Here is a 57,671-nt window from a genome sequence, read left to right as displayed (position 1 = left end):
ACAAAGCCAATCAACTGGCCTTGTAGATTAAAGCTTTGCGCAACCATCCCCGTGTCATCAATATCCATTGTCCAGCGGGATACATGTTCACCTCCTGTAATCCCGCCCACCTGAATCGGGAATCGAGGCGTTTTTACCTTAACCATCATGTTAGGCAATATCAGCTGAGAGCCTTCCCCGAGCAGCGTTTTGGCCAAGCTATTGGCACTCAATACGATTGGTTGTAGAAAAGCACGAACCTGGCCTTCAAATTCGGCACAATCACCAATTGAAAAGATATCTGGATCAGAGGTTTGCAGCTGTTCATTAACCACAATGCCACGATTAACCTTTAACCCAGCAGCTTTCGCCAGTGCGTTATTCGGAATCAGTCCGGCAGCACAAATAATGGCATCAATCTCTATCTGTTCTCCACTATTGAATGTAACGCGGAGCGCCTCGCCGTGGTGCTCAACTGAATTGACGGTCGTATTTGTATAAATCTTGGCATTGTCTTGTTCGAACTGTTGTTTCAGGTGAATCGCTACATATTCAGGCAACAAATTTTTCATTAGATAATCACTGCACTCAACCACACAAACCTGTTTATTGCTGGATGAAAGATCCATGGCGATTTCAATGCCAACGAGACCGCCACCAATCATCATCACACGTTTTGCCTGCTGTATATTTTCCCGGCAGTGAGCAAACTCTGACAGGCTGTTGAGTGTATAGATACGGTCAACAGCATCGCCATCGATCGGAGGAATAAACGCCCTGGCTCCGGTAGCAATGACCAGCTTGGAATAAGCATAGCCCTGGCCATTGGCGGTGATGGTTTTATCTTCACGATTAATGTCTTCAACAGTGTGATTCGCGTACAAGGTAATATTATGCTTTTCCGCAAAATCAGCCCCGGTGGATAAGAATAAATCTTCAGGGCGCTGCCGCTTAGAAAAAACATGGCTCAGATCAGGCTTGTTGTATTCATGCCCTTCATCAGCCGTAAATACCAAAATACTGCATTCTTGATCACTACGGCGAATTGTCTTGATCAGTTGGTAAGCGGCAAAGCCGCTACCAATAATAATAATGGGATTATTCATCATGCTCTCCTTACTGTTGAGGGATAAACACTTCTTTACCGAGGTTACAACCCGGACAAAGAAAATAGTCCGGCACATCCTCCCAATTTGTCCCGGGCGCAACTCCTTGATCAGGTTCGCCGATAGCCGGGTCATATACCCAGTTACACACGGTACACAGCATGCAAGTACAGTCAGGACCATGTTCTGTGTCGGTTTCAACTGATGCATCAACCACTGGAACAGTCGTCTGATATATTGCTTGTGAAACCGCTGGCTGGCTTGCTTTAGCTTGAGAAACCAAACCATCGTGTACAGCCCACTCTTTTGCAACCATCCGCCCATGCTCACGGCAGGCTTTCATCGCATCGACATCGGGACGCCATTTCACCTTCATGCTAACCGTCGTAGTAAAACCCGCATCGGTCAATCTGGCATGAATCCGATCCACCGCACCGCCATTCCAACCATAGCTGCCAAAAGCACCTGCTTTTTTATCTTTAAATCGTAAGCCCGTGAATTCCTCAAGCATGCCTGCGATTTTGGGCATCATTACGTTGTTCATGGTTGATGAGCCTACCAACATGCCTTTTGAGCGAAATACATGGGTGAGAATGTCATTTTTATCCTGCCGAGAAACATTAAAGACTTTTACGGCAACATTCGGATCAACATCGTGAATACCCTGCGCAATGGCGTCTGCCATCATTCGCGTGTTATTTGACATGGTGTCGTAAAAAATAGTGATACGATCTTCTTTGTAGTTATTTGCCCATTCCAGATACTGATGCACGATCTGAGTTGGATCTGTCCTCCAGACAACGCCATGAGCTGTCGCAATCATCTCGACAGGCAGCCCGAAGCTAAGAACTTCTTGAATTTTGGCTGTAACCAAATTGCTAAATGGCGTCAAAATATTTGCGTAGTAACGCAGGCACTGATCATAGAGTTCATTTTGGTCGACTTCATCATTGAATAAATGCTCATCACAGTAATGCTGACCAAAGGCATCGTTACTAAAGAGTACGGCGTCTTTTGTCACATACGTCATCATGCTATCCGGCCAGTGGAGCATTGGCGCTTCAATAAAGACGAGTTGTTTCCCATTGCCAATATCGAGGCTGTCACCTGTTTTGATGACCTGAAAATTCCATTCCGGGTGATGATGGTGGCCAACAATAGAATCAACTGCGGCTTCAGTACAATAGATCGGGGTATCAGGAATTTTATCCATCAACGCACATAATGCACCGGAGTGATCTTCTTCAGCATGGTTAATGACAATGTAGTCGATAGATGAAAGCTCTATTTCCATCTCTAAATTTTGCAGGAACTGTTTGCTAAAGCGATGATCAACCGTATCAATCAATACGGTTTTCTCCTCACGAATGAGGTAACTGTTGTAGCTTGTTCCTTTAGTCATTTTGTATTCGGTGCCGTGGAAATCTTGCACTTCCCAGTCACGCTGACCTACCCAATCAATATTGTTTTTAACCTTAATGGTCATCATTCCTTACCTTATATTATGTCCAACCAGAAAAAGTGTTACGCTAAGATTGATAGCATTAAGCATGCCGGAAATGTAACATATTGAAAATGCTGGATTAATTGACGTTAACACGCTGCATGATTGTTATTGTGACAAGTTAAAACAATTGTCTTAATAACAATAAATTGTCATTACGACCATAAGGAGCGATGGGGAAGGAGAGTTGGTTTCCACAAAAAGCGTAGCCTTACTTTCGCTACACCTGTGTGCAATATACGGGAGGACGGACGGGATTATTAATTCAAACGTTTGATTAAACGGTGCAGATTGGCCGGATCTATCTGTAGCTGCTTAGCGACTGCCGCCCAGTTTTGGTTATTGTCTTCGTAGGCTTGGTAAAGCAATTTCCGTTGAAATTCATTCATTATTTCTTTCATACTGATGCCTTGATGACTCTCAATTGAAACAACTACCGGCTCAGCTGACTTTTGGACTTTCTGTTCCTTGTCATTGTCTTCAAGCGCAAAGTGCTCTGGCATTAAGGTCGTTATGCCACCGCGACTTTTCGATTTGGCAAGTACCGCAGCTCGATGGATCGCATGTTCTAACTCTCGTACGTTACCCGGCCATGAATAGCTTTTGATTTTATTTAAGGCTTGTTTGCTGATGGTGATACTTGGAATGTTTAGCTTACTTTGGCAACGTTCAACGAAAAAGCCTGCAAGCAATATAATGTCATTCTCTCGCTCGCGAAGTGGGGGAACAAATATCGGAAAAACCCCCAGACGATGATATAAGTCAGCACGAAAACGACCCTGTTTGATTTCAGCGGATAAGTCACGATTAGTGGCTGCAACAATGCGGGTATTGACTTTAATAACCGAATCATCGCCTACGCGCTGAATATCACCATATTGTAAGGCTCGAAGTAATTTTGCTTGCAATGACAGAGACAACTCACCTATCTCATCTAAAAAGAGTGTGCCGCCATCTGCTAATTCAAACTTCCCTTTACGGTGGCTTATCGCCCCGGTAAAGGCTCCTTTGACGTGTCCAAACAGCTCACTTTCAGCAACAGATTCCGGCAACGCAGCGCAGTTCAGGTAAACCAGATTTTCATGGCGACGGTGAGAGTCACTATGGAGCGCATTGGCTACCAGCTCTTTTCCCACGCCGGTTTCGCCCATAATTAAAACCGTCAAATCAGTATTCGCCACCGCTTCGATTTGTTGTTTTAAGTCTTGCATGGGGGATGATTCGCCAATCATGGTCATATTGGCAATTTTTGTTTTGGGTGGCTCGTAGGTTTGCTCTGTCGAAGAGTAGATAGCCATTTTTTCTAACTTTTCCATCAGCAGTGCGGTATTAAGACTGGATGCCGCAAGCGCACTGATGATGCGTAAGTTAGCATTCGTAAAATCGACAAACTGTTGAGGGTCAAAAGCGTCAATTGTCACTGCGCCAATCAAGCGATCATCAAATATCAATGGCAAGCCGATACACGAATGCACATGCAATTTATCTTCATGGTTGGCTATCAAACCATCATAGGGATCGGGTAAATCACTGTCAGAAGGGAAACGAACAATGTCACCAGCTCGCGCGATGGCTTCCAATCTTGGGTGTTCACTAATTTTGAATTGTCGGCCGAGCACATCGTCATACAACCCATTAATGGCCAGTGGGACAAAATACTGATCTTTCAGACACAACAGTGCGGACGCATCACAGTTTAATACGTGACGAATGGTCGAAAGCAAATGGGCAAAGCGATCCTGGTGAGATACGCCGGTTGTCAGATCGAGTGCCAGTTGAATCCATTTACTGTAAGTGCAGTTCATAATAAACAGCCTGTTTCAAAGTCATAAGCATATTGTCATATTTACTATGCAAGTATATGTCATTATGACAATTCCCTGCAGCAAACTATCTTATGCTTTAGCTCGAAGAACGACTGACGGATGGTGTTTAAAAACCGTAGTTTTAGATGTATTAATTAAGACTCGAGTGGCCGTTGCCAGTTGTTACAATGTAGATGCCATCGTAGAACTCAAGTCCGACATGTATACTGCCATTGCCGCAGTCACACATGCTCCAAAATTGAATGATATGGCTTTGTTGGAAGCTTTACAGAGCAACACTTTTATGTCGGCGCGCTGGGTTCCAAGGAGAACCAGGCAAACCGACGTGAGCGTATGAGGATGTTTGATCTGACCGCGACATAAATTTAGCCGTCTTAGAGGTCCTGTAGAACTTCCGAGCGGAAGCAGAATATCAGCAGAAATAGCAGTATCGATATTGGCTGAAATCATACAAACCCAACAGCGAGAAGCCGCTAGGATGGTATAGTGACACCCTCTGCTATGTCTACAAGCTCATATGTGTAAACTTTTGAAATACTAAAATGCAAATCGGAAAATCCATTTATTTAGATTACCAGGCAACGACCCCGTTGGATCCTCGGGTCCGTGAGGCGATGGAAGCGTATAGCGGTGATTTATTTGCCAACCCTCACTCGTTACAACACGTTCTGGGTCAGCAATCTGCTGTTGCAGTTGAATCGGCAAGAACTGATATTGAAGCATTTATCGGTGCATCCGCTGAAGAAATCATTTTCACATCGGGCGCCACTGAGGCGAATAATCAGGCCATAGCGAGTGTGTTGTTTTCGAATAATAGCCGCCGCAATAAGATACTGATTAGCGCCATAGAGCATAAATGCATCAAAAATGCAGCCTATTATTTCGCCGCGAAACTGGGAGCTGTGGTGGAAGAGATTCCCGTCCTGCCTTCAGGTTTAATTGATATTCAGGCTTATGAGTCAATGCTCTCTGAACAGGTGTTACTGGTTTGTGTGATGGCCGTTAATAATGAAATAGGCAGCATCCAGGATATCCCGAGATTAGCTAAATTAGCCCATGATTACGGTGCATTATTTCATTGTGATGCGGCACAAGCGCCGGAGGCCATCGATATCAATGTAAAGCAATGGCAGGTTGATATGCTGAGCCTCTCTGCCCATAAAGTTTATGGGCCAAAAGGTATCGGCGCGTTATATATGAAGAATGCTTTGCAGGCTTCTTTGCCGCCATTTATCCACGGGGGCGGTCAGCAATTTGGCATGCGCTCTGGTACCGTACCCACGGCTTTATGTGTCGGTTTTGCGACTGCGCTTAATATCTCAAAACAACAAGCAGGAGAGACAAGACGCAAACTTGCCTCAATGAAACAACGATTCATTAATAATTTATCGCAATTGGATATTGATTTCAGACTCAATGGAAGCCAGGAGAGCTGTCATCCAGGCAATCTGAACGTCGAATTTGTCGGTCTGGATGCCATCGCCATGCTAGAGTCCATGCAACCTGAAGTGTGTGCCTCAACAGGCTCAGCATGTAACAGCGAAATGGTTCAGCCATCACATGTCTTAAAAGCAATTGGCTTGTCGGATAGCCAGGCGATATCCTCAATACGGTTCAGTCTGGGACGATATTCTGATGAAAACCAAATAGACCACGCGGTTCAAGTGATTAGGAAAACAATCAACTCCTTTCAACTGGAGAGCCTGTAAATAATTCTGTGTAACTGCCACTTTCAAACGAAGTCCGCCAGTCGGTCTTCGAACTCAATCATAAAGCGGTTCAATGCCGCCTTCCAGTTTCTGATGGGCATGGTCCATTTCTTCGAGGCATCAAGGGCAAGGTACACGACCTTGCGTGCTGAATCGTCATGGGGAAACCCACTTTCGTGATCACCTACAAGAGAAGCCCCAGTTCTCGGTGAATGTCGCTGAGTACAGGGGAATATTGCATCTGTGAACTAAGGCGCTTAGTACTACTGCCCCGACTAAATTTTTGACCACTTCTGTGTCATTGTCAGCAGTAAAATTAATGGATGTTGATCCAGATCAATATGTGCCATTTTTCTTGCTGTAACAGCCTGTTGGTGCCTTTAATTAAAGAGTAAAGTTTAATTATCTATCATCACAAAATCCATGAGAGGAGGGTACGGACCCGGCGCTTCGAACCTGCGGTTATGTCACTGCAAAATAGCGCTTGAATATCAGGAAAAAATAGAACCAAGCATTATCAAATGCTCGGCTTATGGCTACGGGTAAAGAAGCTTGAGGCAGTAACATTTTTAATATTTATGCGATATATAAAGATAAGGAGCAGTACCATGAAACTGAAAAGATTATCTATTGCGATGCTGTCATTGGCGATACCTGGTATGGCTGCTTCTGACGAATTAATCAAAATGCAGCAAAACCCGGATAACTGGGTGATGCCTGCAGGTAACTATGCTAATCAACGTTACTCAAAACTGACTCAAATCAACAAAGATAACGTCAAAGATCTGAACATGGCATGGTCTTTCTCGACCGGTGTACTGCGTGGTCACGAGGGTAACTCGCTGGTTATCGACGGCACCATATATGTCCACACGCCATTCCCTAACATTGTCTATGCACTGGATTTAAACAATCAGGGTGCGATCAAGTGGAAATACGAGCCCAAGCAAAACTACGACGAAACTGTGCCGGTTATGTGCTGTGACACCGTTTACCGTGGTCTGTCGTATGCTGATGGCAAAATCTTCCTCAACCAAGCCAATACGACACTTGTTGCCCTGGATATGGAGACAGGTGAGCCGCTCTGGTCTCACAAACGTGATGATCCCAAACGTGGGGCGACCAGCACAGCTGCTGCTCACGTATTTGACGACACCATCATCGTCGGTATTTCCGGTGGTGAATTCGGTGTGCGTGGTTACGTTCAGGCCTATGACTTGGAAGGTAGCGTGAAATACCGCGCTTACAGCACTGGTCCGGATGATGAAATGCTGATCGATCCGGAAAAAACCACTTCCATGCTCAAACCCGTAGGGAAGGACTCTTCTCTTGAATCATGGCAGGGAGAGCAATGGAAAATCGGTGGTGGTACCACCTGGGGTTGGTATTCTTACGATCCGGATCTGAAACTGTTCTATTACGGCAGCGGTAACCCATCCACCTGGAATCCGGTACAACGTCCGGGCGACAACAAGTGGTCAATGACCCTCTTTGCTCGTGATTTGGATAGCGGTATCGCGAAATGGGTTTATCAAATGACGCCCCATGATGAGTGGGACTATGACGGTGTGAACGAAGTGATCCTCGCTGAACAGGAGGTTACAGGTAAAATGCGCAAGACTGCTGTTCACTTCGACCGTAACGGTTTCGGTTACACCATGGACCGTGAAACCGGTGAATTGCTGGTCGCTGAAAAATATGACCCAGCTGTTAACTGGTCAAACGGCGTTAACCTGAAAACCGGTCGTCACAATCGCGTTGCCAAGTATTCGACCGAGCATCAGGGCGAAGATGTCAACACGACAGGCATTTGTCCGGCGGCGCTGGGGTCCAAGGACCAACAGCCTGCGGCTTACTCTCCACGTACCGGCCTGTTCTACGTACCGACCAACCACGTGTGCATGAACTACGAGCCATTCGAAGTTGAGTATGTCGCCGGTCAGCCCTATGTTGGCGCGACCTTGAACATGTTCCCGGCACCGGGCGGCACTCACCTGGGTAACTTCATCGCCTGGGACGCGCGTGAAGGTAAAATCGTCTGGTCTGTCCCTGAACGGTTCTCAGTCTGGTCAGGTGCCCTGGCCACTGCTTCTGACGTGGTGTTCTACGGTACGCTGGAAGGTTACCTCAAAGCGGTTGATGCCCAGAGTGGCCGCGAACTGTGGCGCTTCAAAACGCCGTCAGGGATCATCGGTAACGTCAACACCTACAAGCACGACGGTAAACAATTTGTTTCCATCCTGTCCGGTGTAGGTGGTTGGGCTGGTATCGGTATGGCAATTCCAAGCCTGGAAAACGACACAGATGGTCTGGGTGCGGTCGGTGCCTATCGTGCACTGTCTAGCTGGACTAACTTGGGCGGTGTTCTGAGTGTGTTTAGCCTGTAAGACCCAAGCCATATTATAGCCGCTGATAAAGGCCAGCCATCTTTCGGTGCCTGGCCTTTTTTATAAAAATGTGTGGCCAATTTCCGACCATTGTCTGGCAAAATGACGTTGAAGTGAACAGATATTGAGCTAGATCAAAATCATCCATTTTCCCTATTAAACAGTCTGTTAGGCCTCGAAATGACGGAATAAAATGACATTATCTGCCATAACAGTCCATGGTAGAAAGGCATCAGCCCCGATGTGTATCGAGGGTGTTTTCCAGGGAACGGTTACTAATATGAAAAGTTATTTATTGCGATGTTAATGGCAAGTGCGGTCATTTGGAATTTCCAAGGCTATGCCGCCCCCCGGAAAAGGCGCAGGCAAAGGCTAACAATGGAGCGAACAGGGTGAAATGCGCAAACAATTCGAAGAAATAAGTAAACAGGAGAAGAAACAACAACAAACGCACAAGCAGGAACAGCAAGGCGATCAGCAGGGAGACGGTCAGCGTGACCAAGTGATGATGAATCTGGCAGGATTCAACTTTGAACCAGTTGTAAATGATTGGAACCAAGAAGAATTTGCACACGTACTGTATCTGTTTATGGAAGACAAAATGGAGAGACAGGGATTGAAATTCGAAGATATATTTGTTCCGTCAGATTGTGTCATGACATGGATGACAGACAATGAAGGCAAACCACAAATCTGGTAAGGCCTGAATTAAATGCTTCGTGCATATTGTGATTTACCCGTTGTTATCTTGGTTAGGTCAGAAAGTTTAACTTTATCAGGTTATCTCAACCTGGTTGTGTTTCAAGAGGCCGGATTAGCAAAGCAAAAGTCATGCTATTGAGCAAGAATTTCCTAATATTAGGAAGTCCTTGATCCTTTTCACAAAAAGGAGTAATAACTTAAGTCGACCGTGTGGCTGTGATGAATTTATCGCAATGGCTAAACAATAAGGAGAGCCCATGAGAATACACGGAAAAGCCGCACTATCAGTTTTCTTATAGATCCACGGATTGCAGCTTGTTTAGATCAAACGTCTTGTCGTAATAAGCGGGCGTGAAGTCCGTTTCACTTCGATAGTCGAAATTACGTATGTTACGCACCGTGACAATATCACCCTGAATATCAGCATGAGCTAATTGAGCTACTTCCGGTAACCAATCCCGATCATTTGAAGGCTCGATGGTTGTCCACCAGCCAACCAGCAAAGCAAACAGTATTGCAAAGCCGAGCAGAGCAGGGCGTCGCCTATACCGTAATGTAATAGCGAATATCGTAGCAATCCCGGCTAGAGAGAAAGCGCCAATCAGCAGCCATCTGGCTGAAACACTGTCTACGTCCGAGTAGAAAATGGCAAAGCCAGCCCAGATGCAGATGATAACCACTGCCAGGCTAAGCAACAGGCCCTTTACTATGGCAAAGGCTTTTTGAATGAATGGGTTGGCCATATCATTTCTTCCTGAATGCAATTCCCAAATCTAATCATACTCAAGTTCTGACATTTTTGTGAGTTTATGGAAGCAGGGAAGCGCATCATGGAATCCATGCTGATCACATTCGCTTTATGATGTTCGAGTTGTTGGGATTGACCCAATATTTGACTGAAACTTTTGGTGGCTGCTGAGGGGATCTCGCCCCGACCCACACTTTGTAAGGGCGATGCTCTCCCAGTTGAGCTAAGCCCACCAAGAAAGCGAGGCATTCTACAATATCTTTTCAGAATCAGTGACTGTACTGCCAACATCAGGTAAGGGCCGCCCATAGGCACTGCGTCGATCAAATTTATCAACTCACTGGCATTCCTTGGCCCATGGAATGCTGCTGCAACGCCACCGGCCATTACGAGGGAGATTGCACGACTCAGATCATCAGAATTTCTTGATTAGCGTATTTCATTCACAATTCAAAATTTAAAATCTACTGACCATCCACCAGTGAAACTGCTCAGATTTTAAAATCTGAGCCAGTCCTGAATAACATTCGTTATTTGTCATAACGCATATTATCCGAACATTCATAGAGACTGATCCCAGAAGGAGATTTCCCGCATTTTTCCCTAAATTAAAGTTCGTATAATATATATTATGTTAAATTGAATATATAATAACAATGACTGAGAAAGATGTGTGTACTTACCCTCTCAAATTGAAGTGTCAGGTACTGGGTGTGTTAATTCAGCAAAATTAACGATGCGAGACTTTAACTACGATATGTTTCCATTCGTTTTGAGCGTTTAGTTTTACGCTTTCGAACGCAGCTAACTGCTCGGGTTGTTTATGCAGTTTCAGCATTATGTCGATACCGGTAATCAGATAATCTGCTGATGTCAGCATTAAGGTTGACAACTTATCTGAGTGATCAGCGCAGGTGTTGATGCCGATTATTGCACCCCACTTTTCATCTATCTCGAGATCCGCAGCTAACGAGTGCAGACTGCCATGCACACTTTCACTCAGTAACTGATAGGTTGTTCTGTATTCATTTAATAGTCCTGCCAGTTCTGCTTTCATGAAAACTTTGATATCGCCGCGGTCAATTTCATCTGCGCTATTGATAACCTGTCTGAGATGCGCGAGTTCAGTTTCAGTAAAGGTGGGTGATACTTGTTGTGCTTGGTAGAGTTTTTTCAGCACTTCCCTTCTTTGATCATCATTACCGACTATCATGGCTTCCAGAAGATCATCGTTGAGGTGATAAGCGACCAGGTTGAAAAGAAGCTCCAGATTACACCTGGTCATTATTTCTATCTGATGTGTCATGGCCCGTTCGGCCATAATCAGAATAGACTGGAAATTCGACAACATCCGCTGAAAATGTAGGGTCAGATAAACTTCCTTTTCATCATCTGTATGGATATGACAACGGTTAAGTATCGTTTGTGCAAGCCGATTTAATTCGATACAAACCCGATAATGACCACTTTGCTTGATTTCCATTGCAAGCTCTCCGCTACTGCAATGTTCCGATAGAAACCCGACTTGCTTGAAACTGGCATTCTCTGTCATATCCACTCCTCCATCGTTGGCCTGATAGTTATTGTTCATCTTTATCTTACTCTTTCAAACCATTGATACAAGCTGGTTGTGCACAGTTTTTAACTCTTGATAACACATCCTTGACACCTATATTTAATTATGAATAACTGGGCGTACAATAGTGAATATAACAGGAGAAATATGATGACTTGGAGAGAAGAGACAAAAGACAAAACCTATACCGATGAGGAAGTTGAAGCCAAGCTGAAAGAGCTTTTACCTCACTGGTATCTGGAAAAAGGTTGGATTCGTCGCAAGTACAAAACCAGCGGCTGGAAAAGTACGCTGATGGTGGTCAACACAGTAGGACACCTCGCTGAAGCTGGTTTCCATCACCCTGATCTTACGGTTTCCTATGCGTTTGTGATTGTGAAACTGATGAATCATGCCGCCAAAGGCATTACTGATAAAGACTTTGAATTAGCAGCTAAAATTGAAGAAGTGGTGATGTGGCAACCGGGTGCAAGTGAAGGTGCACTAACCGGAACACCGGACGATCCCAGGTTCAAATATATCAAGTACGATTAATCGGGAGGCATTACCATGAATGACGATAAATTCAATATGGACATTCGCAAGTTTCTCAAAAAAGTTGGTGTTAATGCACAACGCGAAATTGAACACGCGGTTTTGCATGCACTGGAAAATAAACAACTCAAGGGCGATGAATCGCTTGCTGTCAGTATGACGCTGGAGGTGCCGGCGCTATCTATTCATCATAAACTGGATGACTCGATCCATCTTGACTGAATATCCTCGGGAGATTTTGCCATGACTGAACATACTATGGATACGGAAACGGCAATAGACCTGCTCAATCAGATATTAGAAACCGAGCTGGCTGGCGTTGTGCGATACACGCACTATTCTTTAATGGTGTTTGGTTATGGACGTATCCCGATCGTTTCATGGATGCGCAGTCAGGCCACAGAATCCCTCCAACATGCCCAGGAAGCGGGTGAATTGATTACCCATCTCGGCTATCATCCGTCACTGGGCATTGGCTCTTTACTGGAGACGCATAAGCACGATATTGGCGATATTCTCCATGAGTCACTGGAGCATGAACTCGCGGCATTGGAAAAATATCATGCGTTACTGCGGCTCGTTGAGGGCAAAAATGTGATGATTGAAGAATATACCCGTCAGAAGATTGCTCAGGAAGAAATGCACGTCGGCGAAGTTCGGAAAATGTTAAGAAAACCAGGTGATTGATGGATATTGATGCATCGCTAAACGTCTTTGGAGAACCATTAGAATCTTGTAGCGAAGAACCGTTAACCGGTTTTTACCGTGATGGCTGTTGTAACACCAGTAATGCTGATTATGGGCAACATACCGTGTGTATCGAAGTCACTCAGGCTTTTCTGGAATATTCCCGTTTTCGTGGTAACGATCTGAGTACGCCGATTGAAGAGTTCGGTTTTCCCGGCCTGAAAGCCGGCGACCGATGGTGTCTCTGCGCGCAACGCTGGCTGGAAGCCTATGAACATGATATGGCACCCAGAGTGTTTCTGGCGGGTACCCATCAGCGTGCCACTGAGATTGTCCCTATTGAGTTACTGAAAGAATACGCAGTCGATTTGAATTAAACAGTAGCTTTCTCGGCAAAAAAATCTGCCACATCATCCAGTTGTTGCGTAATCGGCATCGGTGGCAAACTACGCATAAATACCTTGCCATAAGGTTTGGACAGAAACCTCGGATCACATAATACCAATACCCCGGAGTCCTGTTGATCACGAATCAAACGACCTATCCCCTGCTTTAACTGAATGACCGCAGCGGGAATTTGAATGGAGCGAAAGGGATTACCGCCCCGCTCCCGCAGGACATTGATACGTGCTTCCAGCACCGGATCGCCGGGAGAAGCAAACGGAATTTTATCAATCAACACGCAGGACAAGGCTTCGCCCCTGACATCTACCCCTTCCCAAAAACTGTTGGTGCCCAGCAACACCGCATTACCATGCTCGCGGAATTGATCCAGCAAATTGGATTTGGCACCACTGCCCTGCACCAGAATCGGATAGTCCGAATCCTGCAATGCATCCGCCACCTCATACATCGCTTTGTAACTGGTGAATAACAGGAAGGTACGCCCCTGACTATGTTCAATGACTGACCTGGCAACGTCGGCAATATGACTGTTATAAGCCGAGTTTGACGGTTCGACGGGAATCATCGGCATATACAATAAGCTTTGACTGGCGTAATCAAATGGACTCTGCCAGATCGCGGTTTCCGGATCATCAATACCGAGCTGCTGAATAAAGTTATTGAACTTGCCCGCCACAGTCAGCGTTGCGGAAGTGAAAATCCAGCTGCTGGGCTTGTCAGCCAGCCATTGTTGGAAATGCTGACTCACTTCATGCGGCGTGGCATGTAACACAAACCCTGATGCCCTGATATCAGCCCATAAAATCAGGTTGTCGTCGTGATTGTTAGCGGTGAATACCGTCAGACGTTCAATGAATTCCTGGCTACGCTGATAACATTGTTCCAGCCCTTTACCCCGTTGCGCCGCCTGCTCCAATGCTGCTTCCAGCGACTCAATCGCCGATATCAAATCTTGCAGTTTTTCAATAGCTGAGCTGTTATCACTGATAAACAGGTGCCAGGGAATCCGTTGCTCACGATCACCTGCAATTAATTTGAACTGATGCAAGCGTGCTTCGACTTTATCTGCCAGTGAACGGACCTCGTCCATGTCAGTTGCTTCCTGCTCCATCTCCCGGATGCTGTCACGACACAGCTCCTGAATTTGATGGCTGCTGATACGTTGTCCCAGAAACTGGCTGGCAATGGCGGGTAACTGGTGTGCTTCATCAATGATGAATGCATCTGCATCGGGCAATACCTCGCCCTGCCCTGACGCTTTTAATGCCAGATCAGACATTAACAGGTGGTGATTGATCACCACAATGTCGGCTTCCTGTGCTTTACGCCGGGCTTCCATAATAAAACAGTCACTGTATTCAGGGCACTGTTGCCCCAGGCAGTTATCAATGGTTGAGGTTACTTTGGGCCATAGAGAGGAATTTTCTTCCAGCAAATCGGTTTCACTCAGATCACCACTCTGGGTTGAGCCCATCCATTTCCGCAGTTTTTGCAAGGTGTGCTGCAAGCTGATGTTAGCAGGCTCGGTTTCGGCAAGCGCCAGACGGTGATGACAGAGATAATTGCTGCGCCCCTTGAGCAAAGCCGCTCTGAATGGCACGGACATAACCTTACGTAGTTTCGGCAAATCTTTACTAAATAGCTGATCTTGAAGGTTTTTTGTTCCTGTTGATATAAAAACTTTTTGCCCGGACAATATAGCCGGTGCCAGATATGCAAAGGTTTTCCCGGTACCTGTGCCGGCTTCGGCTATCAAAATGCTGCGATCTGCCAGCGCGGTGGCAACCTGCTCAGCCATTTCAATTTGCTGCTGCCGGGCGGTATAGCCTTCGATATGTTGCGCCAGCAGGCCATCATCGGCAAATAACAGTTGTATATCGTTTTGCATTACAGGCCCATGCGGTTATTTATACCCAATCAACTGGCGAACTTTTTGTTCAACCGTCCTGGTTATCCCATATTTCCTGCTCAAGGCCGTTTTCACGACTCCAGACACGCTGACCGATAATTTTGAACTGGGCAATTGACATCGCACCCCGTTTTTTGCGTGCACTGCCCTCTTTCTCTTTCATGGCTGCAGCAATATCTTCCTTGCTCGCTTGATAGATTTCATCGGGTTCGTAATGGTCATCAAATAAAACCAATACCACCAGATCCCAGTTCTGTTCGGGATTCAGCTGCCCGATTCGCGGGCTGGATCGTGTCGACTCGAAAATGGCCCGGCCTTTGATGATGATACGTTGATTGTCACGTTCTCCGGTACCCAAGGCATCAAAGCTACTGGCCGGATCGTCGATGAGTTTCAGTTTAAGGGCTTTTGCAGCATCAAAACGGGCGATTTCACCGGTAACCGGCAAAGTATTCCCCGTGGTCTGGCGGTACTTGGCGGCCAGTTGCCGGGTTTCGTGCATCAGTTTATCTATAGAATAGAGTTCCACGTCAGCTTTGGCAGTGTCATTTGTCATATGGGGTCATTATACATTGCAAAAAAAACGGTCTATCCACTTTAGTGGACAGACCGTCAAAAACTTTGAGGCTGTGGATCAATCCTCAATATAAAGAGACCACAGCTAACTCACTGAGTTTCCAGTTTTATTTCTTTGCATCCAGTTCTTTCTGGTAGTACTTGTGAACCAGTTTGTCCTGATTTTCCAGCAGGTAATCAATGCTGGGTTCATTGTTCATCGCTTTTTCAATTGCGCGGCGAGTCGCTTCACGATGAATGTTGAACAACGCTTCGTGATCCAGATCTTCTACTGTGGTAATGCTCGGGTTCAGCCATACTGAAACGATGATACCCAGATCATTGGCTTTTTCTTTGGGAATAGTGCCGTTACGAACCGCATCCAAAACGCCGTTGGCAATTGCGCCTTGCACGGTGCCCATCAGAATATTGGTGTAGGCTGTTTTCTTAACAGTGACTTTACTGACCATAATGGTCGCTGGGCGCACTTGCATATCAGTGTTCATTAAGGCCAGAACACGAGAGTGACCTTGAACCTGGTCTCCCATCAGATTGGCAAATGCGGTACCGACAGGACCATCCAATTCACCGATAACAACTTCAGGTTCTGCCGCTGTAAACGGAGGACCACCGGCTACCAAAGCTTCGCCTGTTCGCATGATAATTTTGTCGCTCATTAATAATTACTCCTTACTTAATTATTACCCCAAAACAATTAATTATCCTTGTCTATAGCCTATGCCGCAACCTTGAATGACTTTATCAGTCATACAAATCACGATAAGATTAGCATTTTAATAGCGAAAGATTCATGTCAGAACTTGCCACACCTTATGAGCGTATCGGCGGCGAACAAGCGGTACGCAAGCTTTGTAAGACCTTCTACCAGATCATGTGTGATACACCGCAAACACAGCTGATACGGGAACTTCACCCGGAAGACATCAGCATCAGTGAAGAGAAGCTGTATCTTTTCCTGACTGGCTGGCTTGGTGGTCCGCCTTTGTATACCGATCGTTTTGGTCATCCTCGCCTGCGAGGGCGGCATCTGCCGTTCCCGATTGGCATTGAAGAACGAGACCAATGGCTGTATTGCATGGCGCAGGCGCTTAAAACCCTGGACCTGGATCCCTTGTTTTCCGAACAATTGATGTCCTCTTTTGTGCAAACGGCAGATTTCATGCGTAATCAGGCAGAGCAGCAATCCTGATGAAGATTGGCGCGCTGATCATTGGCGACGAAATCCTCAGTGGTAAACGCAAGGATCAGCATTTTGCGCATCTGCAGTCGGTATTAGCTGAACGTGGGCTGGAACTGAGCTGGACGATTATCGTCGGTGATGATGCCCAACAGCTGGAGCGTTTCATGCGTTTTTCCATGGCTACCGATGATCTGGTATTCAGTTTCGGCGGTATCGGTGCCACACCGGATGATCGAACCCGTCAGACGGTTGCCTTGGTCAATAATGTTCCGTTGCGCCCGCATCCGGAAGCCATTAAAGAAATCGAAACCCAGTTTGGCGACAGTGCCTATCCGAACCGGATCTTAATGGGCTACCTCCCTGAGGGCAGCCGTATTATTCCCAACCCGATCAATCGGGTACCGGGTTTTAGTTTCGGTCATCATCATTTCATGCCCGGCTTCCCGGAAATGGCCTGGCCGATGCTGGAATGGGTGCTGGATAATGAATATCAGACTTTGCGGGATTTGAAACCGAAAGCAGAACGCATTATTTTTATCAGCTGGGGCCGTGAATCAGACTTGCTCGATACCATGACCGAAATCGTCGCCCGCTTTCCCAGACTGCTGTTGTCCAGCCTGCCTCATCTGGGTGATGAGCCACATATCGAACTCAGTTTACGCGGAGAAGAACAAGATGTTGAACAGGCTATGGCGATGATGATTACCGCTATTGAACGAGCCGGTTTTATCTGGTCAGATCAGGCGGGCGGTAAAAAATAATACCAAACCGGTAAGGTCGCGACACTGCACAGCGTCGTTAACGTTACCGCAGCGGCATACAAGGGACTATCCAGCTGATAGCGTTCGCATATCACAATGCCGAACACCATTGTCGGCATCGCAGCCAACAATACCGCAGCCGTTAAAACATGTTGTGGCATATCAAAAAAATAGCTGCTGAAGAAAACTACCGTCGGCGCCCACAACAAACTAATTAACACCACCGGCAACAACAACGGGATAAATCTCAAATGCAGACTGTCCCAGCGAATACTCATGCCTAACGCGATCAGCATCAAGGGCACTACCCCACCTGAAAGTACTGATAAAGTACCATGCACAATATCGGGTTGCGGCACATCAAAAACATTGAGCATGAGAGCAAAAGCCACGGCCCATAGCGGTGGCACCCGCATCAGTTCATGCAGCGGATGAACGGGCCTCTCGGTGGAACCGTAGTGATGCGCCATCAGAATACCCAAAGTCATCAGCACCGGTGTGCAGGCAAACAGATCAAACTGCAATACCACTGAATTGGTCCAACTGCCTAAAACCTGATCCAATACCGGCAAACCCAGATAAGTTACATTGGGAAAGATAGCCGCCAGCATCAGCGAACCTTTTTGCGCCTGAGTGGTGGGTAAAACTCTTAACACCAGCCACATGGCGATGGCGGCACAAGCCAAGCCTGACATTGCCACCAGAGAAATCTTCATGGAGGTGTGGTCCACCGGCGCCCGCCAAATGACATCCAGCACCATAGCTGGCAGTAAGATATAAAAAACCAGATCAGTCAATGCCCGCCGGTGTGCCAGCGCCGGAATATGCCTGGGGGCCAACTGTTGCCAGAGCGTACCGAAGGCGACCAGCAGCGCCATTTGCAACAGGACTGTGAACATGTAAGAGACCTTGAGGAGATTAAAGGCAGATCCTAGCAACCGCTTCTGAAAAGTAAAAGCATTATCATATAATCCAACCGCGATATAACCAGGGCGCTTTCAATGTGATATTAACGGATTCAGCGCCTCTTTGTATCTTGCCGCTGCGCACTAGTCTTGCCTGCATGCGGCACTGGGGGTATCGTTACCTCACTTACCAGGTGTAGTCCTAAATACCGGCTAAAACCATTGTTCCGAGGAAATTATTATGTCCCTTTCCAAACAGCTGTTAATTCTGATCAGTTTGATATTTTTGATAGTTTTTTCAGTGAGTTTTGTGCTGAGTATGGGCAATATCCGTAACTATCTGGAAGTCGAATCCGAAATACATGTGCAGGATACGGCGACTTCACTTGGGCTTTCTCTCAGTCCGCATATGGAAAATGAACAGGACCCGATCCTGCTGACCATGATGAATGCCATTTTTGATATGGGCTATTACAAGGAAATGCGTCTGGTCAACGTTGATGGCGAAGAGCTGGTCAAACTGAGCAACCCGGTGCAGATGGAAGGCGTGCCTTCGTGGCTGATTACATTAGTGCCGATGAAAACAGCCACCGCCGTGTCTGAAATCAGTTCAGGCTGGAATATTTCCGGCACATTATATGTAAGCAGTAATCCGGCGTACGGCTATCTCAAACTATATCAACAGGCCAAAGAGACCCTGCTGTTTTCGGTGATTATTTTTATTGGGGCTTTTGCCCTGTTGATGCTGGTTTTGCGTTTTACGCTGCAGCCGCTGAAAGCTATTCAGAAACAAGCTACCGAAATCTCAAAGGGTAATTTTGTCGCTATTGAACACTTGCCATGGACACGAGAAGTCAGACAAGTGGCTCAGTCCATGAACAGTATGTCGAAAAAAATCGGCGATACCATTACCCGGCTTAACAGTCGCCTGGATTCACTCAACGATAGTCTGAAACGGGATCAACTGACGCAATTATTCAATCAGGCCACCTTCGGTGTCGATGTCAAACGGGCTTTATCTGCCGGTAATAACGGTTATGTTTTTTATATCAAGTTTGATGATCTGGCTGCCATCACCAAAGACAAGGGCAACCAACTGGTCGACAGTTTATTGCGTGACTTTGCCAAAGTACTGACTCAATCCACACCTGAACACACTTTGGCTTACCGGCTCTACGGTTCTGAATTCGCCTTGCTCAGCCAACAAGCTGATGTGAGTTCAATCACAGCATTGGCCGAACAACTCAAGCACGATATCACTCAACTAGGGCAACAATATGATATCGACGACATGGTACATACCGGCATAGTTTATTTTGATCGTGCCAGCGAATTTGACCGGCTGATGCCTGCCATGGTGGAAGCCTATGAACAGGCACGCAACATCGGCCAGAATGCCTTCTTTATCAAACAGGACTCCATCAGCTCGATGACCGAGCAGGACTGGAAAGCCGCCATTATTCGCACTATTGAGGATAACTCACCTGAAATCACCTTTACCGCTGAAGCGTTCAATTACAGTGGCGATGTACCGGTGAAAGTGATGGAAGAAGCCTTTACCGTGGTGAAAGATACCGAGGGTAACAAGCTGTCCATCGGTACGTTCTTCTCGATGGCACAGGTATTTGAATTGGCCGAGTCACTGGATAAATGCATTATCAACAAAATCATCCATAAAATGGAACAGCAGCAGCAGGCCACACCGGTCACCATTAATCTGTCGATGGTGTCTGTGGCTTCCATCGAGTTCCAGAACTGGCTGAAAGCACGACTGGAACAATCCTTGATTGCCCCGGATTTGCTGGCATTTTCTGTGACAGCCTACGCAGCGGCCAAGGATATTACCGCTTTTGCCAGCTTCAGCGGCTTTGTTAAATCTTTGGGTGCGACTACCCTGCTCAAACGTTATTCATCGGACATTATCGCTATCGATATGCTCAGAGAACTGCATATCGACTACATTCGTCTGGCGCGGGATCTGACCCAGGATATTCGCGGCAATGTCAGCAAACCCGACTTTCTGGAAATTATCCAGGAGGTCTCCAGCCTGTTGGAAATCAAAGTATTGGCTGAATCCGTTAAGGCTGACGAAGACTTTGAAATCGTCAAACAAGCCGGCATATTCGGCATCAGCAGATAAGCCGAACAAGGCTCATGCTCAATTATCGTCACCTCACAATCGGTTTGCTTTCGGCTTGCCTGCTATTGTCTCTGCCCTTACTGGCGGAGTTCAATATCAGCGAACAATTGCTGGACAAGATTGAAGGTAAATACAACCGCTTTGCCCGGCAACGGGTGGAGGGCTGGCGTGATTTAGTGGTCCAAAGTCAGGATTTGTCAGAAATGGAGAAGCTCGAGGCAGTCAACCAGTTCTTCAATTCCAACGTTATGTTTATCGACGATCTCAGCTTGTGGAAGGAAAATGATTATTGGGCAACACCGCTGGAAATGCTCTCCATCGGCGCGGGTGACTGTGAGGATTATTCCATCGCCAAGTACTTCACGCTCAAGGAGTTAGGCATAGATGAAAACAAACTGCGCCTCACCTATGTTAAAGCGGTCGAAATTAATCAGGCGCACATGGTGTTGACCTATTTTGAGAACAAACGTGCGGTACCACTGGTACTGGACAATTTGATTACCGACATCAAACCGGCCAGCAAGCGTAATGATCTGGTGCCGGTTTACAGCTTTAACGGTACCGGTTTGTGGCTGGCTAAATCCCGTGGTGAAGGTCAACGCGTCGGGGATGCATCCAGGCTATCCTTGTGGAGCAATCTGACCAGGCGTATGCAAATGGAGGCCGTGGACTAGCTTCAGTTCAGTACACCGTGAGCGTTTAATGGTATTTGCCAGTAATGCAACTCGCTGCCGGCGAAATCCAGCTTCAGTTGCACAAGTACTTCTTCAGCCAGTGCCTGTTCCATCTCCAGCCAGAACACGATCTGCTTGCGACGTCCGCTAACCTGCTCCGCAATCGTCAGGGCATGATGCCCCCCATGTCCGAAAGCCGTATGCGAGGTAAAACCTTCTATTTGCGGATGCACCAACAGCCAGTCCGTCAGGCTTTGTTCCAACACAGGGGTTACGATCAGAGTCAGAAGTATTTTCATTTCATAGCCTCACTGCATTTTTACTACGCCAAAGCGCCTGAATAAAAGCGGCAGCAATACCAGCGTCAGCAGAGTGGCACTGACGAGGCCGCCGATCACAACAATGGCGAGTGGTCGCTGAATTTCGGAACCGGGCCCGCTGGCAAACAGCAGGGGCACCAAGCCGAACGCGGCTATGGTCGCTGTCATCAAGACCGGGCGCAAACGTCTCAACGCGCCCTCTCTGACGGCATCGCCGACTTTCATGCCCCTGGCCAGCAAATCATTGAAGTAAGTCACCATGACCACGCCGTTGAGTACGGCAATGCCCAGAAGCGCGATAAAGCCAACCGAGGCGGGTACGGACATGTATTCCCCAGTCACCCACAGGGCCGCGATGCCGCCGACCATCGCAAACGGCACATTGCTCATTACCAACGTTGCCTGCCGCAGTGAATGGAAGGTCGAAAACAACAGCAGGAAAATCAGTACCAGTGCGACCGGAATGACGATCATCAGGCGCTTGGCGGCGCGTTGCTGGTTCTCGAACTGGCCACCCCATGACAGGCTGTAACCGACCGGCAATTCAATCGTCTCATTGACCAGTCGCTGGGCCTCCTCAACAAAACTGACCAGGTCGCGGTTGCTGACATTCGCCACGACTACGGCCATGCGTTGGCCTTGTTCACGCTTGGTTGCAACCGGGCCTTCCACCCGTTTAAGACTGGCAATATCGGAAACCGCGATGCGGCGGTTCTCACTCACCACAAGGCGACTGCCGGCGAAGGCAGCCGCCGAGCGTCGCATGGCTTGCTCGCCTTTTATCACCAGTGGATAGCGCCTTGCGGACTGGTATACGGTGCCGACTTGCCGGCCTTCAATAAGCAGGCGAAGTTGCGGCAACACTTCTTCGACCGTCAGCCCGAGCCGGCCGATAGCAAGCTCGTCAATTTCGAGCTGGTAATACTGGGCGCCCTCTGTCTGTGTGGTGATGACATCATCCGCGCCATCGATAGTGGAAACGAGGCCCACGATGCGGTTGGCCAGTTCACTGAGTTGATGACCATCTTCGCCGAATACCTTGATGGCGAGGTCGCCACGCACACCGGTCAGCATTTCGGACACCCGCATTTCAATCGGCTGGGTGAAACCATAGATCAACCCGGGGAAACCGTCGAGAACCTCACGGATCCGCTGCTTCAATACTTCCTTGTCGGCACTTTGCCACTGCTCACGTGGCTTGAGAACAAGAAAGGTATCGGTTTCATTGAGCCCCATCGGATCCAGGCCCAGTTCGTCGGCCCCGGTGCGGGCGACAATGCCGGTAATGTCGGGCACACGTTCCAGTAAAGCCTGCTGCACGCGCCGGTCGATATCGACGGACTGTTCCAGTGAAATGGAAGGGAGTTTTTCCAGTTGCACGATCAAGTCACCCTCATCCATCGTCGGCATGAAGGTTTTGCCGACCTGGGTATAGAGAACGCCGGCGGCAATCAGCAACGCAACCGCGATGCCGATAATCCAGGCCCCATGGGACAATGACCAGTCCAGAACCGGTTCGTACAGTCGCTTGAGCATCCTCGGCAGCCAGGGCTCTTCATGCGACACCCGGGTCAACAGGAACGAGGCCAGCACCGGGATCACGGTAAGCGAAAGCAGCAGGGACCCAGCCAGCGCGAACACAATGGTGAGGGCGACCGGAATGAACAGCTTGCCTTCCAGTCCCTGCAGGGTCAACAGTGGCAGGAACACGATGATAATGATGACAATGCCCGATGTGACAGGCACGGCAACATCCTTGACGGCACGGTAAATCAGATGCAGCCTCGGCAACACGGCCGCTCGTTTTTTGTCTGTAAGTTGCGAAACTACATTTTCCACTACCACGACTGCGGCATCGACCAGCATGCCGATGGCAATGGTCAGGCCGCCCAGACTCATCAGGTTGGCGGACAGGTTAAACTGACGCATCAGGATGAAAGTCACCATTGCCGCCAGCGGTAGCACCAGTGCCACGGTGATGGCTGCGCGCAGATTACCCAGGAACAGCAGCAACAACAGCAAGACTAGCACCACCGCTTCCATCAGCGCCTTGGTAACGGTATGAATCGCATCGGAAACCAGTTCACCGCGGTTGTAGAACACGTCAATGGTAACGTCCTCCGGCAGCGATGGCTTGAGCTTATCCAGTCTTGCCTCGATACCCTGGATGACCTGTTTCGCATTGGCGCCGCGCAGGCCCAGCACCAGCCCCTGTACTGCTTCACCCCGGCCATCCTTGCTGACGGCACCGTAACGGGTCAACGCACCGATGCGGATATTGGCGACCTGAGGCAGCAATACCTGCTCGGCATAATCGGATTTGACCACGATCCGGTTCAGATCCTCGATCTGCTGTATGCTACCCTGCGCACGAACCAACAGCACTTCCTCGCCTTCACTGATGCGACCGGAGCCGTCGTTACGGTTGTTGTCGGCAACCGCAGCCTCAATATCCGCAAGTGAGATATTCATCGCCGCCATGCGCTGCAGATTCGGCACCACCTCGAAGGTTTTGACCCTACCGCCCAGCGAGTTGACGTCGGCCACGCCTGGTACACTGCGCAGAGCCGGCCTGATCACCCAGTCCAGCAATTCCCGCCGCTCCGTCAGCGACATGCGTTCACTGTTGACGGTAAACATGAACATCTCGCCCAGCGGTGTGGTCATCGGCGCCAACCCGCCCTCGAGCCCCTCTGGCAGCACATCACGGATAGCACCCAGGCGCTCGGCAACCTGCTGGCGCGCCCAGTAAATATCAGTGCCTTCCTCGAAATCGACAGTGATATCGGTCAGGCCATACTTGACGATGGAACGCAGCATGCGCTGCTTCGGTATGCCCAGCATTTCTACCTCGACCAGCGCGGTAATGCGGGTTTCCACCTCTTCCGGGGTCATGCCAGATGCCTTGAGAATGATCTTAACCTGGGTAGTCGACACATCGGGAAAGGCGTCAATAGGTGTCAGATTGAATGCCCTCCAGCCGAGGCCGGCCAGCGCGAACACAGCCAGCAGCATCAACAATCGCTGGCTGAGGGAGAAGCGAATCAGGGCGTCCAGAATCATGTAATCAATTCCCTTCCTGATCCATCCAGGCCGCTTTCAGCGCGGCGGTGCCGCTGATAACTATCCGGCTGTCCTGCGCCATCTCGGCCTTGATAATCAGGGTTTCTTCCTGTTCGCTGGCCACTTCCACCGGCAGCAACGTAACCTCACCATTGCGGATCAGGAATACCGACGGGGTGTCCTGGTAACGAAACAGGGCATTTCTGGGCACGATGTACAGCGAGACCTGTTCATTCATGACGAAGCATACCTGGGTGAATTCGCCCGGTGTCAGCATGTCGGTATTTTCGCTGACGACCGCCCGCACCAGCACGCCTTGATCCACCTCGTGTACCTGCCTGCCTATTGTCGTCACAGTAGCGGTAATATTGCGTTCACAGGTGAGCACCTGGTCATTTTTTTCGGTCTGTCTGGCAATGGCCAGCGGCACATGGATCTCTAGCCACAGTATGGATAAGTCCGCCAGTTGGTACAGCGGATCGGCGGCGCTGACACGTTGACCGGCAAAGGCCTGCTGCTGCATCACCACCCCCGTTGACGGTGCATGGATATTGAGTGTGCTGTCGAGCAGGCGGCCACTGGCCAGCTTGTTCACATCTTCATCGGACATACCGGACAGGTGCAGGGTCTTGGCATAGCTGTCGACATTAGTCTGTTGCTGCTGGTAGCGGGTTTTCGACTGCAGGTAACGGCGTTCGGCGATGATGCCTTCCTCATACAACTGCTTGTCCCGCTGCATATCTTCCCGGAGTTGCCGCAGCAGGCTATAGGCTTGCAAATAATCGCTTTGCAGCATCAGTAGTTGCGGGCTGTTCAGGGTTGCCAGCAATTGTCCCTGTTCGACCACATCACCCTCAGCGACCAGCATGTTGACGATGATGCCTTCCTGCGGCGCATGCACGACATGCAGCGAGGTGTTGGGGACGGCAACCTTGGCCGGGTAATGATCGCTAAGGGACTGGGACGCAGACTTGGGCACGGCCAGTTCTATGCCGAGGTTGCGTATTTCGGCGTCGCTAAGTGAAAAAGCCCCGGCCAGTGGCGAGAGCAGGTACAGTCCAACAACTACTAGATAACGCACCACGGTATTCTCCATGAGTTGGCTCAGCATTTTTTTAGTATGTAAAAACGCCACATTGACATAAACGGTATGAAATCGAGCCGTGCTGTTATCTCGAAACCGGCCAGTTTCATTTCGGACTCGATGACAGTTCGTGGAATCACGAATCGGTTTTGGTAAGGGCGCTTGTCTCGCTTCCGTTCCAGCCGTTTGCGTTTCCATGACCTGATATTACCGTCTACCCATAGGGACACAATGACCGTGTCGCGGGCCACGCGATGAAACTCACGCAGGATATGCATGCGATCGTCATGGTCGCCGATGTGGTGCAGCAACCGTATACAGAACACGGTGTCGACAAAACCATCCTCCACTGGCAGAGAAAATGCCGAGGCCTGGAATGTACTCACCCTATCAACCAGTTCAGCCGGTCGGTATTGCAGCCCGGTATTGATCATCTCTTGGCTGTAATCGCAGGCATGGATTTCGCGATCAGGGCGCTCGGCCAGCATCGACCAGAACCGGCCGGTGCCACAAGGCAGATCCAGCACCGAATGGGGATTGCCGGCAAGGTGCAATGCCTTGCGGGCAAGATGCTGCTCCCGCTTGTTCGACAGCCGTCGCCAGAAGCTATTTTCATGTTTGACGAAATAGGACAAGGCGTGAACCTGGTCGTACTTGCTCGAAAACTCGAGTTCCTTGTTTTGTTGCAGTGATTTCATGGCTGACCTTCAGCATTTAAGTCAGCCTGATTGTGGCGAAGTTAAATTAAGTCAAGCTTAACACCCTGCTGTTACCTTGATCGGACAGGTAGCCCGACAGCTCCGCTAGAACTCGTATTCGGCCAGGAACCGCAAGGTCGCCCCCGGCGTCTTGCTGTCCAGTCCGAGCAATACGCCGGTTTCCCAGTGCAGTTTTTTACCGGCAGTAAAACGCACATCACCCATTACCACCGGGCCCAGTGCGCGGGTATTCTGGCCCGCATACAATTCGAGTGCCGGTTCAAACTGTGGCGAAAGACGATAACGTGTCTGTAATCCCAGGGCCGTTTCGATCTCGTCTTTAATCTCATCCCCCCATTCATATTTGAGCCATAAATTAGCTGTGCCGACCCAGCGCCCCCATTCTTTCTCCATCAATAACGCCGTTGCCAGTTCCCATTCATTCTCTTTATGCGCTTTCTCCAGTTCAGTCAGCAGGCCCCAGTCGATGGCATATTCACCCTGCTCTGTGAGCTGCCATTTCGCTTCAATTTCATAAGCACTCAAACGAAAGGTGTCCCCCTGCTCTTCAGCGATCAGATACCCCTCAACGAACAGCCGATCTGACAGCGATTTACCCAAACCCAGACGTTGTTTATGATCGCCATCGGCACCGACCATTCGCCACTCGATTTCTCTTTCCAGCGGTTGTACATATGGATGATAAATCTTGTCTATAGCCGAACCATCCGCTTGCAATGCGCTACTGACAACAATAAAACAAACCGTAAAAACAAATTTGAATCTATATACCCAAGTCACCATGACTCAATTGCTCCTGCGGTGGCGATAAAAACTGATGGCGGAGAGCAACAATAACAGGCCGATGCTACTAAAATAGACCACCACCTGAACCGGTGCCGGTGTTGCTTCGTAACCAATCAACGCATAAAGTAATTGGCCGGCTGCCGAGTGTTCACTGATCCAGCCTGAGCTGTCCCAGGCCGGTGCGGTGACAGTAATAAAATCAGCCTGGATCAGAAACTCAACCGCCTGAGACATCATGCTGCCCGCGACCAGCAGCAGAATGAAATAACCCAACCAGAGGCCATAGCGTGGGTGCATATTCACCAGCAGATAATAAAAAAACACCCCGACACTCACGCCAATACCCGCACCTACCGCCCCGCCAAGTAATACTGGCTGTAATAGCTCGGGCATGCCTATGAAACCGCTGATATAGAGAATGATTTCTGAGCCTTCACGGGCAATAGCAATAATAACTGCCACTATTATGGAAATCAGTGTGATTCGATGCCAGCGCGGATTTTGCGGATGCAGTACGGCGACCACAAACAGCAGTAACGATAAATAGATAAGCGTATGCAGGCAGGCATTGACGACTTCCTGCCCTACCCCTTCCAGCGCCGCTGAGATCTGGCTGATGGTGGAGGCGTAGACAAAACCGCCGACAATGCCCATCAGCATCGCAAACAATACCCACCAGAGGTTACGTTCCAGCAATTGACTTAAAGCCAGAAACACACTGATAATCAAGGACGCTTCCAGTACTTCTCGCAAAATGATAATGACAGCATTTAATAACATGTTTACTCCACAATCACTTTGCCTTGAGCCGTCTTGGGAAAAAATTCACCAAAAAACGGATACGTGCCGGGAGATAAGGGGCCAATAAAAATCACTGCCTGACTGTGGCCGGCGATCACTTTTTCACGGTTAAGCTCATAACTTTCGAATTCCTCTGCGGTGGGATCCAGATTTTTAACCAGCAATTTGACTTTGGTACCAGCCGGAATCCAGATTTCATCGGGAAAGAAAAGGTGATCACGTATTTCGATTTCTATCACTGGCGGGGCTGCCCACAGAACTGTCGGTAATATCATCCAGAGCATAAATATACTTAATCTAGTCATCAAACCTTGATCTCAGACGGAAAATAAACGGTTACTTTTAAACCATGTTCGAAGCGGGATTGCCCCAGTTCGATTTGGCCCTGATGCAAATCCACAATATGTTTGACGATAGTGAGGCCGAGACCACAACCGATGACACCGCTGAAATGCTGATCACCATGCAGCCTATAGAAACGCTCAAACACACGTTGATGTTGTTGTGCAGGGATACCGGGTCCGGAATCTTCCACACTCAGCAGGCAACCTGCCGGTTTGGTTTTAACCGCTACGCAGATTTGCCCGCCCGCGGGTGTATATTTATTAGCATTAGTTAACAGGTTGTGCAGCAATGTTTCCAGCGCGAAAGCATTAGCATTGATAACGGTATGTTCACCTTCCAATTCAATGGTTTGCTGCTTGCGCTCAAAGTTATCAAAATCACGGGCGATAAGGTTTTGCGCCAACGAGTACAAATCAACGGCTTCAAATTTGACTGCAGCCTGATCCGGTGAAGTACGGTATAAAGCCAGAATCTGTTCAATCAGATGCCCCATTCTTTCAACACCTTCTCTGAGCAAGTTCAGATCTTCATCCTGATTACCCAGGCGGGTACGCAAATTATGCAAATGCACTTTCAGCACACTGATGGGGGTGCGCAGTTCATGCGCCGCATCGGCAGAAAACCGCTGTTCCCGCTCAAAGGCTTCATCAAGGCGCAATAACAACGCATTGGTATTATGGACGACGGTAGTCAGTTCTTTGGGAATGCGTTTCAGTTCAATCGGACTCAAATCATCGGCACGCTTGCGTCGAATCTGCTCAGCAAAATCACGCAATGGCTTCAAGCCAATACCGACGGCTATCCATATAATTAAAGCTGAGACAGGAATTGCCATCACAATGGGCAGTAAGGATTCCAATACAACTTCTTCAGCGAGCGTATAGCGAACATCGATCCTTTCAGCCACTACAATCCAACGGTTCAGATATTGATCACGGTATACAAAATTACGCCAGCGATAGCTGGCATGGTTAATATCGTGAAATCCCTGTTCTAGCTCCCCGGTAATCTGTTCCGGTGCGTTTCTCGATCGGGTCAGTAACTGTCTGCCGCCACTGCCCCAAATTTGAAAATATGTATAAGGCGTCTGTTGTTCTGCGATACGGTGCTGTTCGACTTGTTCTGAGTTGGCCGAAGCTATCAGTCTGGCGGTGCTTTCCAGGCGTGAATCAAATAGCTGCTGCGCCTTTTCCATACTGGACTGGTAGCCATGTAACAGCGACACAAAGTTAACCAGTGTGATCGTGGCCAGCAAGGCCAGTAACAGATAAAGACGTATTGATTTCATTAAGGTTTAATTGTGTAGCCTACACCACGCACTGTTTTGATAAATTGATCCGGTAACTTCTTGCGCAGATGATGAATATGGACCTCAATCGCATTGCTGGCAATCTCATCGCCCCAACTGTAAAGTTTGTTTTCCAGGCTGTCGCGAGTTTGCACACGGCCGACATTTTCCATCAGCATTTTCAGCAGCATATATTCCCGTCTCGACAGTTCAATTTCTTTTCCTGCCACCGTCACCTGTTGGGCTTTGGTGTCAATGGTTACCTCACCGACTGTCAGGCCTGCATGTTTGAGGCTGCTGAGACGGCGCTCAAATACCCTTAATCTGGCCAGTAATTCATCAATTTCAAAAGGTTTGGCAAGATAATCATCAGCGCCGGCATCAAGCCCACCGACCTTGTCTTCAAGCGTAGCCCGTGCTGTCAGAATTAAAATCGGCAGTTCGGCACTTTGCTGACGGATTTTTTTCAGCACTTCGTTTCCATCCATATCCGGTAACCCCAGATCCAGCACGACAATATCAGGCTCTGATATGGCGATGCTGTTTAGTCCCTGTTGTCCCTGACTGAGGTGGTTGACGGTAAAACCCTCATGACCGAGTGATGTTTTCAAGCCTTGAGCCAGCGATGGATCGTCCTCAATGAGTAATACTTGCATGACTTTGACTCTTCAATTGGTAGCGGACTTTATCCAAAGCGGCATTTATCTCCTGATGACGGCCTTTATCTGCCAGCGGCCGTTCGGGTCTTGCCGGGGCCTGCTGTGCTTTCAGTAAATATTTCTCAGCTTGCTCGTATTTTCTTTGCTCGGCAAGAAATTCACCATAAAAATAGTTACTGTCAATGCCATTTGGATTGATTAATAACGCTTTTTTAAGTAGAGCCTCTGCTTTGCCATCATTGCCAAAACCGAGTGGCCATCCAGGCACTTTGAAATACAAAGTGCCCAGGCTGGTGTAGGCAGATCCGGCCAAAGCCTTATCATTTATTTTCAACGCCTGCTCCAGATCAGCCCGGGCTGCTTTGGCCAATGATAAGGCTCCCAGCCCCCCTTTGGCTCCGGCATAACTCGATTGGATAATACCGCGCCATATCAATGTTTCTGCGCTGCCCGGATTCGATGCTACTGCCTGATTGGCCTGTTCAATCAGGTCTTCAAAGGATTTGTTCTGATCTTCGCCTTTCATTGTGTAATTAATTTGTGCCCAACGTTTTTGCAGCTGAGACACATCCTGTTGTACATCGGCCAGTGACAAGGCTGATAAAGTCAGCATCACAAAGGCGGTCAAATATAAAGATAGTTTCATGATTGTCTCTCACAGAAAGCGTTTGATAATGGGAAGTTGTTTGAAAATGGACTTGTCGACCAGCCCGGGTAATAAACTGTTGATCCTGACAAACAGCTTTTCGGGCCAGCCCAAGTAGTAGCGGTTGGTCGATTGTTGAAGGAACTTGATGAAAGCCTGGGCGACGACTTCCGGACTATCCATAGCATTGCCCAGCGCTGCATTCATAGCTGAAACTTTATCGTCATTAAGTGGCGTCTGCGTGGCTCTGGGGGCAAAATAACGAACCGAAACAGGCGTATCCATAAGCTCACGATTCAACGCTTCGCTAAACCCGCGCAGACCAAATTTACTGGCACTGTAAACACTGTAGCCAGGTAAGCCGATGCTGCCTAAGGTAGAACCGAAGTTGACCACAACAGTTTGTTCTTTTTTCAGTAATAAAGGCAACATCAAACGGGTCAGCGCTATCTGACTGACCAAATTGATATAAATGATACGTTCTATATCTTCATCACTATGCTGTGACAATAAGGCAAACCGGTTGATACCGGCCATATTAACGACCATGTCTATCGCACCAAACAAGGACTCGCAATAATCATGCAGCGTTTTTCTTCCAAGCCCCGTACTGATATCAGCCGTCACAATGTGATGTTTATTACCCAGCGCTTGATTCAGCGCTGTCAATGACGGTTCATTCCTATCGGTAAGTACTAGTCTTGCGCCCTCAGCGGATAACGCTTTGGCAACCGCCTGACCTATCCCCCCTGCCGCACCGGTCAGAACAATCAGTTTGCTACTTAGGCTGCCCACGGCATCTTCTCCTGTGTCAGGCTGCGAAAAATATTGCCATACAGATAATAAAAGGTGTTGGCAGCATTGATGATAAGCGCCTGCTCTTCAGGATCGGTGATCTGGTCCATCAGGCCTTGAAAGAATTTGACATGCTCCTGATCCAAACAACCATGCGAGCGTAGATAACTAAACGCCATGTTAGGCAAGCCCAGCACCTGCTGAATACCATCCGCTGCTTTGTCAGCCGTGGTGACACTGGTGCCTTCCAGCACATGCACCATGCCAAAAAATCCCAGCGGGTTAACCCGATTTATCATGTCATAGGCATATGACACCATGAGTTCCGTATGAACATTGGGCCGGCCAGCACGCACCTGTTCCTTATCAGCGCCGCAGGCGGCAATATCATTGAGGATCCATTCCTGATGGCCGACTTCCTCCTCGATATATTCGGCAACTGCAGTGCGCAGCCATTCCTTTTGTTCCGGTATCCGGCTACCTGCCGCCATTAACAGCGGTATGGTATGTTTCACATGATGATAAGCCTCGGTCAGGAAGGCGATATATTGCTCCAGTGTAATCTCGCCTTTCAAGGCTCGATTGATAATCGGTGTCGTAAATAACTGAGTACGGGCTGATTCAGTAGCTGTTTGTAATTGCTCAAAAAATGGCATTTATCCATGCTCCTTATAAAAGTCGTCAATTTGATGTTGATATCGTTGATAAATCAGCTGTCGCACCGGTCGGCCATTAGCCGTGAGTGTGCCCTCATCTGGACTCAGCGGAGGTGAAAAGCGCCGCCAGTGAACAATCTGGGCATAGTCGGGTAATTGCTGATTGACGCTGTGTACCCAATTGTCGATAAACGCATCCGGCAGATCCGGGTTACGTGGCTGAATCAACGCACTGCAAAACGGCTGCGCATCACCCACGACCACACACTGCTGCAATATGAGGTTGCTGAGTAACTCGCTCTCGACCCATTCAGGATTGATATTGCGGCCAAAACTGGAAATCAGCAGGTTTTTCTTTCGTCCCAGAATATGCAGATAGCCTTCACTGCTCAGATAGCCGATATCACCGGTTAATATTTTCTGCTGATACCAGGTTTCCGGCTCATTGATATAACCAAGAAAGGCGTTGCCACTGACCACCACTTCATCGTCTTCAATAGTGACGCTGACATGTGACAATGGCTGTCCGACACTGCCCTGTGTATCCTGATGCGGTGTGTTCAGACTGACCACCGAACTGCACTCGGATAAACCATAGCCTTCATAGACCGGTAACCCTGCCTGTCTGGCACGCTGGACAAGACCGGGAGAGACACGGCTGCCGCCCACGGCGATAAACAGCAGCGATAACGGCGGTTGCCAGCCTTTATCAATGGCAGTTAGCAGCGCCACTAATAACGCCGGCAACAGGATCAGACTTTGCGGTTGGTAGTGATCGATGGCTTGCAGGAAAACAGTAATGTCGAAACCCCGTCCGCCATTAAACCCCACCTGTTCAGCGGGTAGCACCGTGACCTGACCGCCACTCATTAAAGGCGCGTAAACACCGGCAATATTTTCCAGCAATGTTGACAGCGGTAATACACATAAATGCTTGATGGCCGGCAAACCGGTACCTTGCAATAAGGCTTGTGCGACTGCCAGTTGATTGTTGATACTGAGACAGACGCCTTTAGGCTGACCCGTTGATCCGGAGGTATAGGTGATTTTCCCGGTTTCATCCGGCAGCCGTGCCATGCCATCAGTTTTGAGTGCTTGCAATTGCAGCCGTGCTGTCAATGGCCGGTTTTTTGAGTCTGTCGGTGCCAGTTGCTGCCCAAACATACTGTTGTTATCAATAATTAATGCCGTTGCCCCGCTGGTTTTCAGTGCGTGTTGCAACTGTTGTAATGAAAAAAAAGGCGGTAATGGCAATAAAGTGACTTCGGTCTGCATGCAGGCAAGATCAACAATAATCCAGTCAATCGAATTATCTGCATAAAGTGCGATTGTCTGCTGCTGATAAGACGCCAGCAATGCCGCGACCCGGTCAATTTCTGTCATACACCGCAACCAGCTGTATTGTTCTTCTGCGTCCTGCAGGGCCTTTGTATCAGGTCGTTGCCGGGCCATAAGGTGGATATGTTCCAGCAGTATGTTCATTGTTGGAGTTCAGCGACAAAATCAGCAATACGTGCTTGGTAATTCTCACGCAGAAAATCAATCACCCGATTTTGCTTTAGCTGGCCGAAGCTCTGCTGAATATTGCTGGCCAGAACAACGGGCCGATCATCATAATAAGTGCCCCAAAGAGTCCCTTTGTCCGGCAGGCGGCGGGGATCGGCTTCTTTGATCATCAAGGTGCTGATATTGAGGCTATCCAACCATCTCTGTACTGAGCGATTGGCGGTAAACACCACCCATTCATAACCGACTTGCTGCAGGATATCGGCAAGTAATACAAACAAGGTTTGTGTGGCACGTTGCCTGCCCGAAGCAAGATTGCCGATTTCCACTACATTTTCACGCTGAACCCGGGCGCGGGCCACAACGCCCAATTCGGTCTCGATATCACGGTCCAGATAGTGCTCAAGAAACAGGGACTTGCCATGCATCGCTGGCTGAAAACCCACTGCTGCACAGATCTTGAAATCAATATGGGCGGATAACAGGTAAGGCAGGAAATGGCTGATTTGGGCACCATAAGCCTTAAAAAAACAACGGGCGATAAAATGCTCTGCCGCAGCTCTTTCCGGCGCAAGCGGATGATCGAGCTGCAAGGGAAAATGAGGCAGAATCAGACGGGCAGCATTCGCGGCTGATTGATTGATGCCTGCATTAAGTTCATATTGCATTGCTTCCATACAGCACTCCTGTGAGTTGGGCGGTATGGAGCAAAGATTAAAGTTGTAAACTTAAAGCAAGCTTAAGCCTGTTAAATTTTCCAACTTTTCTGCGTTTTTTTACAGGCTTATTCCCAGTGCCTGGTTCACTTCTGCAATTTTCTGCTGGATTTCCACTTCCAGAGTACGTTTACGGCTTTGACTTTCATTGGCCAGGGTCTGGCTGCGCAGCAAGTCAATCAGATTGATTTCTCCTAAATCAAAAGCTCTTTTTTGCAGTTGATAATACTGCTGTGTGATTTTGTCCTGTTCGCTAATCAGCACCAGTTGCTTTTGTTTGCCGGCCAGTTGTTCCTGTTTGATCAAAAGACGGCTATTTAATTCACGCAAAGCTTGCTGCCGTATTATCTGAGCATCGGCCAGTTCTGCGGCAGCCTCTGCCACAGCAGGTTGACTGTAGCGCGTATCCCCAAGTGCAAAACTGACACCCACCCCGATGCTGTTATTAAAACTTTCATCAAAATCACCGCGTTCCCGGCGTAGACCCAGTGATAAATTCGGATTAACGGCTTTGTCATACTGAGCCAGCCCCATCTGGGCTTGCAGCCGTTGAATAACCAGATCCTGCAACAGCAACTGCGGATGAGATGAACTGATTTGCTGTTCATTATGCAAAGTTTCCCGGTGTTGTTCAGGAAGGACTTGTTCACCCGTGATGAAGATATAGGTTTTCATTGTTTGTTGCAGTCGAGAGTCCGCATCAACCATTTTGCTGTGTGCTTCAATCGTATTACTGTTGGCAAGCAGGCGTTCTGTAGCCGGCAAGTCGCCGGCCTTGACTCGGGTTATCACGTCTTGTTCCAGTTTTTGTGCGGTTTTCCAGGCAAGGGTAGCCTGCTGCAAATCCGCTTCGGCCAGTTTGATCTGCCAGATCAGTGCTCTGACTTCACCGGACGCCTGTAACTTAAGCTGCTGCTGATAAGCCGGCAGTTGCGCAGCGATTTTCTCTGACAGGCCTTGTTGCTGCTGCTTCTGACCCGGCAGCCATAGCGGCAGATCGACACTGCCCTCCCACTCCTGAAAGCCGTCACTGCTACCGACAGCATCATTGAAATGACTAAGGTTGGCCGTGGCCGGATCAGCAAACATAGCGCCAGCGACACTGTCATTGGCCTGCCGCTGCCCGCTATATTTGTTTTCACCTAACTTGCCGGGCAGCCGCTGATAAACGCGCTCAGCCAGCTCAGACAAGGTCAGTTCGGCGGAATATTCTGCCTGCATCTGTTCAGCTCCGGCCAGCCCCGGGAGCAACAATCCGGCCGCCAGTAAACAACTTGCTAAACACGTATTCAATGACATCTTTTTCCCTTCCAATTTATTTAGGAGCCTGTCGGACTTGAGACAGTCCCAAGTCCGACAGGCTCCTGGTTAAATCCACCCACCCCGGCGGATTTTGCCAGATTCACATTAAACAAAGCTTAACAGCGGATCAGCCTTCTTGTGCAAACCGCACACCACGGCCGTTAATGCGATCTGCTGCGCTTTCATGTACAGAGAGCATCGCCGGGATCACCAGCAGAACCAGTACTGTTGCAAACATTAAACCGAAAGAGATGGATACGGCCATCGGTATCAGAAACTGTGCCTGCCGCGATGTTTCGAACAATAACGGCGTCAAGCCGCCAATGGTGGTCAGTGATGTCAGCAGTACCGCGCGCAAGCGTTGCGTAGCCGCTTCGATAATTGCCTGAGTGGTGTCCATGCCGGCTTCACGTAAATGTTTGAAAAAGGTGACCAGAATGATCGAATCATTGACCACAATGCCCGATAAGCCGAATATGCCGAACAGTGACAGGATCGTCAGATCGATATTCATCAGCCAGTGACCGGTAATGGCACCAATCAAACCAAACGGAATGGCCGTCATCACCACCAGTGGCCAGCCATAAGAAGCAAATACCCAGGCCAGCACCAGATAAATCAGGATAAAGGCCAGTATCACCCCTTGTTTCATATCACTCATGGTTTCCGCCTGCTCTTCCGCCCGGCCTTCATAGGCGATTTTCACCCCGTAACGTGATGACAAATCAGGCAGGAACTGCTGTTGCAAATCAGCGAGAATTTCATTGTTATTATTCACCGCCGAATCGACTGTTGCCGTGATATGCACCGCCAGCTTACTGTCAGTGTGTCTGAGTACGTCAAATCCACGGCGGGCATCAAACTCAACTACGCTTGATAAAGGGGCACTGCCGCCATCCGGCAGTCTGACCATGAAATTTTCCAAGGTGCCCAAAGTGTTGCGTTCATTATCAGGCAGCATCACACGGACTTCCACTTCGTCATCGCCGTCCTGAAAAATTTGCACCAGTTGGCCGTCAAACGCACCCCGCAGTTGCCGGCCGACATTATTGACGGTCAATCCCAGCACTTCCCCCTGCCCTTTGATTCGGTAGATCAACTGTTCCTGCCCGAAGGGCATATCATCTTCAATCGCACTGACGCCGGCATATTTTTTAAGCTCATCCCCAACTTCCTGGGCCGCCTTTTTCAACGTTTCCGCTGATGCGCCGGTCAGGCGAATATCAATGTCACTGCCGGGTGGACCGCCGCGCCTTTCAGTTATGGTAAACGTTTCGATCCCCGCCGGTAGTGTGATGTTTTTGCGCCAGGCATTGATAAAATCTTTATTGCGGATATCCCGTTTGTCAGGCGATATCATCTCCAGTTGCAGCGAGCCAAAACGCTCATCGGTCTGCGCATCGCTGCCGTTGCGGCTGGCTGCAGCAGCACTGCCGAGTCTTGTTACAGCCACTACCACGAGGTCTGATCCCAAATCCTGCTGGGTCTGCTCCAGCGCCTGGTTGAGCTGAGCCAGAAACCGCTCAACCTGGGTAGCGGGCGTACCTGCAATAAATCGGGCATTAGCAATAATCGTGGTTCCCTCCGGCGAAGGAAAGAAATTGAATAATAAACGCCCGCTTGCCAGCAGACCGATACAGATAATCAGCATAGCTATCGCCGTGCTGATAGTGGTCCAGCGATGATTCACCGCAAGCGTCACCAGGGGTTTGAAAATATCATCTCTCAGATAGCTGAATCTATCATCCAGCCACTGTCTCAACCGGCCGGGCTCAGCATGATGCATTGTATGAAAAGAGTGCCGTAAGTGACCGGGAAGTATCAGAAAACTTTCTATAAGCGAAGCGATAATGACGCAGATAACCACAAACGGAATATCAAACAAGATATTGCCGATAATCCCGCTGATCAGCATCAGCGGCAGAAACGAAGCGATCGTGGTTAACGATGACGAGATCACGGGAGCCAGCATTCTTCTGGCACCGCCCTCGGCAGCGGTCAGAGATCGTTCCCCGATCTGATAATGAGACAAAGCATCTTCACCGACCACAATCGCGTCATCGACGATAATCCCCAGCGACATAATCAAGCCAAACAGGCTGATCATGTTAATGCTGCCGCCTAACAGGTAAAGCACAAATAAGGCCGCCATAAACGAGACCGGAATCCCCACCGCGACCCAGAAAGCCACGCGGCCGTGCAGGAACAGAAAGAGTACCCCCAGAACCAGCACCAGACCGCCCAAACCATTACTGAGCAGCAGATTTATACGTTCTTTGATGAGTTGCCAGTCGGCATCATAAACCTGTACCTGCACGCCTTTGGGTAAATGGGCGCTGTTTTCCTGCAACCACTGCTCCAGAACTTTGGCTGACTGTAGCGAGTCCGAATGTTCTGTCCGTTGCAGCTCAATTTCGACGGCAGGCTGGTCCTGATAGAAGATCCTGACCTGGTTGCGCATAGGACGACGTTCAATATCGGCCACATCATCCAGTGTCAGCAATCCTCCCTGGTAATTACTCTTTAACGGCAACGTGGCAAAGGCCTGTGCATCCCGGCGCTGGCCCAGACTTCGCAGTTGACGGGCCGTTTCATCATTACCGATTTCACCGGCAGGCAAATCGCGGCTTTGCTCACTGATACGCTGACCGACATTTTCAAGGCTGAGGCCCAAGGCTTCCAGTTTGTGGGTGGTCAGTTGTATCGCCATTTCTTCTTCGGGCAGACCACTGATATTGACCCTGGAAATCCCCCGATCCAGCAAATCGTGTTCGATTTGATGCACCAGATCACGCAATTCGTTCAGGTGGCCATCTGTCGTGATCAGCATGCGTGCCACACTCTCATAACGCGTGACCAGTGATACTTCAGGCGTTTCCGAATCACTGGGCAGGTTGCGTAATCTGGCGACATGATCTTTTACCTGATCCAGCGCCTTGCCCATATCGGTGCCATCCTCAAACTCCAGTGTCACCAATGAAGCACCGTAGGAAGAGGTTGAGGTCATTTTGTCGACAAAGTCGATGGTGCGCAGTTCTTGTTCGATGCGACTCGATAAAGAGTCTTCGACATCCTCAGCACTGGCGCCGCGCCATTCCACCCTGACTGTCACTATATCCAAAGCGAAATTGGGAAAGAACTGTGTATTGAGCCGACTCAAAGCCAGGATGCCGGCAATGATCATGATGAACATCAGCAAATTGGATGCGACCCGGTGCTGGGCAAACAGGCCGATAAAATCCGAACGGTGCGCTTCAGTCACTGAAAACCTCGACACGTAATCCTGTCATCGCATTAGGCAGTTGTGTTGCCGCTATTTTATCGCCCTGTTTCAACTCAGGGCTGCGTATCAGCAGCTTTTTATTGCCTTCCGCATCCCGTTTTTCACCGACCCGTTCGATCTGCAGTGATTGGAGATAACCGTCTTCTTCAATGCGATAAATTCTGTCGCGTCCGTAGAGTGCACTGAATGGCAGCGCAACCACTTGTTGTTGCTCAGCCAGTCTCAGCTTTAACTCGACAAAGGTACCGAGCGGCAGCGCCAGACCGTCATTAATCAGGGTAAACAGCCCATCCAGGCCGCCACTGTCCTGCCTTACCGCACCGGATAAGCGGGCCAGTCTGAACTGCAGCGGTTGACCATCGACCTGAGCCTCCGCCAACAGCGGTTCATCTTGCTGCATCATTTGCCTGACCTGACCAATGTAACGTCCGGGCAGTTGTGCCCTGACTTCCAGGTTGTTGAGATCGTAAATGCTGACCAGATCGTCACCGGCGCGCACCCGGTCTCCCATGGCCACATTGAGTTGAGCAATACGACCATCAAATGGCGCCCGTATTTCTGTTCGCGCCAGATTAACGGCCGCCTGTTCCAGCAAAGCCCCGGCACGCTTTTTAGATGCCTGCAACTGCGCCAGTCTGGCGGGATGTTCGTTGATATCATGCTGGAGTTGTTTCAGTGTCAGCAGCTGCTGCTCATGGGCAGCCAGGGCTTCATCCAACGTTGCTTGCGAAGCCAGACGGGTTTGTTCCAGCCTCCTGGCCCGGCTGACGGATTTATCCGCCAATTCGACCAGTTGCTGCTGATGAATTAATAAATTCTGATCACGTTGATAACGTTTTTGTTCACTGTCTATCAGCGCACTGATTTCATCGACATCAGCCTGACGTTGTTGCTGCAGAAGCAATACATCAGTGTCATCCAGTTTCACTAACAACTGCCCTGCCGCTACTACATCGCCTTCAAGCACATTAACAGCAACCACATCGGCTTCCAGTGCGGCTTTGAGCTGGGCATCGCGCGGGGTTTCCACTCTGCCGTAGATGGTTATTTCCGGTGCCAGCGTGCGCAATTCAGCCATCACGGCTTCAACCAGCCATTTCTTTTCCACTTGTTCGCTGACAGTCGTGTCCGGTCTGGTTTGCTTGAGCACGATAAAAACGATAACCGCCACAACAATAATGACGATGGGTAAGGCAATCTTTTTATTCAAAATGCGCTCCAAGCAATAAGAATCCCGACTGAACCCTGCGTCCCTTTTTCCGCCATGGCGAAAAAATCGCCACAGCGCACAGGACTCAACTCAAAAAAGACCGTATCGCATCATGATGGTTCGGTCACAATTGCAACTCTCAGCGCATCCAGTGTCAAGCGGGCTGATTGCAGGACCTGATGCAGTTGCTGTTGTTTCTCTATCAAATGATCAATTTCCTGCTGACGGATATTGGGGTTTTTTTCAGCCAGGGCCGATAAACGCTGTATTTCTTCGTGCATTTGTTCAGTCATGTTCTGGACAGCATTTTGTATCCATGCCGCTTGCTGTGATGTTGACGCTGCCTGTGCGACATCAAGCAATCGGCTGATTTGCGGACGCGCGTGCCGCACCAGTTCCTGTGCTGTGGCTCTGGGGATGCGGCCTGCCAGTTTGTTGAACTGTGCTTCGCTAAAATCAGCTTGATACTGATTGCCGGTTTCATCCACCACCAGGCGCAGATAACTCTGGGGTAAAAACCGGGTCGGTTGCAGGTGGCGCTCAGATACACAGTGCATGGTGAAGATAACTTCAAGCAGCAAAGTCCCGGCTTTAAACTGATAGGTTTCCAGTGTACAAAAAGCACTGTTACCCAGTTCACTGCTGGTGACCAAATCCATGGCGCCGAACACCATCGGGTGTTCCCAGCTCAAAAACGCCATATCTTCCCGGCTCAGCGCCTTGTGACGCTGGTACGTTGCGGTCAGACCATCTTCCGGCAAGGCGGGAAACTGCTCATAAAGCATATGTGTACCCGGTTCGATAATAATACTGTCTACACTGTGCGCTTGCTGTTCAACACCAAAGGCATCGAACACATCATCCATATAATCAGCCAGCTCCAATGCCCGGGTATTGTCCTCCAGCTCTGCAATAATCTGATACGCGGCGTCTTCATCATACGAATTACGCTCCAACAAGCGGTTACGACCGGATTGCATGTTTTCCAGCGCGGTTTGACTCACCTGCTGAGTCCTATCGATTAACTGCTTGAGCAAGATTTCGTTTGCCGGTTGCTGCAGGCTGGTTTGTAGCAAGTCGGCGGTTTCTTCTGCCACAATCCGGCCTGCTGCAAACACGCTTTCAAACGCATTCATGCCACTGTGGTACCAGTTGAGCAACACCTGCTGGGCGCTGCCGTGATAATAAGGCACATGAATATGCACATCATGATGCTGACCGATACGATCCAGGCGGCCGATCCGTTGTTCCAGCAAATCAGGATTAAGCGGCAAATCAAACAGAAGCAGATGATGGCAGAACTGGAAATTACGCCCTTCACTGCCGATTTCCGAACACACCAGCAGCTGGGCCCCTTCCTCGTCATCGGCAAAATAAGCCGCTGCGCGATCACGGTTGACCAGCGTCATACCCTCGTGAAACACGGCGCTGCGCACACCATGATTAATTTTTAAAAAGGTCTCCAGCTGCTGTGCGGTATCCGCCAGGGCACAAATCAACAACACTTTTTCCTTGCGCTGCTGTTTCAGCCAGTCGATAAGCCAGCTTATCCGGCTATCCTGCTGCAGCCAGTTATCACCCAGTCCGGTTTCAGGCTGTAACAGTTGGGCGATGTCACTGGATACCAGTGATTCGGGTAAATCAAGCGCATAGGTGTGCAGCAAGCGCTGCGGGAAACCTTTGACGACATCACGGGTATTTCGGAACAAAATGCGGCCGGTACCGTGTCTGTCCAGTAACTGTCTGATTGCTTGTGCCCGCATCGCCTCAAACTCGGTCTCAACCGATAACGCTGTCAGCAGTTCCTGATCCAGATATTCTGCCAGACGCGATTGCACCGATTTCTGTGTGACTTGCGCATACGCATCAGCATCACTGAGCAGATCGATAAGTTCGCTGACAGGCTGATAAGCCGCTTCTTGCTGTTTGAACGTCTCCAGATCAAAGTAGCGATCCGGATCCAACAAGCGCAGACGGGCAAAATGGCTGTCGACGCCCAGTTGCTCGGGTGTTGCTGTTAACAGCAACAATCCCGGAATGCGTTGGGCCAACTGTTCTATAAACACATATTCGTCACTGACCGCCTGCGGATGCCACTGCAAATGATGGGCTTCATCCACTACCAGCAGATCCCAATCAGCCTTAATTACATCAGCCTGCATGGCTTTGTTGCCGGTCAGCTCAGTCAGGCCGCATAAAACCAGCTGGGCACTGTCAAAAGGATTAGCCTCATCCTGTTCGTTTAATGCCTGATAACGGTCGTCATCAATCAGCGTGAAACTCAAATTGAAACGGCGCAGCATTTCCACCAGCCACTGATGCAGCAGGTTATCCGGCACGATAATCAACACGCGGCGGGCGCGCCCGCTTAGCAGTTGCTGATGCAGAATCAGTCCGGCTTCAATAGTTTTGCCCAGGCCGACTTCATCAGCCAGTAATACCCGTGGTGCAAAACGTTGCGATACCTGATGCGCAATATAAAGCTGATGCGGTAATAACTGCACCCGCGGCCCCAGCAGACCGAATACGCTGGAACTGTGCAGTTTATGCTGGTGAGCCAGCGTTTTTACTCTGAGTTCGAACTCGTTGTTTTTATCTATCTGCCCGGCAAAAAGACGATCCTGGGGTTGGTTAAAATGGACCTGGCTGTCCACATCCATCTCATGAATGCTGATACTGTCGTTTTCGCTGGTTTCACCCTGATAAACCAGACAGCCATTGACTGTTTGTACGGCATCAATGGTGAAAGATCGCTGATCGTTGGTCTGGATCTGCTCACCTATAGAATAAACAACCCGGCTCAATGGCGCGTTATCCGCAGCGTAAAAGCGTGTTTCAGCGGCGGCCGGAAAAAACACCTCAATCCTGCGGCCTTCTACTTTCTTGATAATACCCAAACCCAGTTCGGCTTCGCTGTTACTGATCCAGCGCTGCCCGATAATAAATTCATTGTCTGACAAAATTGATTTCCCGGCGGAACTACCCGAATTGATAATGTTTACGAAGATCCTGCTTGATATGCCAGTGACAGGATAAACCCGCGGCAAACGTCACCAAATCTCCCGCCTGAAGCTGCACGGATTCTGTACCATCATCAGCGGTGACAACCACTTCCCCCTCCAGAATGTAGGCGGTTTCTTTTTCATCATAAAACCAGGGGAATTCAGAAGCTTGTTTTTCCCAGATTGGCCAGGCATAGACACCCAGCTCGGTCAATCGCTCCTGGGTGGGGTCATGTTCTACGGTAATAGCGGTCATGATTGATTTCCTGCGGCTGATAAACACTCGTTACGGGACGATATGTTAAATTGTTGTATTGTTTTTTCCTATAGCTGGCAGGTATGGCGTCTGAATATTTCACTGTAGCATCATCAACGCAGATTGATTACGAAATAAAAAAATCCAGGTTTATTGGTGTGATTATGCCTTGCAGCAGTGAAGACGAAGCACTGAGAAAACTGGGCCAACTCGCCCGTCAGCACCCCCATGCCAACCATCTGGCTTTTGCGTGGCGTATCCGACAGCCGGAAGGTTTTATTACCGAACGTTTTCATGATGCCGGCGAACCGTCCGGTACGGCTGGCCGCCCTATTCTGGCCCCTATGGAAGGTGAATCATTGATTAATACGGTTGTCGGTGTGGTGCGCTATTTCGGTGGTATCAAACTTGGCACCGGCGGCCTGACCCGTGCTTATGCCGCCGCAGCCAAGCAAGCTATCGCTGAAGCCAGGCTCATTCCTTGGGTCGCAATGAGTCAGCTGACTTTGGAAATCGATTATAGCCAGTTGCAGCTGCTCGAATATCAACTCAAGCAACATAACGGACAAATCATCGACCAGCAGTTTACTGACAAAATCACGGTCACCATCAGCCTGCCCGCTTCAGAAAAAGATCGGATCAAGCAGCAATTTTCCGGGTTCAGCGACTGAATATCACCAGGCGCCCGCTTATTTGCGGTTTACGGAAACCATATCGCCGGGCGATATAGCTCATCGTGTTGCGATGATAGATAAAGACATGCGTGGGATCGTTTTTGTAGTTCCAGCGATGAAAATCAATGCCTTCGTGATACAGTTCAGTCATGCAAAAAAGCATTCCTGTCGGCAGTAATATTTTGTCCAGTTGCGCAAAACTTATGTCAGGCCGGTGAAAATGTTCAATGACTTCACAACTGCAAATATAGTCATAAAGCTGTCGCAGACATTCAGGCTGATTGAAAAACAGCGGGTCATAAGGCCGGATATTATAGCCGCGCTGTGTTAATACCGCGGTAATAACGGGCGCATGGCCGGCACCGAAATCCAGCCCCCGCTGCTGCGGCGTAAAATCCACCTGAATCCTGTCGGTGATCGGCGCAACAAATGCCTGAAAACGAGGGTCGTCCACATCATTATGATGTTCCAGATAACGGGATTTTTCCTGCGCATTGTCCGGCCACAAGCTGCGGTCCATAAACACGGCCTGGCAAAAGTCACACTGATGATAAAGCCGGGTTTTGAATTGATAAAACAAAGACGCTGCGTGATAACACAGCGGACACGTGCTTTTCATTACACAGGCAGAAAACTGGTAGCCAGACCAATCAAACCACCCAATACCCCGCCCCAGACAACCAACCAGCCCAAATGCTCACGGATCATGGTCTGTATCATCTCTTTGACCATTTGAGGTGTCAGTTCATCCAGACGCGATTGCACGATATGCTCAATCTGCTGATGTATATCATTGGTGACCGGTATGCTGCTCAGTTTTTCTCTGACGCTGCTTTGAAATGACTCGCTGTGCGCCATCTCGTTCAGCGCCGTTTTCATCTTCTCAACAAAGGGTTGTTTGAGTGGGGTCAGAGCAGATTGCCCGCCAAACATGGACAGCATACTGCCAAAAGACGACTCCATAATGGTGTCAACCAGACCGTCATAGGCCGGTTCCAAATCAGTATGTTCAATGACATCAGTAAAATCCAGCCGATGGTCGGCGTCTTCTGTCACCATTTCAGCCAGGAAGCGATCAAGATTGTCTTTGCTGAAAAACTGCTCCATCACCAAGGCTTCAATACCTGTTTTGAATTGTTCAAAGCGGGCGCTGATGACCCCGGAACCATACAGTCCCGGCACTTTTTCAAACAACATATGAACCGCCAGCCAGTTGGTGACACCACCGGCTAAAGCAAACAACCCGGTATTGAGTACAAACGGTTTAAATGGTCCTGCCACTACCAGACCGGTTGTTACCAGTCCGGCAGCAATCAGATTGGTAATAAGACTTTTATTCATCTGTCCACTTAGTTAAAGCATTAATGATCTGCTGCGCCTGGTCGCGGCTGGAAATATTGAATTTGGAGCGTTGGCTGTATTCGCCATTACGTTTCTGATAACGGCGAATCGTATATTTATCCGGGCCAAAGTCACCGGTTTTACGATCCAGATCCTGGTAACGAAACATCACTGTCGCCCACGCCCCTTTCGTCAGCACAATTTTGTCCAGTTCCTTGACGGTCATCACATCACCTTCGTGATATTCAACGGTTAATTCATCTACTGTTTCAGCCATATAAATTTAAATCCTTCAGTTTGAGTTTTGATTAAAGAAATGGGTTAACACCTGATGTAGCATAAAAGCATCCTGACTACCTGCCAGCTCACGAATAGAGTGCATGGCGAAAGTAGGAACGCCAATATCCAGCGTGCGCACACCGATATTACCGGCGGTAATAGGGCCTATAGTGCTGCCGCAGGCCATATCGGTACGCACCACAAAGTCCTGCACCGGCACATCCGCCTGTTCGCACAACTGCCGGAAGATAGCGCTGGTCTCACTGCTGGTTGCATAACGTTGATTGGCATTGGTCTTGATAACCGGCCCTTTGTTCAATAAAGGCCCATGCTCTGCATCATGCCTGTCAGCATAATTGGGATGAATCGCATGCGCATTATCTGCAGAAATCATCATCGAATGTTCAATCATACGCTGATAGCTTTCTGCCGACGGCTGCAGTCGTTGCAATACCGACTGCAAAAACGTGCCCTGGGCACCGCTGGTTGACTGGCTGCCGACTTCTTCATGATCGCTGCAAACCAGCAAAGTCGGCTTTGAGTCATTAGCTGACAACAGCGATTGCAGCCCGACATAACAACTGAGCAGATTATCCAGCCGGGCCGCACTGATAAAGTCACCGGACAGTCCGATCACAGCCGCTTTTTGCGTATCGTAAAAACAGATTTCGTAGTCCAGCACCTTGCCCACATCCAGCTGTGAATGTTGTTTTTGCAATTGCTGTTCCAGCATAGCGCGAAAATCAAGACTGTCACCGTCATCAACTTGCGTCAGCACCGGTGGTAAATGTAATTGCGGATTGATACTGCGATTCTGATTCACCTCTCTGTCGAGGTGAATCGCCAGACTGGGAATGATCGCCACAGCAGTTTCAAAATCCACCAGTGCCTGTTCAATCCGGCCGGCCTTGTTTTGATAACTGACCCGGCCGGCCATCGACAAATCCCGATCGAACCAGGGGTTGAGCAAGGCACCGCCATATACTTCCACCCCCAGTTGCAACAGGCTGTGGCGGACTTTTTCCGGTTTGGGTTTTACTTTCAGGCAGGGGCTGTCAGTGTGCGCTCCCACCATATTAAAACCGGTCTCGGCCAAATCATCGCCATTCAAGGTAAAAGCGATAAGGGAGGAATCATTGCGCGTAACAAAGTAGCGTCCGGCGGCTAATTGTCCCCAGCTGTCGCCTTCCGCCAAGCGCTGAAAACCCTGCTGCTGCAGCAAAGAAACCATCGATGCCACGGCATGATAAGGCGTGGGGGAAGCATCCAAAAAAGCGCACAGGCCCTGATTGAATTCAGTCGTAGAGATTGCCATAAGCAGGTGTTAACCACGGATTATTGAAAAGTGTCGCTTATGATACCGGTTTTGCGGTGTGCATTGCGATCGGCAAACGCTCAGTCTTCCAGCTTATATCCCCGATACATGCGCTTAGGGGCAGTTGCTGTCATTTCCGGCCCATCAACTGATTGGGTATAATTGCCAGCGCACCGAGTACATCATAATCATCCTCTACAAAAGACCGGCCAGCGAGCGGCATTTTGATCTTGGCTTTAAAGGAGAAGCGTTCGATTTTTATTTGCGGCAGTTGTGCCACGACCTGTTCACCCCGCAATGGCCCGTAGGACAATGCTGTGATTCGGCCATTATCGATAATCAGATGGCATGCGCGGTTTTCGGTGGTGGTGATAAAAAAAGTGCCGGTTTCTGCAGCTTGACACAGCGAGTAGATATGGTTGAGGACTTCCGTATTCTCTATCATATTAAGTAACTTGCAACTTGATGAAGATGAAAGGTTAACGGCAGATTACAACAAATCTTCATCCGTTTTCGATTTTTTTCTCACTCTTTTTGATAATCCGCCATGCAGGCGGCAGCGATCTGCCAGCGCGCCGAGACTCCACGCTTCCGGCGGTCTGATGGCGACGGAACGCTTACAACGTTTACCACCGGTTAATCTGGCACCACATTCCGGCCGGTAACGTTTGACCTTTTCCCAACTTTCCAGGGTCTGCGACGCTTTACGAATCGTTTTTACTTCACGCGGAGACAGCTGTCCCTGATCAACCGGATGGGTTTCCTGGTCGCTATTACGCCACCAGTAACGAACAACAGGTACTGGCAAGCCAAAACGACGGGCAAGATCATCCGGCTTGCGATAAATTTCCAGCTCCAGCAAAAGCAATGCCGCCTGCTCCAGACGGGCGGTAAATTCGCGGCTTTCCTCAGGTGTCATCTGTCATATCAGGCTCATGCGATAACACGATGACTTCTTCTGCCAGATCACTGACGTCGGTTTCAGCTTTGGCGATATGTCTGACAGAAATGCCGGCTTTGTGAACGCTGTCCGGATCACCGGTTATCAGCGGGTGCCACTCTGGCAGCGGTTCCCCTTCGGCCAGCAACCGATAAGCACAAGTGGCGGGCAGCCAATCGAAATAATGCGCATTTTCAATGCTGAGCTGAATACAATCAGGCATCAGACTCTGGCGGTTGTTATAATCTTTGCAGCGACAGGCCTGGATATCCAGCAATGAACAGGCGGCGCGAGTGTAATACATACGGCCATCTTCCTCATCTTCCAGCTTGTGCAGGCAGCAGCGGGCACAGCCGTCACACAGACTTTCCCACTCGGCGTGAGTCATCTGGCTCAGTCGTTTATGTTTCCAGAATTCAACAGATGTTTTATCCTGCTTAATCATGATAGCTTCATATGCCTTATCCAGCTTGTTAGCCCCGCTTGTCAGTCAGTTCAAGCCCCGCTCTATTCTGACTGCGGGTGAGACTGCGGCTGCTTGTCTGCAAACCGATAAAGATACCAGATTGCAGCATTTAACGACACCTTACAGTCAGCAGCAACTCGTTGAATTAACACCGACAGATTTGGCATTAATCAGCCATCTCACTGAATCCATGGACAAACAGTCGGGACAGCAATGGTTGGGGATGATCAAGAATCTTTATGCGCCCCATATTATTCTGATTACCAATCCCGAACTGGCCGAATTACAAGGCTGGACATTCACTGACTATCTGGCCATGGGGTTCAAACATATCGCGGGTAGCGAAGATGGTTTACAAGTATTCAGTTATGCCATTGAAAATTATCAACCCGAACGTGATTGGCTCAACAGCCGTTTTTGGGCGAATCCGGAACTGTACGACAAATATCGCTGGTGACGATTCATATCACGGTCATAAAAAAGACTTATCATAAATAAAATATGCGCTGAATATGGATAAAATAAGCGCTGAACTTGCACTGAAAGGAAATATGGAACAAACAATTGATCTGAACAATCCGGAGCTCTATATCAATCGCGAATTGAGCCTGCTCGAATTCAACTGGCGGGTATTGCAGCAAGCACTTGATAGCAATGTACCCTTGCTGGAGCGACTCAATTACCTGTGTATTTCCAGTACCAATCTGGATGAGTTTTTTGAAGTCAGGGTGGCCGGCCTAATTCAGCAAATTGAAATTGGCGATCCGTACCTTGAAGCGGATCAAATCACAGCGCAAGAATGCCTTCGCCTGATCAGTCAACGGGCCCATGAATTGGTGGAAGAACAGTACAGAGTATTAAACGAAGTGCTGCTGCCTTTGCTTGAACAAGAGTCAATCCAGATTCTGCCTCGCTCACAATGGACTGATGAGCATAGTAAGTGGCTAAAAAACTACTTCCAGGAAGAAATTCTACCGATTCTCAGCCCGATGGGACTGGATTCAGCTCATCCTTTTCCTCGCCTGCTCAACAAGAGTTTGAACTTCATTGTTTCACTGGTGGGCAAAGACGCATTCGGCCGGGATCGCGGTTACGCCATTTTGCAGGCCCCCCGTGCCCTGCCCCGTGTCATCCAGTTCCCCGACGAACTGTGCGGCGAAGGTGTATACAAATTCGTGTTCCTGTCATCAATTATTCACGCCTTTGCCGAAGATTTGTTTTTCGGTATGAAAGTCAAAGGCTGTTATCAGTTCCGCGTCACCCGTAACAGTGATTTGGCAATTGATACCGAAGAAACCAGTGATCTGCTTGCCACCATTGCCGACGAACTGACCCACCGTAACTATGGTGATGAAGTCCGGCTGGAAATCGCTCACAACTGTCCCGAGGATATGGTCGAGTTTCTGCGTAATGAATGTGCGATGGCACAGGATAATGTTTATCTGGTCAACGGACCGGTTAACCTGAGCCGGATTCAGGCCGTATGTTCACTGGTGGAAAGGCCCGATCTCAAGTTCAAACCGTTCACACAGGGGCGTCCGAACGGCCTGACGCCGAATGTTGATATTTTTGCGGCACTGCGTAAGCAGGATATGTTGCTGCATCACCCCTATCAGTCTTTCACTCCGGTTATTGACCTGATTCGTCAAGCGGCTGTTGACAGCAATGTGTTGGCCATCAAGCAGACGCTCTACCGTACCGGTGCCAAATCTCCGATTGTTGATGCGTTGGTGTCTGCCGCGCAGGCAGGTAAAGAAGTCACTGTAGTTATAGAGTTGCGGGCACGATTTGATGAAGAGGCTAATGTGGCGCTGGCCGCCAGGTTACAGGAAGCCGGCGCTCATGTCGTGTATGGCATTGTCGGTTATAAAACCCACGCCAAAATGCTGCTGATTCTACGTCGCGAAAACAGCAAACTGCGTCGTTACGTGCATTTGGGCACCGGTAACTATCATCGCAGTACCTCACGCATCTACACCGATTACGGTTTGCTGACCTCCAACAAACAAATCGGCGAAGATGTGAATAATCTGTTTATTCAGTTGACCAGCTTGGGCAAAATCCCGCAAATGCATAAATTACTGCATGCCCCGTTCACCTTGCATGAAGGCTTGCTGAAAAAAATCGAGCGTGAAACCGAACACGCCACAGCTGGAAAAGCGGCCCGGATCATTATCAAGGTCAATGCCGTAGTCGAGCAGGAAATGATCCAGGCTTTGTACCGAGCTTCGATGGCCGGGGTAAAAGTAGATCTGATCGTCCGTGGTATCTGCTGCTTAAAACCGGGAGTTAAAGGCTTGTCTGAAAATATTCAGGTACGCAGTATCATTGGCCGCTTCCTGGAACATACCCGCGTGTTCTATTTTGAAAACGACGGTTCACCTGAAGTCTGGGCAGGCAGTGCTGATTTGATGAAGCGTAATCTGTTGCGCCGGGTGGAAACCAGTTTCCCTGTTGAATCCAAACGCTTACGCGATCGTATTATAGAAGATCTTGAAATATATCTTGCCGACAATACCCAGGCATGGCTGCTTAATGCAGATGGACGTTACCAGCGGGTCGAAAAACCGGATTCGGAACAATACCTTTCAGCACAGAGCACACTGTTGGAAAAAATGGCTAAAACCTATTAGTGCTCTTTCATGGAAACAATAGCGTTCTTTAATCTGAAAGGTGGTGTGGGTAAAACCACCTCAGCCGTCAATATCGCCTGGCATGCTGCTCATGAGGGTATTCCTACTTTGCTATGGGACCTGGATCCTCAAGGCGCAGCCAGTTGGCTGCTCAATAGCAAAGCAAAACCGAAAACGCGGCCCAAGCATATCCTGTCCGGCAAAACCCCGATTGGCGATTTGGTTAAAGGCACGGACTATGACCATCTGGATATTATTCCGTCCGATTTCTCCCTGCGTAACCTGGATCAGCAACTGGCGCTACAAAGTGAACAGGGAAAACGTAACTTGATAGCCAGGCTGATCGAGCCTTTTGGTGAAAACTACGCTTTGATTATTCTGGATTGTCCGCCCAGTTTTTCGCTGCTGACCGAGCAGATCTTTGCCACCGCTGATTCGCTGTATTTACCGTTGATACCGACACATCTATCATTGCGTACTTTTGAGCAGACCCGGGATTTTTTCAAACAACACAAATTGAAGCCCAAACGCCTGCATGCCTTTTTTACCATGGTAGATCGACGCCGCACTCTGCACCGTGTGATGCTGGCCCACCCACCTAAAATGCTTAAAAACGGCCTGCCCACACCGATTCCTTATGCTGCGGTAGTCGAAAAAATGGGCGATCATCGTGCTCCGCTGCCCGCTTTTGATAAATATTCACAGGTCAGCAAGGCATATGGTCAATTATGGCAAGATATTAAAAACACCTTGAGCGAGTTCTAGGGCCTGCCGGGTTTGGACTGACTTTGGCTATCGGGGGGTAAGGAACTGTTTCAGATGCCGGAAAGCCATTCGTAGGTCGGATTTATCTCGACAATATGCTGTATTGGAATAAATTCCAACCTACTTTGGATAGCGACAACAGCAGTAAAGAGCACTATGCGCAAAGCGCCTGCGTAGACATACCCTTGTGGATTTTCACGCAGCCATTGCTTGTATGTCTGAGTGGGAACGGAAAATATCGGAAAATATTCACGGCCCAGCTCGGGCGCGTTCCTCTCCCAATCCTTCATGCTTTTGAACGACATGGTTGCTTGTTGTACGCTTTGGCTAGCCAGCATAATCATATCTCCTTATACCAATGAGGCTTAAATGTAACGCACTGCTGTTACAGAATATTGACTAACAAGCAAAAATTTAAGGGGAGTTTTTCCTGATTTAACATGAGCCCCCCTTACCCAGAAACTATTTCTTAATCTGCCAGCAATAATGTATTTTGCTGTTGCGCTCAAAATCCTTTGGAATGGTATTGTGACTGATATCGGTAATCTGCAGCCCCTGCAGTTCATCAGTTGCAAGTTTGAAATCACGCCTGTTTGTTGAAAAGATCAACTGGCCATCGTCAGTCAACAGGTTACTGGTCATTTTTATTAAGGACACATGATCACGCTGAATATCGAACACCCCTTCCATGCGGCTTGAGTTTGAAAACGTGGGCGGATCCAGAAAAATCAAGCCATAACGTTTTGTTTCCTGCTGTGCGGCCTGTAACCATTCCAGACAGTTGGCACGGATAAATTGATGCGACTGACCATTCAAACCGTTCAATTGCATATTGTCCTGGGCCCAGCTCAGATAAGTATTCGACATATCAACGCTGGTGGTAGACGCCGCCTGCCCTGCCGCCGCATAAACCGTGGCAGAACCGGTATATGAGAATAAGTTGAGAAAATGTTTACCTGCTGCCTGCTGCATCACCAGCAAACGGGTATCACGATGATCCAGAAATAAGCCGGTATCGAGATAGTCCTTCAGATTCACCCAGAATTTCAATCCGTTTTCTGAAACTTCAAAACGCTGGTTTTGTGCAGCCTGTGCTTCGTATTGCTGTGTGCCCCGCTGCTTTTGGCGTAACTTCAGCGCAACATGGCTAATCGGCACTTCCAGCACATTCGGAATCAGCTGCATGGCTTCGTTCAGTCTCTCGACTGCTTTTTGCGGGTCGATATGCTTGGGTGGCGCATACTCCTGAACATGCACCTGGTCTCCGTATAAATCTATAGCCAGCGCATAATCCGGCAAATCGGCATCATAAACACGATAACAACCCAGTTTGTTTTTACGTGCCCATTTAGCCAGATGCTTGAGGTTTTTCTTTAACCGATTGGCAAACATCTGTCCCTGCTCGGAGATATTCATTTCGCCAGATGCTGCTGTCATCAAGTCCTCAGTCTGAGCAACGGGATGAGGCTTGGTTTCAGAGGAACGAACCGGTCTGGGAGCCCGATAAAACAGGGCTTCACAAGGAATCGGTCCGTTATCAAACGGCAGCGCGTCAAATAAAGTCAATCCGGTGAATTTACCCAACTGAGCGTTGTCGGTTATCAACGCAGTACGCCAGCCCGGTAATGACTCGTTGATAATATTACCCAGGCTTTCATACAGGTAATGCAACTGGTCTGTTCGCCCCATGCGCTCACCATAAGGCGGGTTGGTCACCATTAGGCCGGTAGCTGGCAAGGCCCGGCTGTAAGCAGGCCAGTCCAGCAATTGGCGTTCAAACACCTGAATCCGCCCCGCCAGGCCCGCCTCAGCGATATTGTCAAGCGCGGCGGAAACGGCGGCTGGATCCGCATCTCCACCAGTAATGACCGGCAGTCTGGCCAGACCGGCATGACGGCGTCTTTCTGCATCGGCTTTGAGCGTTTGCCAGGCAGCCTTGTCATGTTGTTTCCACAAACTAAAGCCATAATAATCGCGCATGAAACCCGGCGCGATATCCGCGGCCATCATTGCCGCTTCAATCAAAAACGTGCCGGAACCACACATCGGATCAAGTAATCCCCAGCCCTGTCTGGCCAGTCGCGGCCATTCGGCGCTGAGCAAAATGGCGGCGGCCAGATTTTCCTTCAGTGGTGCCGGCGTATTACTAACACGGTAACCCCGCTTGTGAAGGCTTTCACCGGATAAATCAATGCTGACCGTCGCTTGGTTGTGCTTGAGATAAACATTGATTCTCAGATCCGGCTGATACAAATCAACCGAGGGCCGGTATCCGAATTTTTCACGAAAGCGATCAACAATACCGTCTTTTACTCGCTGTGCACCGTATTGAGTGTGGTGGATCTTGGAGCGAAAACTGTTGAAATCTACGGCCAGCGTGCTGTCTTCGGCGTCAATATGTTCTTCCCACGGCAGGGCCAGAATACCTTCATACAGTTGCTCCGGTGTTTCGGCGGCAAAATGGGCAATAGGCATCAGCACCCTGATCGCCACCCGCGACCATAAACACACTTTGTAGGCCTCTTCCAGCGTACCGGTAAAACGGATATTGCCCTGTTCTTGCTTGGTGTTACGAATGCCGAGTTGTTTGAGTTCATCTGCCAGCAGCGACAGCATGCCTCGTGCCGCAGTAACGGTGAACTTGTGTTGTTTAGCCATGTTGGGTTCCTGATATAATCGTTACATTTTAATACAGGTAATCAAAATCATGGCAGTGACTGACAAACAAAAGCGTTATCTCAAAGGCTTGGCCCATTCGCTGAAACCAGTCGTCATGGTTGGCAATAGTGGCCTCACCGACTCCGTGATGGCTGAAATCAATAACGCGCTGGACCACCACGAACTGATAAAAGTCAGGGTCAGCGGTCAGGAACGCGCAGATCGTAAACAGATGCTGGAGCAGATTGCCGAGCAAACCGGTGCCGATCTGGTTCTGGTGATCGGCCATATCGGTGGTTTTTACCGTCCGGCTAAAGACCCTTCCATCCAGTTACCAAGGTAAATCCATGATCCGGAAACCTGCGATTACAGAACAACCTATCGAAAAGTTGCTCGCTGAACGCTGGAGTGGCCGTGCTTTTGATGCAACGCAGCCGGTCAGTGAGGATCAAATCACAGCTTTGACTGAAGCGGCACGTTGGGCGCCATCCTGTTTTGGAGATCAACCCTGGCGTTATCTTATCTGCAATAAGTTTACTGATGAGCAGGCCTGGCAGAAAGCGTTCGCTGCGCTGGTTCCGGGCAACCAGGAATGGGCTCAGAGCGCACCGATTCTGATTCTGGCCGCATCTGTCCAGACTTTCAGTCAAAATAATAAACCCAATCGCTGGGGTGGTTATGACACCGGGGCAGCCAGCATCAGTCTTTGCCTGCAAGCAACAGCTATGGGGTTAATGAGTCATCAAATGGGCGGTTTTGATGTCGACATAATGCGCAGGAATTTTAATATTCCTGAAGATATTTCGCTGTGGGCGATGATGGCTATCGGTTACCCGGCACCATTGGACAGCCTGACTGAAGAACAACTGGAGCGGGAACTAAAAGTGCGGGAGCGTCGTCCATTATCGCAACAGTTTTTCCACGGGAAATGGCCCAGCCGGGATAATTCAGGAGAGTAAAATGAAAAAAGCCCTTTTTGTAGCCGGATTGATCAGTGCGGGTTCAGCCGCCGCCTTCGAACAAATTTATCTGGACCGGTTATTGGAAACCCGCCAGTGTAATTTTTGTAACCTGAGCGAAGCCAAACTCAGTGGACAAGACTTCAGCGGCGCAGATATGAGTGAGGCCAATCTGAAAGGTATTGATCTGAGCAAAGCGAAACTGACCGGTGTCTGGTTTACGCACTCAAAAATGCATGGCGCCAACCTTGAAGGGGCTGATATTTCCAATACCTTGCTGGATTATACAGAGTTAAACGATGCCAATCTTAAAGGCGCCAACCTTAATGGCGCGCAACTTATTTTTACCGACATGTCAGGTGCCGACTTGACCGGTGCCACTACAGAAGGTGCGCATATGCGCGGCATTATTTACTGCAACACCATCATGCCTGATGGAAAAATCAATAACAGCGGCTGCTGATTTCAGCCGCAACAAATTTCTGCTAACAGCCTTCCGGGGCTGTTTTTCCATTTCCAAATCATTACGGATGGTGCACCTTGTCTTTTGCAAGATTTATTTTCTCCGTTTCACTTGCCTGCCCGCTGATGTTACATGCTGCGGAAGCGACTATTGAACTGATTAACGGCGATATGCTGACGGCTGAGCTGATCGAACAGACAACTGACAATGTTACGCTGAACCACCCGGCCCTGGGTGAAATCACCATTGATAAAGCTAACATCAGACTGGTGACCTTAGCGGCAGCAGAAAAAGCAGAACAGACTGAAACCACAGCTGAAGCAGAGGTTATTACTGTTAAAACTGAGGACAATGGCCTGTTGGGAACCGGTTTGCTGACCGGCTGGGAACGGCGCATTGATCTGGGTATCGCCGGTAGTGCCGGCAAATCCAGAAGCCATCAGGTTAATGTCGGTTTTACTGCTGATTTTGACAGTGAATATACTCGTATATCGAGTCGAACAGCCTATTTTAGAAATAAGTCTGAAGGTGAGTTGTCAGACCATAGCCTTGACTCGGCGATCAATCGTGACTGGCTGAGACCGGGCACACCCTGGTTTCATTTCGCCGGCGGCCGCTACGATCTGGATGAATTTAAAGACTGGAATTATCGTGTTAATGCTAATGCGGGTGTGGGTTATGAATTTGCCAATACTGATAGCTGGTTGCTGCTGGGCCGGACCGGTCTGGGTTTCAGTCAGACATTTGGCGGCGAGCGGGAAGAATTTATCCCCGAAGGTCTGCTCGGTGTCGAAACAAAATGGCAGATGAACGATTATCAGAAAATCAACTTTGCCAATACGCTTTATCCGAGTCTGAAAGATACTTCCGAGTTTCGTAACCTGACTTCGTTTGACTGGATTCTGGATCTGAACTCATATATCGGCGTCGCCCTTAAAGTCGGCCTGCTCAACGAGTATGACTCCGCCACAGAAGAAGGCATCAGCAAAAATGACTTTAAATATACTGTTTCACTGGCGTGGACGCTGTAAAATAGCGGTTTTTGCCTGATTCTCATTCGTGAAAAACCTGTCGCCAGAACTTGATCACCTGATTCAATCCACCATGCTCACCGATAGGCATCGTTTCTATCGGCGCCTGCATAAATTGAAACAGCAGGATCACCATGAAAGTCAGTTGCAAACGCTGGCTGAACAGGTACAGGCCTCCGCAGACAGAGCACAGCAACGGCAGCAAAACATTCCCAAACCGACTTTTGATGCCGATCTGCCGGTTATTGAACGTCGTCATGATATTGCTGAGGCCATCCGCGACAATCAGGTCATTATTCTCTGTGGTGAAACCGGTTCCGGTAAAACCACGCAGCTACCCAAAATCTGTCTGGAATTGGGCCGAGGGGTAACCGGACTGATTGGTCATACCCAGCCCAGACG

The 57,671-nt window shown here is 49.0% G+C and carries 57 protein-coding genes (1 of these 57 running past the window's edge); 20 read left to right on the top strand and 37 right to left on the bottom strand.

Annotation, left to right across the window (positions count from 1 at the left end):
* From norW to norR, 3 genes are all read right to left on the bottom strand, one after another.
* Positions 1–1,088: the 5' portion of an NADH:flavorubredoxin reductase NorW gene (gene norW / locus OMP95_RS03330; RefSeq protein ID WP_266325923.1), read on the bottom strand. The gene continues 55 nt to the left of window position 1, outside the view; the window shows 1,088 of its 1,143 coding nt (coding positions 1–1,088); it begins with the start codon at positions 1,086–1,088; its stop codon lies off the left edge, out of view.
* Between the two features lie 7 nt (positions 1,089–1,095).
* A complete protein-coding gene (gene norV / locus OMP95_RS03325) occupies positions 1,096–2,574 on the bottom strand; it encodes an anaerobic nitric oxide reductase flavorubredoxin (protein WP_416234628.1) in 1,479 nt (492 codons plus the stop codon).
* 275 nt (positions 2,575–2,849) lie between these two features.
* Positions 2,850–4,394, bottom strand: a complete 1,545-nt coding sequence (gene norR / locus OMP95_RS03320) for a nitric oxide reductase transcriptional regulator NorR (RefSeq protein ID WP_266325921.1) — start codon at positions 4,392–4,394, stop codon at positions 2,850–2,852.
* 563 nt (positions 4,395–4,957) lie between these two features.
* Here norR and OMP95_RS03315 point away from each other — a divergent pair.
* The 3 genes from OMP95_RS03315 to OMP95_RS03300 all read left to right on the top strand — a co-directional run bounded on the left by OMP95_RS03315 (position 4,958) and on the right by OMP95_RS03300 (position 9,211).
* Entirely contained in the window at positions 4,958–6,124 is a 1,167-nt protein-coding gene (locus OMP95_RS03315; protein ID WP_266325919.1) for a cysteine desulfurase family protein, read from the top strand.
* A 608-nt stretch (positions 6,125–6,732) separates the two neighbouring features.
* Complete coding sequence (locus OMP95_RS03305) at positions 6,733–8,511, top strand: methanol/ethanol family PQQ-dependent dehydrogenase (protein WP_266325917.1); 1,779 nt, start codon at positions 6,733–6,735, stop codon at positions 8,509–8,511.
* A gap of 397 nt (positions 8,512–8,908) precedes the next feature.
* Entirely contained in the window at positions 8,909–9,211 is a 303-nt protein-coding gene (locus tag OMP95_RS03300) for a hypothetical protein (RefSeq protein WP_266325915.1), read from the top strand.
* Between the two features lie 295 nt (positions 9,212–9,506).
* Here the strand turns inward: OMP95_RS03300 and OMP95_RS03295 are convergent, their stop codons facing one another.
* On the bottom strand, positions 9,507–9,956 hold the full coding sequence (locus tag OMP95_RS03295; RefSeq protein ID WP_266325913.1) for a hypothetical protein: 450 nt from the start codon (positions 9,954–9,956) through the stop codon (positions 9,507–9,509).
* 735 nt (positions 9,957–10,691) lie between these two features.
* Entirely contained in the window at positions 10,692–11,513 is an 822-nt protein-coding gene (locus tag OMP95_RS03290) for a DUF5677 domain-containing protein (RefSeq protein ID WP_266325911.1), read from the bottom strand.
* Between the two features lie 174 nt (positions 11,514–11,687).
* Here OMP95_RS03290 and OMP95_RS03285 point away from each other — a divergent pair, with 174 nt between their 5' ends.
* From OMP95_RS03285 to OMP95_RS03270, 4 genes are read left to right on the top strand one after another with little or no spacing between them, the layout of a single operon-like run.
* Positions 11,688–12,071 carry a 4a-hydroxytetrahydrobiopterin dehydratase gene (locus OMP95_RS03285; RefSeq protein ID WP_266325976.1) on the top strand — a complete coding sequence of 128 codons (384 nt, stop codon included), beginning with the start codon at positions 11,688–11,690 and terminating at the stop codon, positions 12,069–12,071.
* 15 nt (positions 12,072–12,086) lie between these two features.
* Positions 12,087–12,293 (top strand): DUF6494 family protein, encoded by a 207-nt coding sequence (locus tag OMP95_RS03280; RefSeq protein ID WP_266325909.1) that lies wholly within the window; start codon positions 12,087–12,089, stop codon positions 12,291–12,293.
* 21 nt (positions 12,294–12,314) lie between these two features.
* Positions 12,315–12,758: a ferritin-like domain-containing protein gene (locus tag OMP95_RS03275; RefSeq protein ID WP_266325907.1), complete on the top strand. Its 444-nt coding sequence runs from the start codon at positions 12,315–12,317 to the stop codon at positions 12,756–12,758.
* A gap of 5 nt (positions 12,759–12,763) precedes the next feature.
* On the top strand, positions 12,764–13,135 hold the full coding sequence (locus OMP95_RS03270; RefSeq protein ID WP_416234630.1) for a DUF2237 family protein: 372 nt from the start codon (positions 12,764–12,766) through the stop codon (positions 13,133–13,135).
* Here the strand turns inward: OMP95_RS03270 and OMP95_RS03265 are convergent.
* The 3 genes from OMP95_RS03265 to fae form a co-directional block, all read right to left on the bottom strand.
* Positions 13,132–15,051: an ATP-dependent DNA helicase gene (locus tag OMP95_RS03265; protein ID WP_266325903.1), complete on the bottom strand. Its 1,920-nt coding sequence runs from the start codon at positions 15,049–15,051 to the stop codon at positions 13,132–13,134. The genes OMP95_RS03270 and OMP95_RS03265 overlap by 4 nt on opposite strands.
* 49 nt (positions 15,052–15,100) lie before the next feature.
* Positions 15,101–15,628 carry a hypothetical protein gene (locus OMP95_RS03260; protein WP_266325901.1) on the bottom strand — a complete coding sequence of 176 codons (528 nt, stop codon included), beginning with the start codon at positions 15,626–15,628 and terminating at the stop codon, positions 15,101–15,103.
* A 127-nt stretch (positions 15,629–15,755) separates the two neighbouring features.
* Positions 15,756–16,304 carry a formaldehyde-activating enzyme gene (fae, locus tag OMP95_RS03255; protein WP_266325899.1) on the bottom strand — a complete coding sequence of 183 codons (549 nt, stop codon included), beginning with the start codon at positions 16,302–16,304 and terminating at the stop codon, positions 15,756–15,758.
* A 134-nt stretch (positions 16,305–16,438) separates the two neighbouring features.
* Here fae and OMP95_RS03250 point away from each other — a divergent pair, with 134 nt between their 5' ends.
* Both OMP95_RS03250 and OMP95_RS03245 read left to right on the top strand, forming a co-directional pair.
* Complete coding sequence (locus OMP95_RS03250; protein WP_266325897.1) at positions 16,439–16,837, top strand: group II truncated hemoglobin; 399 nt, start codon at positions 16,439–16,441, stop codon at positions 16,835–16,837.
* On the top strand, positions 16,837–17,589 hold the full coding sequence (locus OMP95_RS03245; RefSeq protein WP_266325895.1) for a competence/damage-inducible protein A: 753 nt from the start codon (positions 16,837–16,839) through the stop codon (positions 17,587–17,589). Before OMP95_RS03250 ends, OMP95_RS03245 begins: the two co-directional genes overlap by 1 nt.
* Here OMP95_RS03245 and OMP95_RS03240 read toward each other — a convergent pair.
* The gene (locus OMP95_RS03240; protein ID WP_266325893.1) at positions 17,568–18,488 is read right to left on the bottom strand and encodes an AEC family transporter; all 921 of its coding nucleotides are present in this window, start codon (positions 18,486–18,488) and stop codon (positions 17,568–17,570) included. The two genes, OMP95_RS03245 and OMP95_RS03240, sit on opposite strands and share 22 nt — an antisense overlap.
* A gap of 247 nt (positions 18,489–18,735) precedes the next feature.
* Here OMP95_RS03240 and OMP95_RS03235 point away from each other — a divergent pair, with 247 nt between their 5' ends.
* Together OMP95_RS03235 and OMP95_RS03230 are read left to right on the top strand one after the other, a co-directional pair.
* Positions 18,736–20,634, top strand: a complete 1,899-nt coding sequence (locus tag OMP95_RS03235; protein WP_266325891.1) for a LapD/MoxY N-terminal periplasmic domain-containing protein — start codon at positions 18,736–18,738, stop codon at positions 20,632–20,634.
* 14 nt (positions 20,635–20,648) lie between these two features.
* Positions 20,649–21,308 (top strand): transglutaminase-like cysteine peptidase, encoded by a 660-nt coding sequence (locus OMP95_RS03230; protein WP_266325889.1) that lies wholly within the window; start codon positions 20,649–20,651, stop codon positions 21,306–21,308.
* A 2-nt stretch (positions 21,309–21,310) separates the two neighbouring features.
* Here the strand turns inward: OMP95_RS03230 and OMP95_RS03225 are convergent, their stop codons facing one another.
* The 19 genes from OMP95_RS03225 to OMP95_RS03135 form a co-directional block, all read right to left on the bottom strand.
* Positions 21,311–21,607 carry a DUF3240 family protein gene (locus OMP95_RS03225; RefSeq protein WP_266325887.1) on the bottom strand — a complete coding sequence of 99 codons (297 nt, stop codon included), beginning with the start codon at positions 21,605–21,607 and terminating at the stop codon, positions 21,311–21,313.
* 9 nt (positions 21,608–21,616) lie between these two features.
* Positions 21,617–24,688 (bottom strand): efflux RND transporter permease subunit, encoded by a 3,072-nt coding sequence (locus OMP95_RS03220; protein WP_416234629.1) that lies wholly within the window; start codon positions 24,686–24,688, stop codon positions 21,617–21,619.
* A gap of 7 nt (positions 24,689–24,695) precedes the next feature.
* Positions 24,696–25,775, bottom strand: coding sequence for an efflux RND transporter periplasmic adaptor subunit (locus tag OMP95_RS03215; protein WP_266325884.1), 1,080 nt, complete (start codon positions 25,773–25,775; stop codon positions 24,696–24,698).
* 20 nt (positions 25,776–25,795) lie between these two features.
* The gene (locus OMP95_RS03210; protein WP_266325882.1) at positions 25,796–26,473 is read right to left on the bottom strand and encodes a class I SAM-dependent methyltransferase; all 678 of its coding nucleotides are present in this window, start codon (positions 26,471–26,473) and stop codon (positions 25,796–25,798) included.
* Positions 26,474–26,578: 105 nt separating this feature from the next.
* Complete coding sequence (locus tag OMP95_RS03205) at positions 26,579–27,277, bottom strand: hypothetical protein (protein WP_266325880.1); 699 nt, start codon at positions 27,275–27,277, stop codon at positions 26,579–26,581.
* Between the two features lie 3 nt (positions 27,278–27,280).
* Positions 27,281–28,060, bottom strand: a complete 780-nt coding sequence (locus OMP95_RS03200) for an FTR1 family protein (protein ID WP_266325878.1) — start codon at positions 28,058–28,060, stop codon at positions 27,281–27,283.
* Between the two features lie 2 nt (positions 28,061–28,062).
* Complete coding sequence (locus OMP95_RS03195; RefSeq protein WP_266325876.1) at positions 28,063–28,386, bottom strand: cupredoxin domain-containing protein; 324 nt, start codon at positions 28,384–28,386, stop codon at positions 28,063–28,065.
* Positions 28,386–29,714 carry a sensor histidine kinase gene (locus OMP95_RS03190; RefSeq protein WP_266325874.1) on the bottom strand — a complete coding sequence of 443 codons (1,329 nt, stop codon included), beginning with the start codon at positions 29,712–29,714 and terminating at the stop codon, positions 28,386–28,388. The genes OMP95_RS03195 and OMP95_RS03190 overlap by 1 nt, the downstream gene beginning before the upstream one ends.
* Positions 29,714–30,370 (bottom strand): response regulator transcription factor, encoded by a 657-nt coding sequence (locus OMP95_RS03185; protein ID WP_266325872.1) that lies wholly within the window; start codon positions 30,368–30,370, stop codon positions 29,714–29,716. Before OMP95_RS03185 ends, OMP95_RS03190 begins: the two co-directional genes overlap by 1 nt.
* Positions 30,351–31,019: a tetratricopeptide repeat protein gene (locus OMP95_RS03180; RefSeq protein ID WP_266325870.1), complete on the bottom strand. Its 669-nt coding sequence runs from the start codon at positions 31,017–31,019 to the stop codon at positions 30,351–30,353. The genes OMP95_RS03185 and OMP95_RS03180 overlap by 20 nt, the downstream gene beginning before the upstream one ends.
* Before the next feature lie 9 nt (positions 31,020–31,028).
* On the bottom strand, positions 31,029–31,814 hold the full coding sequence (locus OMP95_RS03175) for an SDR family oxidoreductase (RefSeq protein WP_266325868.1): 786 nt from the start codon (positions 31,812–31,814) through the stop codon (positions 31,029–31,031).
* Positions 31,802–32,470 (bottom strand): TenA family transcriptional regulator, encoded by a 669-nt coding sequence (locus OMP95_RS03170; RefSeq protein ID WP_266325866.1) that lies wholly within the window; start codon positions 32,468–32,470, stop codon positions 31,802–31,804. The genes OMP95_RS03175 and OMP95_RS03170 overlap by 13 nt, the downstream gene beginning before the upstream one ends.
* Positions 32,471–33,952 carry an AMP-binding protein gene (locus tag OMP95_RS03165; RefSeq protein ID WP_266325864.1) on the bottom strand — a complete coding sequence of 494 codons (1,482 nt, stop codon included), beginning with the start codon at positions 33,950–33,952 and terminating at the stop codon, positions 32,471–32,473. It lies immediately after the preceding gene.
* Complete coding sequence (locus tag OMP95_RS03160; protein ID WP_266325862.1) at positions 33,949–34,653, bottom strand: thermostable hemolysin; 705 nt, start codon at positions 34,651–34,653, stop codon at positions 33,949–33,951. The genes OMP95_RS03165 and OMP95_RS03160 overlap by 4 nt, the downstream gene beginning before the upstream one ends.
* Positions 34,654–34,752: 99 nt before the next feature.
* A complete protein-coding gene (locus OMP95_RS03155) occupies positions 34,753–35,991 on the bottom strand; it encodes a TolC family protein (RefSeq protein ID WP_266325860.1) in 1,239 nt (412 codons plus the stop codon).
* Positions 35,992–36,121: 130 nt separating this feature from the next.
* Positions 36,122–39,256 (bottom strand): efflux RND transporter permease subunit, encoded by a 3,135-nt coding sequence (locus OMP95_RS03150; RefSeq protein ID WP_266325858.1) that lies wholly within the window; start codon positions 39,254–39,256, stop codon positions 36,122–36,124.
* Positions 39,249–40,487, bottom strand: a complete 1,239-nt coding sequence (locus tag OMP95_RS03145; protein ID WP_266325856.1) for an efflux RND transporter periplasmic adaptor subunit — start codon at positions 40,485–40,487, stop codon at positions 39,249–39,251. The genes OMP95_RS03150 and OMP95_RS03145 overlap by 8 nt, the downstream gene beginning before the upstream one ends.
* A 110-nt stretch (positions 40,488–40,597) precedes the next feature.
* Entirely contained in the window at positions 40,598–43,447 is a 2,850-nt protein-coding gene (gene rapA / locus OMP95_RS03140; protein WP_266325854.1) for an RNA polymerase-associated protein RapA, read from the bottom strand.
* Positions 43,448–43,466: 19 nt separating this feature from the next.
* Positions 43,467–43,745, bottom strand: coding sequence for a cupin domain-containing protein (locus OMP95_RS03135; RefSeq protein ID WP_266325852.1), 279 nt, complete (start codon positions 43,743–43,745; stop codon positions 43,467–43,469).
* Positions 43,746–43,828: 83 nt separating this feature from the next.
* On the opposite strand from OMP95_RS03135, the gene OMP95_RS03130 reads away from it, so the two are divergent.
* The gene (locus OMP95_RS03130) at positions 43,829–44,416 is read left to right on the top strand and encodes a YigZ family protein (protein ID WP_266325850.1); all 588 of its coding nucleotides are present in this window, start codon (positions 43,829–43,831) and stop codon (positions 44,414–44,416) included.
* Here OMP95_RS03130 and OMP95_RS03125 read toward each other — a convergent pair.
* From OMP95_RS03125 to OMP95_RS03095, 7 genes are all read right to left on the bottom strand, one after another.
* Positions 44,406–44,939 (bottom strand): methyltransferase domain-containing protein, encoded by a 534-nt coding sequence (locus OMP95_RS03125; protein ID WP_266325848.1) that lies wholly within the window; start codon positions 44,937–44,939, stop codon positions 44,406–44,408. The two genes, OMP95_RS03130 and OMP95_RS03125, sit on opposite strands and share 11 nt — an antisense overlap.
* Positions 44,940–45,037: 98 nt before the next feature.
* Positions 45,038–45,760 (bottom strand): DUF445 family protein, encoded by a 723-nt coding sequence (locus OMP95_RS03120; protein ID WP_266325846.1) that lies wholly within the window; start codon positions 45,758–45,760, stop codon positions 45,038–45,040.
* Positions 45,753–46,037: a hypothetical protein gene (locus tag OMP95_RS03115; protein WP_266325844.1), complete on the bottom strand. Its 285-nt coding sequence runs from the start codon at positions 46,035–46,037 to the stop codon at positions 45,753–45,755. Before OMP95_RS03115 ends, OMP95_RS03120 begins: the two co-directional genes overlap by 8 nt.
* 15 nt (positions 46,038–46,052) lie before the next feature.
* Positions 46,053–47,354 (bottom strand): M18 family aminopeptidase, encoded by a 1,302-nt coding sequence (locus tag OMP95_RS03110; protein ID WP_266325842.1) that lies wholly within the window; start codon positions 47,352–47,354, stop codon positions 46,053–46,055.
* A 130-nt stretch (positions 47,355–47,484) separates the two neighbouring features.
* Positions 47,485–47,799, bottom strand: coding sequence for a hypothetical protein (locus tag OMP95_RS03105; RefSeq protein WP_266325840.1), 315 nt, complete (start codon positions 47,797–47,799; stop codon positions 47,485–47,487).
* Positions 47,800–47,844: 45 nt separating this feature from the next.
* Positions 47,845–48,273 (bottom strand): hypothetical protein, encoded by a 429-nt coding sequence (locus OMP95_RS03100; protein WP_266325838.1) that lies wholly within the window; start codon positions 48,271–48,273, stop codon positions 47,845–47,847.
* Positions 48,263–48,739 (bottom strand): YcgN family cysteine cluster protein, encoded by a 477-nt coding sequence (locus OMP95_RS03095; RefSeq protein WP_266325836.1) that lies wholly within the window; start codon positions 48,737–48,739, stop codon positions 48,263–48,265. Before OMP95_RS03095 ends, OMP95_RS03100 begins: the two co-directional genes overlap by 11 nt.
* Here OMP95_RS03095 and OMP95_RS03090 point away from each other — a divergent pair.
* The 3 genes from OMP95_RS03090 to OMP95_RS03080 all read left to right on the top strand — a co-directional run bounded on the left by OMP95_RS03090 (position 48,738) and on the right by OMP95_RS03080 (position 52,158).
* A complete protein-coding gene (locus OMP95_RS03090) occupies positions 48,738–49,217 on the top strand; it encodes a DUF6231 family protein (RefSeq protein WP_266325834.1) in 480 nt (159 codons plus the stop codon). The genes OMP95_RS03095 and OMP95_RS03090 overlap by 2 nt on opposite strands.
* 94 nt (positions 49,218–49,311) lie before the next feature.
* Positions 49,312–51,393: a polyphosphate kinase 1 gene (gene ppk1, locus OMP95_RS03085; RefSeq protein WP_266325973.1), complete on the top strand. Its 2,082-nt coding sequence runs from the start codon at positions 49,312–49,314 to the stop codon at positions 51,391–51,393.
* Positions 51,394–51,402: 9 nt separating this feature from the next.
* On the top strand, positions 51,403–52,158 hold the full coding sequence (locus OMP95_RS03080) for a ParA family protein (protein ID WP_266325832.1): 756 nt from the start codon (positions 51,403–51,405) through the stop codon (positions 52,156–52,158).
* Between the two features lie 50 nt (positions 52,159–52,208).
* Here the strand turns inward: OMP95_RS03080 and OMP95_RS03075 are convergent, their stop codons facing one another.
* On the bottom strand, positions 52,209–52,496 hold the full coding sequence (locus OMP95_RS03075) for a hypothetical protein (protein WP_266325830.1): 288 nt from the start codon (positions 52,494–52,496) through the stop codon (positions 52,209–52,211).
* Between the two features lie 124 nt (positions 52,497–52,620).
* Positions 52,621–54,816, bottom strand: a complete 2,196-nt coding sequence (rlmKL, locus tag OMP95_RS03070) for a bifunctional 23S rRNA (guanine(2069)-N(7))-methyltransferase RlmK/23S rRNA (guanine(2445)-N(2))-methyltransferase RlmL (RefSeq protein ID WP_266325828.1) — start codon at positions 54,814–54,816, stop codon at positions 52,621–52,623.
* 49 nt (positions 54,817–54,865) lie between these two features.
* On the opposite strand from rlmKL, the gene yhbY reads away from it, so the two are divergent.
* The 5 genes from yhbY to OMP95_RS03045 all read left to right on the top strand — a co-directional run.
* Entirely contained in the window at positions 54,866–55,159 is a 294-nt protein-coding gene (gene yhbY, locus OMP95_RS03065; protein ID WP_266325825.1) for a ribosome assembly RNA-binding protein YhbY, read from the top strand.
* A 4-nt stretch (positions 55,160–55,163) separates the two neighbouring features.
* Positions 55,164–55,775, top strand: coding sequence for a nitroreductase family protein (locus tag OMP95_RS03060; protein WP_266325823.1), 612 nt, complete (start codon positions 55,164–55,166; stop codon positions 55,773–55,775).
* Position 55,776: 1 nt separating this feature from the next.
* Positions 55,777–56,238 (top strand): pentapeptide repeat-containing protein, encoded by a 462-nt coding sequence (locus tag OMP95_RS03055; RefSeq protein WP_266325821.1) that lies wholly within the window; start codon positions 55,777–55,779, stop codon positions 56,236–56,238.
* Between the two features lie 77 nt (positions 56,239–56,315).
* Positions 56,316–57,269 carry a DUF481 domain-containing protein gene (locus tag OMP95_RS03050; protein ID WP_266325819.1) on the top strand — a complete coding sequence of 318 codons (954 nt, stop codon included), beginning with the start codon at positions 56,316–56,318 and terminating at the stop codon, positions 57,267–57,269.
* A 28-nt stretch (positions 57,270–57,297) separates the two neighbouring features.
* On the top strand, positions 57,298–57,671 hold a 374-nt coding region (locus tag OMP95_RS03045; protein WP_266325817.1), incomplete at its 3' end, for a hypothetical protein.

This window comes from Methylophaga sp. OBS4 (assembly GCF_026319305.1).
GTDB lineage: Bacteria > Pseudomonadota > Gammaproteobacteria > Nitrosococcales > Methylophagaceae > Methylophaga.
The sequence above is the reverse complement of the archived record's forward strand: the minus strand, read 5'-3'. Positions and strand labels throughout refer to the sequence as shown.

Coding starts and splice junctions, on each gene's coding strand:
- OMP95_RS03240 (WP_266325893.1), bottom strand. CDS start 18,488: ATGTTCACAGTCCTGTTGCAAATGGCGCTGCTGGTCGCCTTCGGTACG.
- OMP95_RS03230 (WP_266325889.1), top strand. CDS start 20,649: ATGCTCAATTATCGTCACCTCACAATCGGTTTGCTTTCGGCTTGCCTG.
- norR (WP_266325921.1), bottom strand. CDS start 4,394: ATGAACTGCACTTACAGTAAATGGATTCAACTGGCACTCGATCTGACA.
- ppk1 (WP_266325973.1), top strand. CDS start 49,312: ATGGAACAAACAATTGATCTGAACAATCCGGAGCTCTATATCAATCGC.
- OMP95_RS03235 (WP_266325891.1), top strand. CDS start 18,736: ATGTCCCTTTCCAAACAGCTGTTAATTCTGATCAGTTTGATATTTTTG.
- OMP95_RS03185 (WP_266325872.1), bottom strand. CDS start 30,370: ATGCAAGTATTACTCATTGAGGACGATCCATCGCTGGCTCAAGGCTTG.
- OMP95_RS03130 (WP_266325850.1), top strand. CDS start 43,829: ATGGCGTCTGAATATTTCACTGTAGCATCATCAACGCAGATTGATTAC.
- OMP95_RS03060 (WP_266325823.1), top strand. CDS start 55,164: ATGATCCGGAAACCTGCGATTACAGAACAACCTATCGAAAAGTTGCTC.
- OMP95_RS03120 (WP_266325846.1), bottom strand. CDS start 45,760: ATGAATAAAAGTCTTATTACCAATCTGATTGCTGCCGGACTGGTAACA.
- OMP95_RS03200 (WP_266325878.1), bottom strand. CDS start 28,060: ATGTTATTAAATGCTGTCATTATCATTTTGCGAGAAGTACTGGAAGCG.
- OMP95_RS03115 (WP_266325844.1), bottom strand. CDS start 46,037: ATGGCTGAAACAGTAGATGAATTAACCGTTGAATATCACGAAGGTGAT.
- OMP95_RS03170 (WP_266325866.1), bottom strand. CDS start 32,470: ATGCCATTTTTTGAGCAATTACAAACAGCTACTGAATCAGCCCGTACT.
- OMP95_RS03290 (WP_266325911.1), bottom strand. CDS start 11,513: ATGACAGAGAATGCCAGTTTCAAGCAAGTCGGGTTTCTATCGGAACAT.
- yhbY (WP_266325825.1), top strand. CDS start 54,866: ATGGCAGTGACTGACAAACAAAAGCGTTATCTCAAAGGCTTGGCCCAT.
- OMP95_RS03295 (WP_266325913.1), bottom strand. CDS start 9,956: ATGGCCAACCCATTCATTCAAAAAGCCTTTGCCATAGTAAAGGGCCTG.
- OMP95_RS03225 (WP_266325887.1), bottom strand. CDS start 21,607: ATGAAAATACTTCTGACTCTGATCGTAACCCCTGTGTTGGAACAAAGC.
- OMP95_RS03245 (WP_266325895.1), top strand. CDS start 16,837: ATGAAGATTGGCGCGCTGATCATTGGCGACGAAATCCTCAGTGGTAAA.
- OMP95_RS03075 (WP_266325830.1), bottom strand. CDS start 52,496: ATGCTGGCTAGCCAAAGCGTACAACAAGCAACCATGTCGTTCAAAAGC.
- OMP95_RS03260 (WP_266325901.1), bottom strand. CDS start 15,628: ATGACAAATGACACTGCCAAAGCTGACGTGGAACTCTATTCTATAGAT.
- fae (WP_266325899.1), bottom strand. CDS start 16,304: ATGAGCGACAAAATTATCATGCGAACAGGCGAAGCTTTGGTAGCCGGT.
- OMP95_RS03285 (WP_266325976.1), top strand. CDS start 11,688: ATGACTTGGAGAGAAGAGACAAAAGACAAAACCTATACCGATGAGGAA.
- OMP95_RS03105 (WP_266325840.1), bottom strand. CDS start 47,799: ATGATAGAGAATACGGAAGTCCTCAACCATATCTACTCGCTGTGTCAA.
- OMP95_RS03205 (WP_266325880.1), bottom strand. CDS start 27,277: ATGGTGACTTGGGTATATAGATTCAAATTTGTTTTTACGGTTTGTTTT.
- OMP95_RS03125 (WP_266325848.1), bottom strand. CDS start 44,939: ATGGACCGCAGCTTGTGGCCGGACAATGCGCAGGAAAAATCCCGTTAT.
- OMP95_RS03095 (WP_266325836.1), bottom strand. CDS start 48,739: ATGATTAAGCAGGATAAAACATCTGTTGAATTCTGGAAACATAAACGA.
- OMP95_RS03135 (WP_266325852.1), bottom strand. CDS start 43,745: ATGACCGCTATTACCGTAGAACATGACCCCACCCAGGAGCGATTGACC.
- OMP95_RS03055 (WP_266325821.1), top strand. CDS start 55,777: ATGAAAAAAGCCCTTTTTGTAGCCGGATTGATCAGTGCGGGTTCAGCC.
- OMP95_RS03190 (WP_266325874.1), bottom strand. CDS start 29,714: ATGAAATCAATACGTCTTTATCTGTTACTGGCCTTGCTGGCCACGATC.
- OMP95_RS03100 (WP_266325838.1), bottom strand. CDS start 48,273: ATGACACCTGAGGAAAGCCGCGAATTTACCGCCCGTCTGGAGCAGGCG.
- rlmKL (WP_266325828.1), bottom strand. CDS start 54,816: ATGGCTAAACAACACAAGTTCACCGTTACTGCGGCACGAGGCATGCTG.
- OMP95_RS03110 (WP_266325842.1), bottom strand. CDS start 47,354: ATGGCAATCTCTACGACTGAATTCAATCAGGGCCTGTGCGCTTTTTTG.
- OMP95_RS03195 (WP_266325876.1), bottom strand. CDS start 28,386: ATGACTAGATTAAGTATATTTATGCTCTGGATGATATTACCGACAGTT.
- OMP95_RS03250 (WP_266325897.1), top strand. CDS start 16,439: ATGTCAGAACTTGCCACACCTTATGAGCGTATCGGCGGCGAACAAGCG.
- OMP95_RS03315 (WP_266325919.1), top strand. CDS start 4,958: ATGCAAATCGGAAAATCCATTTATTTAGATTACCAGGCAACGACCCCG.
- OMP95_RS03160 (WP_266325862.1), bottom strand. CDS start 34,653: ATGGAAGCAATGCAATATGAACTTAATGCAGGCATCAATCAATCAGCC.
- OMP95_RS03080 (WP_266325832.1), top strand. CDS start 51,403: ATGGAAACAATAGCGTTCTTTAATCTGAAAGGTGGTGTGGGTAAAACC.
- OMP95_RS03210 (WP_266325882.1), bottom strand. CDS start 26,473: ATGAAATCACTGCAACAAAACAAGGAACTCGAGTTTTCGAGCAAGTAC.
- OMP95_RS03165 (WP_266325864.1), bottom strand. CDS start 33,952: ATGAACATACTGCTGGAACATATCCACCTTATGGCCCGGCAACGACCT.
- OMP95_RS03155 (WP_266325860.1), bottom strand. CDS start 35,991: ATGTCATTGAATACGTGTTTAGCAAGTTGTTTACTGGCGGCCGGATTG.
- OMP95_RS03180 (WP_266325870.1), bottom strand. CDS start 31,019: ATGAAACTATCTTTATATTTGACCGCCTTTGTGATGCTGACTTTATCA.
- OMP95_RS03300 (WP_266325915.1), top strand. CDS start 8,909: ATGCGCAAACAATTCGAAGAAATAAGTAAACAGGAGAAGAAACAACAA.
- OMP95_RS03090 (WP_266325834.1), top strand. CDS start 48,738: ATGATAGCTTCATATGCCTTATCCAGCTTGTTAGCCCCGCTTGTCAGT.
- OMP95_RS03305 (WP_266325917.1), top strand. CDS start 6,733: ATGAAACTGAAAAGATTATCTATTGCGATGCTGTCATTGGCGATACCT.
- OMP95_RS03265 (WP_266325903.1), bottom strand. CDS start 15,051: ATGCAAAACGATATACAACTGTTATTTGCCGATGATGGCCTGCTGGCG.
- norV (WP_416234628.1), bottom strand. CDS start 2,574: ATGATGACCATTAAGGTTAAAAACAATATTGATTGGGTAGGTCAGCGT.
- OMP95_RS03275 (WP_266325907.1), top strand. CDS start 12,315: ATGACTGAACATACTATGGATACGGAAACGGCAATAGACCTGCTCAAT.
- OMP95_RS03280 (WP_266325909.1), top strand. CDS start 12,087: ATGAATGACGATAAATTCAATATGGACATTCGCAAGTTTCTCAAAAAA.